58 protein-coding genes and 3 tRNA genes (1 of these 61 cut by a window edge) are annotated in these 53,527 nt (G+C 71.8%); 25 read left to right on the top strand and 36 right to left on the bottom strand.

The window, feature by feature from the left end:
- The 4 genes in view from JJI54_RS18005 to JJI54_RS17990 are tightly spaced (at most 14 nt apart) and all read left to right on the top strand, a layout consistent with a single transcriptional unit that may run on beyond the window.
- Nucleotides 1-720: the 3' portion of an SDR family NAD(P)-dependent oxidoreductase gene (locus tag JJI54_RS18005; RefSeq protein WP_203074414.1), read on the top strand. It extends 63 nt beyond the left edge of the window; the window shows 720 of its 783 coding nt (coding positions 64-783); the start codon falls outside the window, past its left edge; its stop codon occupies nt 718-720.
- A gap of 14 nt (nt 721-734) precedes the next feature.
- Nucleotides 735-1,940: an acyl-CoA dehydrogenase family protein gene (locus JJI54_RS18000; RefSeq protein ID WP_203074412.1), complete on the top strand. Its 1,206-nt coding sequence runs from the start codon at nt 735-737 to the stop codon at nt 1,938-1,940.
- A complete protein-coding gene (locus JJI54_RS17995; protein ID WP_203074410.1) occupies nt 1,933-2,919 on the top strand; it encodes a phosphotransferase family protein in 987 nt (328 codons plus the stop codon). Before JJI54_RS18000 ends, JJI54_RS17995 begins: the two co-directional genes overlap by 8 nt.
- On the top strand, nt 2,919-3,233 hold the full coding sequence (locus JJI54_RS17990; protein ID WP_203074408.1) for a hypothetical protein: 315 nt from the start codon (nt 2,919-2,921) through the stop codon (nt 3,231-3,233). The genes JJI54_RS17995 and JJI54_RS17990 overlap by 1 nt, the downstream gene beginning before the upstream one ends.
- Here JJI54_RS17990 and JJI54_RS17985 read toward each other — a convergent pair.
- Genes JJI54_RS17985 through fahA form a run of 4 tightly spaced genes read right to left on the bottom strand, consistent with a single transcriptional unit; the run spans nt 3,223 to nt 7,638 of the window.
- Nucleotides 3,223-4,350, bottom strand: coding sequence for a CaiB/BaiF CoA transferase family protein (locus JJI54_RS17985; protein ID WP_203074407.1), 1,128 nt, complete (start codon nt 4,348-4,350; stop codon nt 3,223-3,225). The genes JJI54_RS17990 and JJI54_RS17985 overlap by 11 nt on opposite strands.
- The gene (locus JJI54_RS17980) at nt 4,347-5,309 is read right to left on the bottom strand and encodes a Bug family tripartite tricarboxylate transporter substrate binding protein (protein ID WP_203074406.1); all 963 of its coding nucleotides are present in this window, start codon (nt 5,307-5,309) and stop codon (nt 4,347-4,349) included. Before JJI54_RS17980 ends, JJI54_RS17985 begins: the two co-directional genes overlap by 4 nt.
- Nucleotides 5,309-6,280, bottom strand: a complete 972-nt coding sequence (locus JJI54_RS17975; RefSeq protein WP_203074405.1) for a hydroxymethylglutaryl-CoA lyase — start codon at nt 6,278-6,280, stop codon at nt 5,309-5,311. The genes JJI54_RS17980 and JJI54_RS17975 overlap by 1 nt, the downstream gene beginning before the upstream one ends.
- Nucleotides 6,281-6,333: 53 nt before the next feature.
- Nucleotides 6,334-7,638, bottom strand: coding sequence for a fumarylacetoacetase (gene fahA / locus JJI54_RS17970; protein WP_203074404.1), 1,305 nt, complete (start codon nt 7,636-7,638; stop codon nt 6,334-6,336).
- 122 nt (nt 7,639-7,760) lie between these two features.
- Here fahA and JJI54_RS17965 point away from each other — a divergent pair, with 122 nt between their 5' ends.
- Together JJI54_RS17965 and JJI54_RS17960 are read left to right on the top strand one after the other, a co-directional pair.
- A complete protein-coding gene (locus JJI54_RS17965) occupies nt 7,761-8,933 on the top strand; it encodes a thiolase domain-containing protein (protein ID WP_203074403.1) in 1,173 nt (390 codons plus the stop codon).
- Between the two features lie 5 nt (nt 8,934-8,938).
- Entirely contained in the window at nt 8,939-9,325 is a 387-nt protein-coding gene (locus JJI54_RS17960; RefSeq protein ID WP_203074402.1) for a Zn-ribbon domain-containing OB-fold protein, read from the top strand.
- A gap of 6 nt (nt 9,326-9,331) precedes the next feature.
- On the opposite strand, the gene JJI54_RS17955 is transcribed toward JJI54_RS17960, so the two are convergent.
- From JJI54_RS17955 to rfaD, 8 genes are all read right to left on the bottom strand, one after another.
- Nucleotides 9,332-9,598, bottom strand: coding sequence for a hypothetical protein (locus JJI54_RS17955; RefSeq protein ID WP_203074401.1), 267 nt, complete (start codon nt 9,596-9,598; stop codon nt 9,332-9,334).
- A 110-nt stretch (nt 9,599-9,708) separates the two neighbouring features.
- Nucleotides 9,709-9,861 (bottom strand): hypothetical protein, encoded by a 153-nt coding sequence (locus JJI54_RS17950; RefSeq protein WP_203074400.1) that lies wholly within the window; start codon nt 9,859-9,861, stop codon nt 9,709-9,711.
- Entirely contained in the window at nt 9,861-10,793 is a 933-nt protein-coding gene (locus tag JJI54_RS17945; protein ID WP_092961128.1) for a ribose-phosphate pyrophosphokinase, read from the bottom strand. The genes JJI54_RS17950 and JJI54_RS17945 overlap by 1 nt, the downstream gene beginning before the upstream one ends.
- Before the next feature lie 148 nt (nt 10,794-10,941).
- Entirely contained in the window at nt 10,942-11,919 is a 978-nt protein-coding gene (locus JJI54_RS17940) for a hypothetical protein (RefSeq protein WP_203074399.1), read from the bottom strand.
- Nucleotides 11,920-11,978: 59 nt separating this feature from the next.
- Nucleotides 11,979-12,743: a peptidoglycan editing factor PgeF gene (pgeF, locus tag JJI54_RS17935; protein ID WP_203074398.1), complete on the bottom strand. Its 765-nt coding sequence runs from the start codon at nt 12,741-12,743 to the stop codon at nt 11,979-11,981.
- Nucleotides 12,740-13,753, bottom strand: a complete 1,014-nt coding sequence (locus tag JJI54_RS17930; protein WP_203074397.1) for a class I SAM-dependent methyltransferase — start codon at nt 13,751-13,753, stop codon at nt 12,740-12,742. Before JJI54_RS17930 ends, pgeF begins: the two co-directional genes overlap by 4 nt.
- Nucleotides 13,753-14,553, bottom strand: coding sequence for a prolipoprotein diacylglyceryl transferase (gene lgt, locus JJI54_RS17925; RefSeq protein ID WP_203074396.1), 801 nt, complete (start codon nt 14,551-14,553; stop codon nt 13,753-13,755). Before lgt ends, JJI54_RS17930 begins: the two co-directional genes overlap by 1 nt.
- 6 nt (nt 14,554-14,559) lie before the next feature.
- Nucleotides 14,560-15,552, bottom strand: coding sequence for an ADP-glyceromanno-heptose 6-epimerase (rfaD, locus tag JJI54_RS17920; RefSeq protein ID WP_203074395.1), 993 nt, complete (start codon nt 15,550-15,552; stop codon nt 14,560-14,562).
- Between the two features lie 177 nt (nt 15,553-15,729).
- Between rfaD and JJI54_RS17915 the strand changes: the two genes are divergently transcribed.
- From JJI54_RS17915 to JJI54_RS17895, 5 genes are all read left to right on the top strand, one after another.
- Nucleotides 15,730-16,089 (top strand): accessory factor UbiK family protein, encoded by a 360-nt coding sequence (locus JJI54_RS17915; RefSeq protein ID WP_203074394.1) that lies wholly within the window; start codon nt 15,730-15,732, stop codon nt 16,087-16,089.
- Nucleotides 16,090-16,279: 190 nt separating this feature from the next.
- A complete protein-coding gene (locus JJI54_RS17910; RefSeq protein ID WP_203074393.1) occupies nt 16,280-16,786 on the top strand; it encodes a type III secretion system chaperone family protein in 507 nt (168 codons plus the stop codon).
- Between the two features lie 47 nt (nt 16,787-16,833).
- Entirely contained in the window at nt 16,834-17,634 is an 801-nt protein-coding gene (gene proC, locus JJI54_RS17905; protein ID WP_203074392.1) for a pyrroline-5-carboxylate reductase, read from the top strand.
- A 7-nt stretch (nt 17,635-17,641) separates the two neighbouring features.
- A complete protein-coding gene (locus JJI54_RS17900; protein WP_203074391.1) occupies nt 17,642-18,304 on the top strand; it encodes a TetR family transcriptional regulator in 663 nt (220 codons plus the stop codon).
- A gap of 101 nt (nt 18,305-18,405) precedes the next feature.
- Entirely contained in the window at nt 18,406-18,840 is a 435-nt protein-coding gene (locus JJI54_RS17895; RefSeq protein ID WP_226381888.1) for a phasin family protein, read from the top strand.
- 115 nt (nt 18,841-18,955) lie between these two features.
- Here the strand turns inward: JJI54_RS17895 and JJI54_RS17890 are convergent, their stop codons facing one another.
- The 3 genes from JJI54_RS17890 to JJI54_RS17880 are packed head-to-tail and all read right to left on the bottom strand — an operon-like array spanning nt 18,956 to nt 22,073.
- On the bottom strand, nt 18,956-19,366 hold the full coding sequence (locus JJI54_RS17890) for a cyclophilin-like fold protein (RefSeq protein WP_203074390.1): 411 nt from the start codon (nt 19,364-19,366) through the stop codon (nt 18,956-18,958).
- A gap of 11 nt (nt 19,367-19,377) precedes the next feature.
- Entirely contained in the window at nt 19,378-21,612 is a 2,235-nt protein-coding gene (locus JJI54_RS17885; protein ID WP_226381887.1) for a xanthine dehydrogenase family protein molybdopterin-binding subunit, read from the bottom strand.
- 14 nt (nt 21,613-21,626) lie between these two features.
- Nucleotides 21,627-22,073: a (2Fe-2S)-binding protein gene (locus JJI54_RS17880; protein ID WP_203074389.1), complete on the bottom strand. Its 447-nt coding sequence runs from the start codon at nt 22,071-22,073 to the stop codon at nt 21,627-21,629.
- A gap of 94 nt (nt 22,074-22,167) precedes the next feature.
- Here JJI54_RS17880 and JJI54_RS17875 point away from each other — a divergent pair, with 94 nt between their 5' ends.
- On the top strand, nt 22,168-23,064 hold the full coding sequence (locus tag JJI54_RS17875; protein ID WP_203074388.1) for a LysR family transcriptional regulator: 897 nt from the start codon (nt 22,168-22,170) through the stop codon (nt 23,062-23,064).
- A 6-nt stretch (nt 23,065-23,070) separates the two neighbouring features.
- On the opposite strand, the gene JJI54_RS17870 is transcribed toward JJI54_RS17875, so the two are convergent.
- The 4 genes from JJI54_RS17870 to JJI54_RS17855 all read right to left on the bottom strand — a co-directional run bounded on the left by JJI54_RS17870 (nt 23,071) and on the right by JJI54_RS17855 (nt 26,716).
- Complete coding sequence (locus JJI54_RS17870; RefSeq protein ID WP_203074387.1) at nt 23,071-23,970, bottom strand: FG-GAP repeat domain-containing protein; 900 nt, start codon at nt 23,968-23,970, stop codon at nt 23,071-23,073.
- A 111-nt stretch (nt 23,971-24,081) separates the two neighbouring features.
- The gene (locus JJI54_RS17865) at nt 24,082-25,437 is read right to left on the bottom strand and encodes a sensor histidine kinase (protein WP_203074386.1); all 1,356 of its coding nucleotides are present in this window, start codon (nt 25,435-25,437) and stop codon (nt 24,082-24,084) included.
- 14 nt (nt 25,438-25,451) lie between these two features.
- Entirely contained in the window at nt 25,452-26,162 is a 711-nt protein-coding gene (locus JJI54_RS17860) for a response regulator (RefSeq protein WP_203074385.1), read from the bottom strand.
- Nucleotides 26,159-26,716: a MarR family winged helix-turn-helix transcriptional regulator gene (locus JJI54_RS17855; RefSeq protein WP_203074384.1), complete on the bottom strand. Its 558-nt coding sequence runs from the start codon at nt 26,714-26,716 to the stop codon at nt 26,159-26,161. Before JJI54_RS17855 ends, JJI54_RS17860 begins: the two co-directional genes overlap by 4 nt.
- Nucleotides 26,717-27,062: 346 nt before the next feature.
- Here JJI54_RS17855 and JJI54_RS17850 point away from each other — a divergent pair, with 346 nt between their 5' ends.
- Entirely contained in the window at nt 27,063-27,587 is a 525-nt protein-coding gene (locus tag JJI54_RS17850; protein ID WP_203074383.1) for a GNAT family N-acetyltransferase, read from the top strand.
- A 50-nt stretch (nt 27,588-27,637) separates the two neighbouring features.
- Nucleotides 27,638-28,108: a GNAT family N-acetyltransferase gene (locus JJI54_RS17845; protein WP_203074382.1), complete on the top strand. Its 471-nt coding sequence runs from the start codon at nt 27,638-27,640 to the stop codon at nt 28,106-28,108.
- Between the two features lie 8 nt (nt 28,109-28,116).
- Here the strand turns inward: JJI54_RS17845 and JJI54_RS17840 are convergent, their stop codons facing one another.
- The 9 genes from JJI54_RS17840 to JJI54_RS17800 form a co-directional block, all read right to left on the bottom strand.
- Nucleotides 28,117-29,463, bottom strand: coding sequence for a hypothetical protein (locus JJI54_RS17840; protein WP_226381886.1), 1,347 nt, complete (start codon nt 29,461-29,463; stop codon nt 28,117-28,119).
- The gene (locus JJI54_RS17835; protein ID WP_203074381.1) at nt 29,460-30,803 is read right to left on the bottom strand and encodes a hypothetical protein; all 1,344 of its coding nucleotides are present in this window, start codon (nt 30,801-30,803) and stop codon (nt 29,460-29,462) included. Before JJI54_RS17835 ends, JJI54_RS17840 begins: the two co-directional genes overlap by 4 nt.
- An 11-nt stretch (nt 30,804-30,814) precedes the next feature.
- Nucleotides 30,815-31,282 (bottom strand): molybdenum cofactor biosynthesis protein MoaE, encoded by a 468-nt coding sequence (locus tag JJI54_RS17830; RefSeq protein ID WP_203074380.1) that lies wholly within the window; start codon nt 31,280-31,282, stop codon nt 30,815-30,817.
- A gap of 2 nt (nt 31,283-31,284) precedes the next feature.
- The gene (gene moaD, locus JJI54_RS17825) at nt 31,285-31,536 is read right to left on the bottom strand and encodes a molybdopterin converting factor subunit 1 (protein ID WP_203074379.1); all 252 of its coding nucleotides are present in this window, start codon (nt 31,534-31,536) and stop codon (nt 31,285-31,287) included.
- A 16-nt stretch (nt 31,537-31,552) separates the two neighbouring features.
- Nucleotides 31,553-32,305, bottom strand: a complete 753-nt coding sequence (locus JJI54_RS17820) for a hypothetical protein (RefSeq protein WP_203074378.1) — start codon at nt 32,303-32,305, stop codon at nt 31,553-31,555.
- Between the two features lie 22 nt (nt 32,306-32,327).
- The gene (gene pgsA / locus JJI54_RS17815) at nt 32,328-32,957 is read right to left on the bottom strand and encodes a CDP-diacylglycerol--glycerol-3-phosphate 3-phosphatidyltransferase (protein WP_203074377.1); all 630 of its coding nucleotides are present in this window, start codon (nt 32,955-32,957) and stop codon (nt 32,328-32,330) included.
- A 54-nt stretch (nt 32,958-33,011) separates the two neighbouring features.
- Nucleotides 33,012-34,979 carry an excinuclease ABC subunit UvrC gene (uvrC, locus tag JJI54_RS17810; RefSeq protein WP_203074376.1) on the bottom strand — a complete coding sequence of 656 codons (1,968 nt, stop codon included), beginning with the start codon at nt 34,977-34,979 and terminating at the stop codon, nt 33,012-33,014.
- Nucleotides 34,980-35,310: 331 nt separating this feature from the next.
- On the bottom strand, nt 35,311-35,706 hold the full coding sequence (folB, locus tag JJI54_RS17805) for a dihydroneopterin aldolase (protein ID WP_226381885.1): 396 nt from the start codon (nt 35,704-35,706) through the stop codon (nt 35,311-35,313).
- On the bottom strand, nt 35,703-36,491 hold the full coding sequence (locus tag JJI54_RS17800; protein WP_203074374.1) for an SDR family oxidoreductase: 789 nt from the start codon (nt 36,489-36,491) through the stop codon (nt 35,703-35,705). The genes folB and JJI54_RS17800 overlap by 4 nt, the downstream gene beginning before the upstream one ends.
- 96 nt (nt 36,492-36,587) lie before the next feature.
- Here JJI54_RS17800 and JJI54_RS17795 point away from each other — a divergent pair, with 96 nt between their 5' ends.
- The gene (locus tag JJI54_RS17795; RefSeq protein WP_203074373.1) at nt 36,588-37,019 is read left to right on the top strand and encodes a hypothetical protein; all 432 of its coding nucleotides are present in this window, start codon (nt 36,588-36,590) and stop codon (nt 37,017-37,019) included.
- A 3-nt stretch (nt 37,020-37,022) separates the two neighbouring features.
- On the opposite strand, the gene JJI54_RS17790 is transcribed toward JJI54_RS17795, so the two are convergent.
- The 3 genes from JJI54_RS17790 to uvrB all read right to left on the bottom strand — a co-directional run bounded on the left by JJI54_RS17790 (nt 37,023) and on the right by uvrB (nt 40,658).
- Entirely contained in the window at nt 37,023-37,982 is a 960-nt protein-coding gene (locus tag JJI54_RS17790) for an ABC transporter substrate-binding protein (protein WP_203074372.1), read from the bottom strand.
- Nucleotides 37,983-38,087: 105 nt separating this feature from the next.
- Nucleotides 38,088-38,318, bottom strand: coding sequence for a hypothetical protein (locus JJI54_RS17785; protein ID WP_203074371.1), 231 nt, complete (start codon nt 38,316-38,318; stop codon nt 38,088-38,090).
- A gap of 135 nt (nt 38,319-38,453) precedes the next feature.
- Nucleotides 38,454-40,658: an excinuclease ABC subunit UvrB gene (gene uvrB / locus JJI54_RS17780; protein WP_226381905.1), complete on the bottom strand. Its 2,205-nt coding sequence runs from the start codon at nt 40,656-40,658 to the stop codon at nt 38,454-38,456.
- Between the two features lie 73 nt (nt 40,659-40,731).
- Between uvrB and JJI54_RS17775 the strand changes: the two genes are divergently transcribed.
- From JJI54_RS17775 to JJI54_RS17750, 6 genes are all read left to right on the top strand, one after another.
- Entirely contained in the window at nt 40,732-41,205 is a 474-nt protein-coding gene (locus JJI54_RS17775; protein ID WP_203074369.1) for a CYTH domain-containing protein, read from the top strand.
- A gap of 121 nt (nt 41,206-41,326) precedes the next feature.
- Nucleotides 41,327-42,127, top strand: coding sequence for a hypothetical protein (locus JJI54_RS17770; protein WP_203074368.1), 801 nt, complete (start codon nt 41,327-41,329; stop codon nt 42,125-42,127).
- Between the two features lie 41 nt (nt 42,128-42,168).
- Complete coding sequence (locus JJI54_RS17765; protein WP_203074367.1) at nt 42,169-42,852, top strand: hypothetical protein; 684 nt, start codon at nt 42,169-42,171, stop codon at nt 42,850-42,852.
- Between the two features lie 162 nt (nt 42,853-43,014).
- On the top strand, nt 43,015-45,021 hold the full coding sequence (locus JJI54_RS17760; protein ID WP_203074366.1) for a sensor histidine kinase: 2,007 nt from the start codon (nt 43,015-43,017) through the stop codon (nt 45,019-45,021).
- A gap of 413 nt (nt 45,022-45,434) precedes the next feature.
- A complete protein-coding gene (locus JJI54_RS17755; RefSeq protein ID WP_203074365.1) occupies nt 45,435-46,319 on the top strand; it encodes a glycosyltransferase in 885 nt (294 codons plus the stop codon).
- 94 nt (nt 46,320-46,413) lie between these two features.
- Nucleotides 46,414-47,445, top strand: coding sequence for a hypothetical protein (locus tag JJI54_RS17750; RefSeq protein ID WP_203074364.1), 1,032 nt, complete (start codon nt 46,414-46,416; stop codon nt 47,443-47,445).
- A gap of 163 nt (nt 47,446-47,608) precedes the next feature.
- Here the strand turns inward: JJI54_RS17750 and JJI54_RS17745 are convergent, their stop codons facing one another.
- On the bottom strand, nt 47,609-48,430 hold the full coding sequence (locus JJI54_RS17745; RefSeq protein ID WP_203074363.1) for an FkbM family methyltransferase: 822 nt from the start codon (nt 48,428-48,430) through the stop codon (nt 47,609-47,611).
- A 345-nt stretch (nt 48,431-48,775) separates the two neighbouring features.
- A tRNA-Thr gene (locus JJI54_RS17740) sits at nt 48,776-48,850 on the bottom strand.
- Nucleotides 48,851-49,012: 162 nt separating this feature from the next.
- On the opposite strand from JJI54_RS17740, the gene JJI54_RS17735 reads away from it, so the two are divergent.
- On the top strand, nt 49,013-50,647 hold the full coding sequence (locus JJI54_RS17735) for a hypothetical protein (protein WP_203074362.1): 1,635 nt from the start codon (nt 49,013-49,015) through the stop codon (nt 50,645-50,647).
- Here JJI54_RS17735 and JJI54_RS17730 read toward each other — a convergent pair.
- From JJI54_RS17730 to rlmB, 3 genes are all read right to left on the bottom strand, one after another.
- The gene (locus JJI54_RS17730; RefSeq protein ID WP_092961097.1) at nt 50,579-50,806 is read right to left on the bottom strand and encodes a hypothetical protein; all 228 of its coding nucleotides are present in this window, start codon (nt 50,804-50,806) and stop codon (nt 50,579-50,581) included. The genes JJI54_RS17735 and JJI54_RS17730 overlap by 69 nt on opposite strands.
- A 106-nt stretch (nt 50,807-50,912) precedes the next feature.
- The gene (locus tag JJI54_RS17725) at nt 50,913-51,680 is read right to left on the bottom strand and encodes a 2-keto-4-pentenoate hydratase (protein ID WP_203074361.1); all 768 of its coding nucleotides are present in this window, start codon (nt 51,678-51,680) and stop codon (nt 50,913-50,915) included.
- Nucleotides 51,677-52,831, bottom strand: a complete 1,155-nt coding sequence (rlmB, locus tag JJI54_RS17720) for a 23S rRNA (guanosine(2251)-2'-O)-methyltransferase RlmB (protein WP_456305599.1) — start codon at nt 52,829-52,831, stop codon at nt 51,677-51,679. Before rlmB ends, JJI54_RS17725 begins: the two co-directional genes overlap by 4 nt.
- 255 nt (nt 52,832-53,086) lie before the next feature.
- On the opposite strand from rlmB, the gene JJI54_RS17715 reads away from it, so the two are divergent.
- The 3 genes from JJI54_RS17715 to JJI54_RS17705 all read left to right on the top strand — a co-directional run.
- A tRNA-Tyr gene (locus JJI54_RS17715) sits at nt 53,087-53,168 on the top strand.
- A gap of 78 nt (nt 53,169-53,246) precedes the next feature.
- Nucleotides 53,247-53,320 (top strand) — tRNA-Gly (locus JJI54_RS17710).
- An 86-nt stretch (nt 53,321-53,406) separates the two neighbouring features.
- Nucleotides 53,407-53,527 (top strand): GTP-binding protein (locus JJI54_RS17705; protein ID WP_237214376.1); only part of this gene is annotated, 121 nt, incomplete at its 3' end.

The raw sequence follows: 53,527 nt of genomic DNA, 5'->3' as shown, positions 1-53,527 counted from the left end.
GTCACCGGGGCCTCCGGCGTGCTGGGCCGGCATTTCGTTCGTGTGCTGCATGGGGCGGGGGCCTGCGTCGCCATGGGGGCACGCAAGCCCGCCAGCCTGCGCGGCCTGGCGGAGGAACTGGGCGAGGGCGCGCGGGCCGTCGCGCTGGATGTGACGGAGGATGCCTCCATCGCCGACGCGCTGGCGGTGACGGAGCGCGCCTTCGGGCCCGTGGATATCCTGGTGAACAATGCCGGCATCGCGGCCACGCGGCCCTTCCTGGACCACACGGCGGAGGATTGGGACCAGGTGATGGCGGTGGACCTCCGCGGCGCCTTCGCGGTGGGGCAGGCGGTGGCGAAGCGGATGGTGGCGGCCGGCAAGGGCGGCAGCATCGTCAATATCGCCTCCATCCTGGCGGAGCGCGTGATCCCGGGTGTCGCCGGCTATTCCGCCGCCAAGGCCGCGCTGGTGCATCTGACGCGGCAGATGGCGGTGGAGCTGGCGCGCCACCGCATCCGCGTGAACGCGCTGGCGCCCGGCTACATCGCCACCGAGATCAACCGCGACTTCTTCGCGAGCGAGGCCGGCCAGGCGATGGTGAAGCGCATCCCGCAACGGCGGCTCGGCAGCGTCGATGACCTGACAGGGCCGCTGCTGCTGCTGGCCAGCGAGGCCGGCGCCCATATGACGGGCAGCGTCGTCACCATCGATGGCGGCCATTCCGTCAACAGCCTCTGACCGGAGCACCCCGCATGGATTTTCGTCTGCCGCCCGATGTCGTCGAGGTGCAGAGCCGCGTCCGCGCCTTCGTGGATGAGAGGCTGATCCCGCTTGAGGCCGACCGCGCCAATTACGACGAGCATGAGAACATCCATCCCGAGGTGCTGAAGCGCATGCGGGCGGAGGCCAAGGCGCAGGGCCTCTGGGCGCTGCAGATGCCGAAGCATCGCGGCGGCGGCGGGCTCACCAAGGTCGGCATGGCGGCGTGCTATGAGGAGATGAACCGATCCATCTTCGGCCCCGTCGTCTTCAACAGCGCGGCGCCGGATGACGGCAACATGCAGGTGCTGGAGAAGGTGGCGACGGAGGCGCAGAAGACGCGCTGGCTGCAACCCATCGTCGATGGTGCCGTGCAATCCGCCTTCGCGATGACGGAGCCCGATGGCTGCGGCAGCGATCCCGGCCTGACCTACACGAAGGCGGAGCGCGTCGGCAACGACCGCTGGCGCATCACGGGGCGCAAGCACTACATCACCGGTGCCGGCGAGGCGAAGCACTTCCTTCTGATTGCCCGCACGGCGGACGATGAGCGTCGTGGGCTGACGTGTTTCCTGTTCCACGCGGACCAGCCGGGGTGGGAGATCGTGCGCCGCATCCCGATCATGGGGCCCGAGGAACATGGCGGGCATTGCGAACTTCGCTTCGATGGCCTGGAGATTCCGGACGAGAACCTGCTGATGGGCGTGGGCGACGGGCTGAAGGTGACGCAGATCCGGTTGGGCCCGGCGCGCCTGACGCACTGCATGCGCTGGCTCGGCATGGGCCGCCGCGCGCTGGAGATCGCGATGGCGCGGATCGGCGAGCGGCAGAGTTTCGGGCAGAAGCTGATCGACCGGGAAAGCGTGCAGGGCCTGGTCGGCCAGGCGGCGATGGAGCTGGAGATCGGGCGCCTGCTGACCATGAAGGCGGCCTGGGTGCTGGACCAGGGCGGCTTCGCGCGGAAGGAGGTCTCCATGGCGAAGATCGTCGTGGCGGATGCGCTGCACAAGGCGGTGGATACGTCGCTGCAGTTGCTGGGTGCGCGCGGCTATTCGAAGGACACGGTGGTGGAGTGGATGTACCGCTACGCCCGCCAGGCGCGGCTGGTGGATGGCGCGAGCGAGGTGCACCGCATGGTGCTGGCGAATTTCCTGCGCCGCGAAGGCCGCGACTTCTTCGAGTGGGGCGCGCATGGATGAGGCGCGGCTGCGCGACTGGCTGGCGCGCGAGACGGCTGACGAGACGCTTTGCATCACCGCGCTGACGCGGCTGTCGGGCGGCGCGATCCAGCAGAACTGGGCGCTGGATGTGGAGACTCGCGAAGGCGCGAAGCGCTGGGTGCTGCGCACGGATGCGCCGGCGGTGCTGGCCGTGTCGCTGCCGCGCGCGGCGGAGTTTGCACTGCTGTGCGCGGCGCGGGATGCGGGGGTGACGGTGGCGGCGCCGATCTTCCTCTGCGAGGATACCGGCGTCATCGGCCGGCCCTTCTTCGTGATGAGGCGCGTCGAGGGCATCGCCGCGGCGCATCGCGTGGTGAGGCAGGCGGGCGCGCAGGGCGATGCGGTCGTCGCGGCGCTGGGCCGCGAATTGGCGCGCATCCATCGCATCCGGCCGCCGCGCGCGGACCTCGGTTTCCTCGGTGATCCGCCGGCGGATGCGGCGCGGGCGATGATCGCGGCGATGCGGGCGCGGCTGGATGAGGCCGGCACGCCTCGGCCGGTGCTGGAATGGGGGCTGCGCGCGCTGGAGCGGCACCTGCCGGAACCGATGCCGCCGGTGCTCTGCCATCACGATTTTCGCACGGGCAACGTGATGATCGACGGCGCGCGCGTTTCTGCCGTGCTGGACTGGGAATTCGCGGCCTGGGGCGATGGCCACGCCGATCTCGGCTGGTTCTGCGCGAAGTGCTGGCGCTTCGGCGCGCATGCCCGCGAAGCCGGCGGTATCGGGGCGCGGGAGGCCTTCTATGCGGGTTATGAGAGGGAATCCGGCACGCGCATCGACCGCGCGCGCATGCCGTGGTGGGAGTTGATGGCGACGATCCGCTGGGCCGTCATCGCGGCCGACCAGGCGGCGCGGCACCTCTCCGGCCAGGAACGCAGCCTGGAACTGGCGCTGACGGGGCATATCGTGCCTGAACTGGAACTGGACGTGCTGGCGATGACGGAGGCGCTGTGATGCTGGAGAAGCCGGACGGTGCCGACCTTCTCGCCACCGCGCGCGATGTCGTGCTGAACGAGTTGCTGTCGGCCCTGCCGCCGGAAAAGGCGATGGCGGCGCGGATGGTGGCGGCCGCGATCGGCCTGGCGCTGCGGGAGCGCGACGCGGTGGTGCCGGCGATGCCGGGGCTGGCGGCGCTGGCGGCGGAGATCCGCGCGGGCGCGCATGATCCGGGCACGCCCGGCCACGACGCCACGGCCGCGCTGCTGCGGGATTATGCGCGGGCGCGGGCGGCGGTGAGCGCGCCGAAGGCGCTGGGCGCTACGGGCTGAACCGCGCGCCCTTGTGGCCGTCGAGCCTCGGTGCGCCCGCCTTCGGCTGAGGGCGTTCGCCGTCGAAGGACACCGGCAGGGCGGTGACGGAGAAATCCTCGCCGGGTGGCGTGACCAGCATGCCGATGGCCTTGGCCTGCGGTTCCTCCAGCATCTCCGGAATGGTGTTGATCGGCGCGCAGGGCACGCCGGCGGCGACGAGCCGTTCCAGCCATTCCGCGCGCGGCCGCTGGCGCATGGCATCGCGCACCAGCGCCAGGCAGTCGGCCTTGTTCGCCAGGCGCAGGCGGTTGGTGGCGAAGCGCGGGTCCTCGGGCCATTCGGGATGGCCGAGCTCCGCGGCGAACTTGCGGAAGAGGCGGTCATTGCCGCAGCAGACCAGCAGGGGGCCATCGGCGGCGTCGAAGGATTCGTAGGGCACGAAGCCGGGATGGCCGCTGGCATGGCGTTCCGGCAGCTTGCCCTGGTTGAGATAGGCGCCGACCTTCTGCCCGGCCCAGAGGAAGGCCGTCTCGAACAGCGAGGTGTTCACCACGCAGCCGCGCCCGGTTCGCGCCCGCTGCTGCAAGGCGGAGAGCGCGCCGATCACCGTCCACATCCCCGTGCCCTGGTCCACGACGGAGGCGCCCATGCGCACGGGCGGGCCATCGGGCTCCCCGGTGATGCTGTTGAGGCCGGCGAAGGCCTGCAGCAGCGGCTCATAGCCCGGCCGGTCCTTCAGCGGTCCCTTGTGACCGAAGGCGCCCATGTTGCAGTAGATCAGCCGCGGATGCCGCGCGGTGGTGGCGTAGGGGTCGAGGCCCAGCGCCTCCGGCACTCCGGGGCGCATGTTGTGGACGAGGATGTCGGCCTCGGCGAGCAGCGCATGCAGCGCCGCCATCCCCGCTTCCGACTTCAAATCCAGCGCGATGCTCCGCTTGCCGCGGTTGAACTCATGAAAATTGAAGGCATCGCCGTGGCGGAAGGCGACGCCCATCTGCCGCGCATCATCGCCGCCCTCCGGCTTCTCCACTTTGATCACATCGGCGCCGAGATCGGCGAAGATCGCGCCGGCGAAGGGGCCGGAGAGAACCTGGCCGATCTCGATGACCTTGATGCCGTGAAGGGGCGCGCTCACTCCGGCTGGATCCCCGCCTGGCGCGCGACGCGCGTCCATTTCTCGATTTCCGCGAGGGTGAAGTCGCGGAGGTGGTCGGGGCTTCCGGTCAGCGGTTCCGTCGCATCGCCGCGCAGCCTTTCCTGCACGGGTGGCGAGGCCAGGATCTCCCGGAACTTCGCGTTCAGCTGGTCCACGATCTCCCGCGGCGTGCCGGCGGTCGCGTAAACCGCTGTCCAGGTGCCGAGTTCGTAGCCCGGCAGGTTCCCCGCCTCCGCCACCGTCGGCAGGTCCGGCATGGCGGAGATGCGGCTGCCTGCGGTGACGGCCAGCGCGCGGACGCGACCTTCCCGCACCTGCGGGATGGCGGTGGTGGTGTCGCAGAACATCAGCGGCAGGGTGCCGGAGATGACGTCGGTGATGGCCTGCGGGTTGGCGCGGTAGGAGACGTTCTCCATCTCGATCCCCGTCATCGCCTTGAACATCTCCCCCGCCATGCGGCTCGATTGGCTGCCGCTGCCGAAGCTCAGCTTGCCGGGGTTCGCGCGGCCATGGGCGATGAGGTCCGCGATGCTGCGGATGCCGAGGTTGTTATTGACCACGACGAGCATGGTGGAGACGCCGAGCAGCGCCACCGGCTCGAAATCCTTGATCGGATCATAGGGCAGGCGGCGGAACAGCGCGGGGTTGGAGCCATGCGTGGTGTTGGAGGTGAAGAGCAGCGTGTAGCCATCGCCACGCGCGCGCGCGACGGCCTCGGCGGCGATGAAGCCATTGGCGCCGCCGCGATTATCCACCACGACGGGCTGGCCCCAATCCTGCGCCATGCGCTCCGCGAAGATGCGCGCGCGCAGGTCGGTGGCGGCGCCGGCGGCGAAGGGGACGATGAAGCGGATGGGGCGCGACGGGTAGCGTTCCTGGGCGACGGCGGGCGCGGCGGCCAGCAGCGGCAGCGCCAGCAGGGAGCGGCGCGCGATCATCACGCGGCCTCCCGCTTCGGGGCGCGGTATTTCGCCAGCGACCCCGCATGCATGACGCGGCCATTCAGGCGGCGGCCGATGATGCGCTCCGCGAGCCGCGCGCATTCCACCAGCGCCTCCAGGTCGATGCCGGTCTCGATGCCGAGTTCGTGGCAGAGGAAGACCAGGTCCTCCGTGCAGACATTGCCGGCCGCACCGGCATCGCCATGCGCCGCGAAGGGGCAGCCGCCCAGCCCCGCCACGCTGCTGTCGAAGAAATCGACGCCCATGTCGAGCGCCGCCATGACGTTGGCGGTGCCGATGCCGCGCGTGTCGTGCAGATGGAGCCCGATGCGCACATCCGGCAGCGCATCCCGCACCATGCCCACCAGGCGGCGCGTCTGGTCCGGGTTGCCCCAGCCCATCGTGTCCGCCAGGAATACGGCGGGCAGCTTGTGGCCGCGCTCCGCGCAGATGGAATGCGCGAATTTCGCCATGGCGACGACGCGGTCGGGCGGGATCTCCCCTTCGTAGTTGCAGCCGAAAGCGGCCATGATGATGGCGAAGTCGGGCTTGATGCCGGCCTCGTCATACAGCTCCAGCCAGCGCCGCTGCCGCTCCGCCATCTCCTGCGCCGTGCAGCCATTGTTCCGCTGCGCGAAGGCGTTCGACGCGTAGAGCGAGATCTTGCCGGAAAGATCGACCCCAGGCGTTGCCTGGGCGCGCCGGAAACCCTGTTCGTTCAGCCAGAGGCCGGCATAGTGGACGCCTTGCTTCTTGCGGATGGCGGCGAAGAAGGCCTCGCTATCCGCCATCTGCGGCACGGCCTTGGGGCTGACGAAGCTCGCGACCTGGATGTGGTGCAGGCCGGTCTCGGCCAGCGCCTCCACCAGTTGCACGCGCTGTTCCAGGGGGAAGATCGTCTTCTCGATCTGGAAGCCCTCGCGCGGCCCTTCCTCCCGGAACTCCACGCGCTTCGGCCGGTCGCCCATGGCCATTTCCTCCGTGATACTGGCCGGTATCGTCGCGCCGTTCGGCGCGGGGTTCAAGGCGCGGGCAGGATGGTGCCGGTGCAGGGGCCGAAGCCGATGCTGGCGTATCCCGCGCGGCTGGCGCGGGCCAGCAGCGTCACGGTGTCGCCATCCTCCAGGAAGCGGCGCGTCTCGCCCGATGCCAGCGTCAGCGGCTCCCGCCCGCCCTTGGTGATCTCGAGCAGCGAGCCATAGCCCGAGACCTCCGTGGTGGAGATGGTGCCGGTGCCGCAGAGGTCGCCGGGGTTGAGGTTGCAGCCGCCGCTGGCGTGGTGCGCGACCAGCTGCGCGGGGGTCCAGTAGAGGGCGCGGGCATCGGACAGGCCGAGGCGATGCGGGGCCAGCCCCTTCGCCGCCAGGCCCGGCGTCATCAGCAGCACCTCCAGCTCCAGCGCCATGGCGCCGCCTGCCTGGTCGGCCTCGTCCCAGAGATACGGGAGCGGCGCGGGATCGCCCTCCGGCCGCTTGGCCTGCGGCACGCGGAAGGGCGCCATGGCCTCCGGCGTGATGATCCAGGGGCTGATGGTGGAGCAGAAGCTCTTGGCGAGGAACGGCCCGAGTGGCTGGTATTCCCAGCCCTGGATGTCGCGCGCCGACCAGTCGTTCAGCAGGCAGAAGCCGGCGATGTGCTCGCTGGCCTGGCCGATCGGGATCGGCTCCCCCAGCCTGTTGCCGGGGCCGATCCAGATGCCGAGTTCGAGTTCGTAGTCGAGGTTGCGGGAGGGGCCGACGCTCGGCACCGTCTCGCTCGCCGGCTTCCGCTGGCCGTTCGGCCGCCGCACCGGGTGGCCGGAGGGCACGATGGAGGAGGCGCGGCCGTGATAGCCGATGGGGACGTATTTGTAGTTCGGCAGCAGCGGATTGTCGGGCCGGAACATGGCGCCGGCATTCATGGCGTGCTGGATGCCCGCGAAGAAATCGGTGTAGTCGCCGATCCGCGCGGGCAGGTGCAGCGTGCAGTCGGCGGCGGCGTGCAGCATCGGCGTCACCTGGGCCTCGAACCGCGATCCCGCTTCCAGCAGCGTGGAGAGCTGCGCCCGCAGCGCGCGGCGTGGCGCGGTGCCGAGGGCCAGCATCGCATTCAGCGCACCGCCCGTCGCGGCGCGGGCCGCCGCGGCCGCTCCCTCGCAGAACAGCCCCGCTGCCGCCGCCGCTTCCAGGTCCAGGATCATGTCGCCGATCGCGACGCCGGCGCGCGGCGTGCCGCCGAGGGGCGAGAAGACGCCGAAGGGCAGGTTCTGGATCGGGAAATCCGCGTGGCCATTGGCGCTGTCCACGAAGGACCGCCGTGCCGGATCATGCGTGTCGTCGAGTGCCATGGTCGTTCCCCATCCAATCCCGCGAAGGGCAGCACAGCCGGACGGCGCCGTGAAGTCCGCCCGTCTTGCCCCCCGCGCCATCCCTTGCCACGGTGCGTCCCAACAGCGTCCGGATATCAGCCATGAGCCTTCGCGGCAGCGCCTGCATCGTCGGCGCCTATGAGCACCCCACCCGCAAGGCGGAGGACAAATCCGTCGCGCAGCTGCACGCCGAGGTCGCCTGGGGCGCGCTGCAGGATGCGGGGCTCTCGAAGGACGATATCGACGGCTATGTCTGCGCGGGCGATGCGCCGGGGCTCGGGCCGCTGTCGATGATCGACTATATGGGGCTCGACCGGTTGCGCTACGCCGACAGCACCGATCTCGGCGGCTGTTCCTACATCGCCCATGTCGCGCATGCCGCGGCGGCCATCAAGCTCGGCCGTGCCAATGTCGTGCTGGTGACGCTGGCCGGGCGGCCGCGCAGCGAGGGCCAGGCGGTCGGCACCGGCGCGCGGGCGCAGAACCCGAACGTGCCGGACGACCAGTTCGAGGTGCCCTTCACCAAGACCACGGGCACCAGCTACGCGCTCTGCGCCATGCGGCACATGCATGAGTACGGCACCACCAGCGAACAGCTGGCCTGGATCAAGGTCGCCGCCAGCCACCACGCCCAGCACAACCCGCACGCCATGCTGAAGAAGGTGGTGACGGTGGAGGATGTGGTGAATTCGCCGATGGTGTCGGACCCGCTGCATCGCCTCGATTGCTGCGTCATCAGCGATGGCGGCGGCGCGCTGATCGTGGCCAGGCCGGAGATCGCGCGCAGCCTGAAGCGACCAATGGTCACGGTGCGCGGCACCGGGGAGACGGCGCAGGGCGAATTCGGCGGCTACCGGGACCTGACGAGCAGCGGCGCCGCGCTGACCGGCGCGCGCGCCTTCGGGGAGGCGGGCGTGACGCCCGACGACATCCAGTACGCGTCGATCTACGACAGCTTCACCATCACCGTGCTGATGCAGCTGGAGGACCTCGGCTTCTGCGCGAAGGGTGACGGAGGAAAATTCGTCAGCGACGGCAACCTCATCAGCGGCGTCGGCAGGCTGCCCTTCAACACGGATGGCGGCGGGCTCTGCAACAACCACCCCGCCAATCGCGGCGGCATGACCAAGGTGATCGAGGCGGTGCGGCAGCTGCGCGGGGAAGCGCATCCCGCCGTGCAGGTGCCGGGCTGCACGCTGGCGCTGGCGCATGGCACGGGCGGGCTGCTCGGCCACCGCCACGGCAGCGCGACCCTCATCCTGGAACGGGAGTGACACCCATGAGCGAGAAGCTCTTCGCCGCCCCCGTCGCGGACCCCACCAGCCAGGCGGTGTGGGAGGCGGCGCGCGAGGGCCGCCTGCTGATCGGGCTCTGCAAGGACACCGGGAAGCACTTCTGGTACCCGCGCGGCGTCTCGCCCTTCACCCTCTCGCCGAATGTCGACCTGGTGGAGGCGAGCGGGGCGGGGACGATCTACAGCTACACCATCCTGCGCGCCGGCGGGCCGGTCTGCGCGGCCTATGTGGAGCTGGCGGAAGGTCCGCGGCTGTTCACCAACATCGTGGATTGCGAGCTGGAGGCGGTGCGCATCGGCGCCATGGTGCGGCTGGTGTTCAAGGCCAGCGAGAATGACGGCGCGCCCGTGCCCTGCTTCACCCTCGCCTGAGCCGCCTCAGAACAGCGAGAGATCCAGCGCCCAGGCCATGATGCCGGCGCCGGCGGCGATGCCGGCGGCGCTGGTGGCGCGGGGCCATTGCATCGGCATCGCGGCCCAGATCCAGATGCCGGCTGCCAGCATCAGCGCGGCCCAGAGCGGCGCTTCCAGCAGCAGGGCGCCGCCGGTGACGAGCGCCGCCAGGATCGTGCGGTTGCGGATGTGGTGGCCTTCATGACGGAACCAGTCGGCAAAGGTAGCCAGCCCGACCACCACCCAATACATCGCGCGATCCCTGAATCCTGGATCGCCGCGTAGCGCATCGCAGGCGCCGGCGTTGCATCACGTCATCGCGCGCCGCGGCAGGCGGCGCGTCCGCGCGAAGCAGGCTTGCGCTACAGGCCCGGTGTGCGCGTCGCTTCCGGCGCCGTGCGGTCCGTGCAGGATTGCGGGCTGGCGCGGCAGGCGGAAGCGGCGCCGCGCGCGATCTGTTCGGTCGTGCAGGCCGACAGCGCCAGCACCGCCAGCAGCAGGGCGAGCGCGCGCATCAGTTGAACAGCGTGGAGACGGAGCTTTCCTCGCTGATGCGCTTCATCGCCTCGGCCAGCAGGGGGGCGATGGTCAGTTGCTTGATGTTGCGGCTGACGCGCACGGCTTCCGTCGCGAGGATGCTGTCCGTGACGATCATGTGCTCGATCGCCGCGGCGCCGACGCGCGCCACCGCGCCGCCGGAGAAGACGCCATGGGTGACATAGACGCTGGCGGATTTCGCGCCGTTCTTCAGCAGCGCTTCCGCCGCGTTGCAGAGCGTGCCGCCGCTATCCACGATGTCGTCCACCAGGATGCAGTGCCGGCCCTCGACCTCGCCGATCACGTTCATCACCTCGGACACGCCGGCGCGGGGGCGGCGCTTGTCGATGATGGCGAGGTCGGTGTGGATGCGCGCCGCGATGGCGCGGGCCCGGACCACGCCGCCGACGTCGGGGGAGACGACCATCAGGTCGCGGCCCGCGAAACGCTCCTGGATGTCGCGCGCGAAGAGGGGGGCGGCGAAGAGGTTGTCCACCGGGATGTCGAAGAAGCCCTGGATCTGGGCGGCGTGCAGATCCATCGTCAGCACGCGGTTGGCGCCGGCGGCGGTGATCAGGTTCGCCACCAGCTTGGCGGAGATCGGCGTGCGGGGGCCCGATTTCCGGTCCTGCCGCGCATAGCCGAAATAGGGGATGACCGCCGTGATGCGCCGCGCGCTGCCGCGCTTCAGCGCGTCCAGCATGATCAGCAGCTCCATCAGGTTGTCATTGGCGGGGTAGCTCGTGGACTGCACCACGAAGACATCCTCGCCGCGGACATTCTCATGGATCTCGCAGAAGATCTCCATATCCGCGAAGCGGCGGACGGAGGCCTGGGTGAGCGGGATGCCCAGCGCCGATGCCACCGCCTCGGCAAGCGGGCGGTTGCTGTTGCAGGCGATGATCTTCATGCGACACGAACCCCGGGGGGAAGGGAGGGTGCCGCGCCGGAAACCCACCGCCGCGACGGGCGGGTTGGTAGCAACGTGACGGTTGGGTGTCCATCGCGGGCCGATGACGCCCATGCATGGCGGCCCCCTCGCCGGGTGAGGGGCCGTGCTAGCGCCGCCGGCGGGGCGGTGCCGCGGCGGGGGTGGCGGCCGCGGGGGTGGCCGTGGGCGGGGCGGCGGGCGCGGCCGGGGTCGCCGGGCGGGCGCCGATGCCGCCGGCATTGAACACCACGTCGCGCACGCCGCCGGCCGCTTCCTCCGCCACCACGAAGGCGACATCGCCCCAGAGGCCGTTCAGCGTGCCGGCCGGCACCTCGTTCAATTGCGCCACGCGGCCGAGGTCCTGGCCATCGCGGCGGGAGACGGTCCAGACGATCTCCACCCGCTGCAGGCCGCGCCCGACCGGCGTCATGGTCACCTCGCCGGAGACGGCGAAATCCGCGCCCTCCGCCTGGTCCTGCACCTGGAAGCCCAGCGCGGCCAGGCTGTCCTTCATCTTCGCCGTCAGGCTGCGGTTGCCATCCCCCGGCGCGCCGCGCACGGGCAGCAGGCGCATGACCGGCGCGCCGGACCCGGCGGCGCGCTCGTCGCCGGTGCGGGCCTGCGCCTCGATGCGGGAGAGCAGGTCGGCCAGGCGGGGCGCGGCTTCCGCGGCGACGCGGCCGAACAGCTGGGCATTGCCATCCGCCCATTCCCGCGCCGGGACCGGCCGGCCCACCAGCATGCCGAGCGCGACGCCATCCCCGTTGGTCAGGGCGAAGCGGGGCGTCACCAGCGCGCCGTCGCGTTCCACGCCGACGATCAGCTGCCAGTCCAGCGGCAGCGCATCCCCGGCCACCGCGGGCACTTCCTGCGCCACCAGCGCATCCGCCATGGCGCGGGCGAAGGCGGCGGAATCCGCATCCGTCAGCATGGTCTGGGCGGAGGGGGGGATCGCCACGCGATAGCCCGGCGGGCGGCGCAGCTGGCGCGCCACCTGGCCCGGCCGGCCCCGGAAGGGCTGCGGCAGGTCGCCGCAGGCGGCCAGCGCCAGGGGCGCCAGCGCGGCGAGAAGGGCGCGCCGGGGGCGCGCGCTAGGCGATGACACAGGAAACCAGCAGGGTCAGCATCATCAGCACCATGAACATGACGACGTAGGGCATGGGATCACCGCGGCAGGGCAATGGCGGAGAGTTGGTGGCCGATCGGCCCGCCGCCAGCCAGGGTGCGGCGCCGATGGCTGAAGAAGCGATCCTCCTCCGCCAGGGTATCGACCATCAGCGCGCCGGCCCGGCCCGCGCCCGCGGCCGCGAGGCGCGCGACGCAATAGCCCGCCAGGTCGAACTGCCAGCGATCCGCCCGCGCGCCATCGGCGAAGAAGCGGGCATCGGCGGCGTCGCGGGCCAGCACCTCCCCGCGCAGATCGGGGCCGACCTCGTAGCTCGCCTGGCCGATGCAGGGGCCGACGGTCGCGGCGATGCGGGCGCGGCGGGCGCCGAGGGCTTCCATGGCCTCGATCGTCGCCTCCAGCACCCCGGCCACGGCGCCGCGCCAGCCCGCATGGGCGGCGCCGATCACGCCGGCCTCCTCATCCGCGAAGAGGACCGGCGCGCAATCCGCGGTGACGACGGAGATGACCTGGCCCGGCCGGTCCGTGACCACGGCATCGGCGCGGGGGCGGGTGGTGTCGTCCCAGGGCGTGCGGCCATCGGCGACGGCCACGCCATGCACCTGGTAGAGGCCGAGCAGGTCGCCGGGGCCGCCCCCCAGCACCGCCGCCGCCGCGGCGCGGTTGCGGCGCACGGCCTCCGCATCATCGGGGGAGGAGAGGGAGCAGTTGAGGGAGGCGAAGGGGCCGGAGGAGACGCCGCCCTGGCGGGTGAAGAAGGCGTGCGGCAGCGGCAGGGGGCCGGTCAGGAAGCCGGGGGTCATGGCGTCTCGAATCCGGGCAGGGGGAGGAGGGCAGGGTCGCAGAGGGCGAGGGCCTTGAACAGGCGGCCCATCCCCTCCGCCGCCACCAGGCGTTCGGCGCCGCTCAGGATATCGCCGGCGAGCCGCGGGCGGGACTGCGCGAGCATGGCGGCGCGGGTCATGAGGCCGAGGCGCTGGAGGAAGAGCCCCTGCGGCAGCGGGCCCTGCGCGGCCGCGCCCGCTTCCCACGCCACGGCGGCGAGGGCGGCGAAATCGACATGGGCGGTCAGGTCCACCGTGCCGGGATCGGCGAGCGGGTCGAGGCCGCCGCGCTGGGCGGCGACGGCCTGCAGGCTCTCCCCCAGGCAGGATTCCGCCGGGCCGTAGTCGATGAACAGCGCCGCGCCGCCCTGGGTGGCGAGCCGCGCGGCGAGGGCGCGGATGATGGCCTCGGCCGCGTCGGAAACCTCCCGCACCGCGCCTTCCGGCGCCTCGGCGGGCCAGCGCGGCGGGGTGTCGGCGGGGCGTTCGACGAAGGCGCCGGCCTCGACATGGCGCTCGGCCCAGCCATCGCCGCGGCGGACGAATTGCCGGATCGGCAGGGCATCGAGGAATTCATTGGCCAGCAGCAGCATCGGGCCGGGCGGCAGGGTGGAGAGGTCGTCATGCCAGGCGGCGACGGCATCGCCCAGCGCGCGGCGCTGCGCCTGCCGCAGCGCGGGGGAGGTCTCCACCAGGTGCAGGCGCAGCGCGGCGCGGAAGGCGGGGGCGACGTCGCCGGCGGCGCGCAGCGCATCGGCCATCAGCGTGCCGCGGCCGGGGCCGCATTCCACCAGCAGCACGGAATCGGGGCTGCCCATCCTCTCCCACACCACGGCGGCCCAGGCGCCCAGCACCTCCCCGAAGGCCTGGCTGATCTCGGGCGCGGTGGTGAAGTCGCCGCCCCGGCCGAAGGGCGTCGCGGGGCGGGCGTAATAGGCCGCGACCGCGCGCGCCATGAAGCGGTCGAGGCGCTCCATCCCCTCAGCCATCAGACTGCCGCGGCGCGGCGTGACCGGGCGATGAGGAACAGCCCGGCCGCGATCATCGGCAGCGACAGCAGCTGCCCCATGGTGGCGCCGGCGAAGAGGAAGCCGAGATGGGCATCGGGCTGGCGGAAGAACTCGCCCAGGAAGCGCGCCACGCCATAGCCGGCCAGGAAGGTGCCGGTCAGGAAGCCCGGCCGGTCCCGCAGCGCGGTCTGGCGGACCAGCGCCTGCAGCAGGATGAACAGGACGATGCCCTCCATCCCCGCCTGGTAGAGCTGGCTCGGGTGACGCGGGTCCGGCCCGCCGGTCGGGAAGACCATGGCCCAGGGCACGTCGGAGACGCGGCCCCAGAGCTCGCCATTGATGAAGTTGGCCAGCCGCCCGAAGAACAGGCCGATCGGCACCACCGGCGCGATGCGGTCCCCGAAGGCCAGCGGGTTGAGGCCCTGGCGGCGGCAGAACCACAGCGCCGCGACGATGACGCCGAGCATGCCGCCATGGAAGGACATGCCGCCCTGCCAGACATACAGCGCCTCATGCGGCGCGGTCAGGTAGTAGCCGGGGCGGTAGAACAGCACGTAGCCGAGCCGCCCGCCCAGGATGACGCCGAGCGTCGCCCAGGTGACGAAATCATCCACCTGTTCCTGGCTGGCGACGCGCGGCGCCAGCGCGACCATGCGCCGCGCCAGCATCCAGCCCAGCACGATGCCGGCGATATAGGCCAGCGCGTACCAGCGCAGCGCGAAGGGCCCGATCTCGACCAGCACGGGGTCGATCATCGGGAAGGGGATCGCGAAGAACATCCGGCCTCAGCGATGCGGATCGGGTGACAGGAGGAAATCGCGGACGTAGCGGCCGACGCCGTCCTCCAGCGAGGTCGCGGGCCGGTCGAAGCCCGCCGCGCGCAGCTTCGCCATCGGCGCTTCCGTGAAATACTGGTACTTGCCGCGGAGGTCGGCGGGCATGTCGATGAACTCGATCCGCTCCTGCTCCCCCATCCCCGCGAACATGGCGCGCACCAGGTCGAGGAAGCTGCGCGCCTGGCCGGAGCCCACATTGAACAGCCCGCTGGCCTGCGGGTTGTCCAGCAGCCAGAGCATGGCGGCGACGCAGTCATCCACATGGACGAAGTCGCGCTTCTGCTCCCCATCCGCGACGCCGTCGCGGTCCGAGCGGAACAGGCGGGCGGGGGCGCCGCCGCGGGCCTCGTGGAACTTGTGGAAGACGACGCTGGCCATCCGGCCCTTGTGGTATTCGTTGGGGCCATACACGTTGAAAAAGCGCAGCCCCGCCCATTGCGGGGGCGCGGGCACGCCACGCTCCAGCATATCCGCCACGCGGCGGTCGAAGGCGAGCTTCGACCAGCCATAGAGGTTGAGCGGCCGGAGCGCGGCGAGGGCGGCCGGCGCATCGTCATCCGCGAAGCCCTGCGCGCCATCGCCATAGGTGGCGGCGGAGGAGGCGTAGATCAGCGGCACGCCACGTTCCGCGCAGACGGCCCAGAGCCAGAGCGGCAGGGTGAAGTTGGTGGCGGCCACCAGGTCGCCATCGGTGGCGGTGGTGGCGCTGATGGCGCCCATGTGGAAGACCGCTTCCACCTCCGGGTCCTCGGACCAGAAATCCTCCAGCTCCTCCGGCGGCAGGATGCCGGCGATCGGGTGCTTGGCGATGTTGCGCCACTTCTCCCGCCCCGGATCGCCCTGGCGGAGGCGATCCACCACCATGACTTCCTCCCCCCGGTCACAGAGGGCGGCGACAAGGTTGGAGCCGATGAAACCGGCGCCACCCGTGACCAGATACATCGGCGGTTGTCCTCTCGCCTCGCGGCTTGATCGATGGGCCCGGGCACGGCATGGCCCCGTGCCGGGGCGCGGTTGGGGCCGCGCACGCGGGCGGGTATAGGCCGTGGCTTCGGGGTGCGTATAGGCCGCGATGACGCGCGCGGGACAGAAGCGGTTTCACCGGTTGGGAGTGTCGTGATGAGCAGCGGAACAGGGTCGGCGGGTGGTTCGGCCGGGGGGCCTGGCGGCGGCAAGCGGGGGCTGTTCGACGACCTGGCCGGCATGGCGGGCGGCGCCTTCAGCGTGCTGGCCGGCGCCCGGCAGGAAGCCGAGGCGATGGGCCGCGCGCAGCTGGATGCCATGGTGCAGCGCCTGGACCTGGTGAAGCGGGAGGATCTGGACGCGGCGCTGGAAGTGGCGCGGCGGGCGCGGGAGCAGGCCGAGGCGCTGGAGGCCCGGGTGGTGGCGCTGGAAGCGCGGCTGGCGGAGATCGAGGCGCGGACCGCCCGCACCCACCCGCCGGAGAGCGATCCCGTCGGCACGCCGAGCGGCGACTGAGGGCGGGGTTCCCGGCCGCGGCGAAACCGCCATGGCCGGATTCGTCCACAACTCTTTGGCAGGCTTCGCGGAACCCATGCTTGCAGCCGCGTTTTGCGGTTGCGTAATCTACCCCTTGTGGCGATTCGGGGTGTCCTACCCCCTACACCTTGGGGGTCGGGTTTCCCGGTCGGGCGAAGGAGGTGCCGCGATGTCCGCCTATCTCGGTTACGAGGAACGCGACCGGTCCGCGAACCCCCTCGACGTGCTGGAGCAGATCGTCGCGGCCAATGAATGGGCCTTCGAACGCCGCTCCGACGCCGAAATGGCCGCGGAAGCGCCGGGCAAGTGGTGCGACTACGGGCTGTACTTCTCCTGGTCGCATGAGATCAGCGCCATGCATTTCTCCTGCACCTTCGACATGAAGGTGCCGGCGGGCAAGCGGGAGCGGCTGTTCGAGCTGCTGGCCCTGGCGAATGAGAAGCTGTGGATCGGCCATTTCGGCATCGACAGCGACGATGGCGTGCCGGTCTTCCGCCATTCCGTGCTGCTGCGCGGCGCGCCCGGCGCCTCCGCGGAGAGCCTGGAGGACATGGTCGATATCGCCATCACGGAATGCGAGCGCTTCTTCCCGGCCTTCCAGTTCGTCCTCTGGGGCGGCAAGGCGCCGGCGGATGCGCTGCAGGCGGCGATGCTGGACTGCGTGGGAGAGGCCTGAGCGCCGGACCCTTGCCGGCCGGGATGGGGTGGGGGAGTAATTCCCCCATGACCGATACCCTTCCCCCCCTTCTCCTCATCGGCTGCGGCAAGATGGGCGGCGCCATGCTGGCCGGCTGGCGGGAACGCGGCCTCGGGGAGACGATCATCGTCGATCCCTTCGCCACCGGCCCCTTCCCGGGCGCGACGCTGCTGCGGGACGCCGCCGAGATCCCGGCGGGCTTCGCCCCCGCCGCCGTGATCCTGGCCACCAAGCCGCAGGAGGCGCCGGCGACGCTGCCGCTGCATGCGCGCTTCGCGGGGTCGGCCGTCTTCGTCTCCATCATGGCGGGCAAGACCGTCGCCTTCATGCAGGGGCTGCTGGGCGCCGGCGCCGCGGTGGTGCGCGCCATGCCGAACACGCCGGCCGCGGTGCGGCAGGGCTTCACCGTCGCCTATGCCGCGCCCGCCGTCTCCGCCGCCCAGCGCGCGCTGGCCGACACGCTGCTGGGCGCGACCGGGGAGATCGCCTGGGTGGAGGAGGAAGGGCTGCTCGACCCCGTCACGGCGGTCTCCGGCGGCGGCCCGGCCTATGTCTTCCTGCTGGCCGAATTGCTGGAACGCGCGGCGGTGGAGCAGGGCATCCCGGCCGATCTCGCCCGGCGCATGGCCCGCAGCACCGTGGCCGGATCGGGCGCGCTGCTGGCGGCGAGCACGGAGGATGCGGCGCAGCTGCGCAAGAACGTGACCAGCCCCAAGGGCACGACGGAGCGCGCCCTGGCCGTGCTGATGGAGGAAGCGGCCTGGCCCGCCCACATCTCCCGCGCCATCGCGGCCGCCACGGCGCGGTCACGCGAACTCGCGGGCTAGATTCCCATTGGCGAGCGCGCCCGGCGCCCCCACCATCATCAGCATGGACACGCCCGGCACCCCTGACCCCCGTCTTCTCGATGGCCTCTTCGCCGTGATCGCGGATCATGGCTGGCGGGGCGTCACCCTCGGCCGGCTGGCCACCGCCTCCGGCATCCGGGCCGGGGAGCTGGCGCGGCGCTTTCCCTCCCGCCTCGACCTGCTGCGCCTGCATGCGGACCATGTCGCGGATACCGTCGCGACCGGCACGGTGCCGGGGCAGGGCGGCACGCCGCGGGACCGGGTCTTCGACGTGCTGATGCGCGGCGTGGATGCGCTGGTGCCGCACCGCGCGGGCATGCTGCGCCTGGCCAACGACATGTGGACGGACCCGGTGCTGGCCGTCGCCATGGGGCCCGTGCTGCACCGGACCATGAAGCGCTTCCTGGATGCGGCGGAACTCGATTCGACCGGGGTGCAGGGCAACCTGCGCGCTGCCGGGCTGACCGGCGTCTGGTTCGCCACCATCCGCGCCTGGTCGAAGGACGAGACGACGGACATGGCCGCCACCATGGCGGCGCTGGACAAGGCGCTGGACCGGGCGGAGCAGACGGCGCGCAGCCTGAACCTGGAAGCGGGCGACCTGGCGCCGCCGCCGCCGGGCGAAGCCTCCCCGGACGCCTTCACCTGACCTTCACCGGCTTTTTTGTGCACTGCACAAAAAACGCTGTTACACCCACGGCGTGTGGATTATAGAGCCGCCCATCGAACCAATTGTGAGGAGCGCGTCCCATGTCCGATCGCTTTGGCATGAAGCCCGACGAGATGATGAAGATGCTGGCGGAGTTCCGCCTGCCCGCGATGCCGGACCTGGAGGGCCTGGCCCAGGCCCAGCGCCGCAACCTGGAGGCGCTGTCCGCCGCCAACCGCGTGGCGCTGGAGGGTGCGCAGGCCGTCGCCCGCCGCCACATGGAGATCATGCAGGCCTCCATGGCCGAGATGACGGACGCGATGCGCGCCATGGCGGGCAATGAGAGCCCGCAGGCCCGCGCCGCCCGCCAGGCGGAGCTGCTGAAGGCCGCCTATGAGAAGGCGGTGGCGAACATGAAGGAGGTCGCCGACCTCATCCAGAACAGCAATGCCGAGGCGCTGGGCCTGCTGAACAAGCGCTTCGCCGAGGCGATGGACGAGGTGAAGTCCCTCGTCGCCAAGGGCGCGGGGAAGTAACCTTCGCCAAGGGCGCGGGGAAGTAACCTTCGCCAAGGGCGCGGGGAAGCAACCTTCGCCAAGGGCGCGGGGAAGCAATCCTCGCGGGCCTGTCCCCGGACAGGCCCCCGCGCGGTCAGGCCGCGACCTCGATCGTGGCGGCGATGGTCCCGGGCCGGGACAGCGCCGCCAGGTCGCCCTCGATCCGGCCGAGCCGGACCAGCCCGGCCGAATAGCCGAAGTCGCGGTGGAAGATCGCGAGGTTGCCCCAGGGGGCGTAGTAGGCGATGTCGCCGGGCCGCGGGTCATGCCCCGCCGGCGCACCGGTGAGCGTAAGGCGCCGCGGCAGGTCGCTGATCTTCTCGGTCGCCGCATGGTCGCGCAGCGTCAGCGCCAGGGGCAGCAGCGAAGCGAAGTCCCGCGCCGTCGCGTGATCGTCGAGCCGCGCCGGAAGGACCACGCGCCCCAGCCGCAGCCGGATCACCGCGCCGCCCTGTGCCCGGGCGGCGGCTGGCAGGGCCGCCAGCGCCGCCACCACCTTGGCCATGGCCCGCCGCCTCATGCCGCGCCCAGGCGAGTCCTGGCGAAGGGCAGGCTGCGCACCCGCTGGCCCGTCAGCGCCGCCACGGCATTCGCCACCGCCGGCGGCACGCCGGGCAGGCCGGGCTCCCCGATCCCACCCATCGGCGCGCCGCTTTCGATGATCCGCACATGCACCTTCGGCATCCGCCCGGGCGGCAGGATGGGGTAGCCATCGAAGTTGCGGGCCTGCGGCGCCCCGTTCTCATACACCACCTCCTCCAGCAGGGCGGAGGAGAGGCCGAGCGCCACGGCGGAGTTCACCTGCGCCTCGATGATGGCGGGGTTGACGATGCGGCCGGGGTCGATCGCCACCCAGACGTCATGCACCACCACCTCGCCGTCCCGGATCGAGGCCTCGGCGATGGTCGCGACCTCGCTGCCGAAGGGGGAGGCCATGGCGACGCCCCGGGCGCGGCGCGTGCCGTCCGCCGCGGTATAGGGCCCGCGCCGCCAGCCGCCCGACAAGGCGCCCACGGCTTCCAGCAGCGCGCGATGGCGCGGCGCATTCGCCAGCAGGCGGAGCCGCAGGGCGAAGGGGTCCTGGCCCCCGGCCTCCGCGACCTCATCGAGGAAGCTTTCGTAGAAGAAGTCGTTCATGGAATGGCCGACGGAGCGCCAGAAGCCGATCACGGCGGGGTCGGCCAGCGGCACCTGCACCACCTGGCGGTTCGGGATGGCGTAGGGCTTGCCGGCGATACCCTCCACGGCGGAGGGATCCGCGGCACCCGGCGGGGCGCCGAACCAGCGGCCGACCGGGCCTTCCCCCACCGCCTGCGCCGCCAGCGCGACGGGCAGGCCCTGCGCGTCCAGCCCCGCGCGGAAGCGCGCCAGCCCCATCGGGCGCAGCGCGTCGCGCAGGAACTCCTCCTCCCGGCTCCAGATCACCTTCACCGGGCGGCCAGTGGCCCTGGCCAGGGCGATGGCCTGCGGGAAGGGGCTGGCGCCGGTGTAGAGGAAGTGGCGGCCGAAGAAGCCGCCGAGGATCGGGGAGTGGATGCGCACCTGGTCCGGCGCGATTCCCGCCACCGCGGCGGCGGCGGCCTGAAACATCTCCGGCGCCTGGTTGGGCAGCCAGAGGTCGAGCGTGCCATCCCCGTTCACCCGCGCCAGGGCGGAAGGGGGCTCCAGCTGGCCATGGGCCAGGTAGGGGGCGTCATAGGTCGCCTCCACCAGGCGGGCGGCGCCGCGCAGCGCGGCCTCCGCATCGCCTTCGGCTTCCGCCGGCAGAAGGGGCGCGGTCGCGGCGGCCAGGGCGGCGTGGCGGCCGGCGGAGGAGAAATCGGCCGGCAGCGCATGGGCGGTGCCGGGGGCGGCGGGCGTCCAGGTGACCTCCAGCGCCTCCACCGCGCGGCGGGCGCGCCACCAGCGGTCGGCGAGGACGGCGACGGCGCCGGGCAGGCGGTGGATGGAATGCACCCCCGGCATGGCGCGGACCGCGCCCTCATTCGCGATGGCGCCGGGTTCCGCGCCCAGCCGCGGCGCGTGCTGGATGGCGGCCTGGAGCATGCCTTCCACCGCCAGGTCGATGGCGTAGCTGGCCTTGCCCGTGGACTTCTCCCGCACATCCAGCCGGGCGACGGGCTTGCCGATCCAGCGGAACGCATCGGCGGCACGCAGCGGCGCCTCCGCCGGCACGGGCAGGGCCGCGGCGGCCTCGGCCAGCGCGCCGTAATCCAGCACGCGGCCGGTGGCGGCGTGCAGCACCTGGCCCGGCCGGGTGGAGAGGCTGTCCGCCGGCACGCCGAGCCGCGCGGCGGCGGCCTGCAGCAGCATCAGCCGCGCCGCCGCGCCCAGCCGGCGCATGGCGTCGTAGCTGGACCGGACGGAGAAGCTGCCGCCGGTGAAGCGCATGCCGCCGATCAGCGCGTAGTCCGGGCCGGGCGGCGCGCATTCCACCGTGAAGCGGGCGGGGTCGATGTCCAGCTCCTCCCCCACGATCTGCGCCAGCGCGGTGGCGACGCCCTGGCCGCCCTCCACGAAGGGGCTCTTGAGCAGCACGGAGCCGTCGGCGCGGATCGCGAGGAAGGCGGGCACGCGGGTGCCGGGGGTGATGGCGGGCGCGGCCGCCTGGGCGCGGGCGGCGCCGCGCGGCAGCGCCGCCGCCAGCACCAGCGCGCCGGCGGCGCCCAGCAGGCCGCGGCGGGAAAGGTTGGCGGGGCGCCCATCGGCGGGAAGGCGGGGCAGGCGGCCCATCGGGATCATGCCGTCCATGGTCGTGCGTCCCCTCAGCCCTGGGCGGCCTGCCGCACGGCGGCGGCGATCGCGTTGTAGGTGCCGCAGCGGCAGAGATTGGTCATGGCGCCGGCGATGTCCTCCTCGCTCGGGGCTGGCGTCTGCTTCAGCAGCGCCGTCGCGGCCATCACCTGGCCGGACTGGCAGTAGCCGCATTGCGGCACCTGGATGCCGACCCAGGCCTCCACCACCTTGCGGCCGACGGGGTCGGCCTCGATCGCCTCGATGGTCGTGACGGGCAGGCCCGCGACGCTGTCCACCGGCGTCACGCAGGATCGCGTCGCCTGGCCATCCACCAGCACCGTGCAGGCCCCGCATTGCGCGGCGCCGCAGCCATACTTGGTGCCGGTCAGGCCGAGTTCGTCACGCAGGACCCAGAGCAGGGGCGTGTCGGCCTCGGCCTCCACGCGGCGGGTCGTGCCGTTGATGATCAGGTCCATGGTGCCAATCCCCGGAATGCTGCGCTGCGACATGGCGCTGGCCGCGCAACGTGATTAGGGCGTATTGTCCGCATGAACCGTGAAGCGGGGCTTCATGATCCCGGGTGCCACCCTGAACGACCTGCAGGCCTTCGCCGCCGTGGCCCAGGCGCGCAGCTTCACCCGCGCGGCGGCGCGGCTCGGCGTCTCGCCCTCCGCGCTCAGCCAGACGATCCGGGGGCTGGAGGCGCGGCTCGGGCTGCGGCTGCTGGCCCGCACCACGCGCAGCGTCGCGCCGACCGAGGCGGGGGAGCGGCTGCTGCGCACCCTCGGCCCGGCCTTCGAGGAGATCGCGGCCACGCTGGCCGCGCTCGGCGAATTGCGGGACCGGCCATCGGGCACCATCCGCATCACGACGGCGGCGCATGCGGCGGAGACCATCCTGTGGCCGGCGCTGGAGGCGCTGCTGCCCGCCCATCCCGCCGTGACGGTGGAGGTGCATGTCGATGACGCGCTGACCGACCTGGTCGCGGGGCGCTACGATGCCGGCATCCGGCTCGGGGAGCTGGTGGACCGGGACATGGTGTCGGTGCGGATCGGGCCGCCGCTGCGCCTGGCGGTGGTGGGCTCGCCCGCCTATTTCGCGGCGCATCCGCCGCCGCGGCTGCCGCAGGACCTGGCGGCGCATGCCTGCGTGAACATCCGCCTGCCGACGCTCGGCGCCCTCTATGCCTGGGAGTTCGAGAAGGATGGGCGGCCGCTGCGGGTCCAGGTCGCGGGCCCGCTGGTGGTGAACAGCGGCGCGCCGCTGCGGCGCGCGGCGCTGGCGGGCCTCGGCCTGGTCTGCACCTTCGAGGATGTGGTGGCGGCGGATGTGGCGGCGGGGCGGCTGGTGCGGGTGCTGGAGGATTGGTCCCCGCCCTTTCCGGGCTACCACCTCTACTACCCCAGCCGCCGCCAGCTGACCCCCGCCTTCAGCCTGCTGGTGGAGGCGCTGCGCTGGCGGGGGTGAGGCGCTTCAGATGTCGAGGATGTTCCAGCTGCTCCCCGGATTGCCGAGGTAGCCGCCGCCGATGACGGCGGTGCCGTTCATCAGCCAGAGCACGACGCCGCCATCGCTGCCGCGCCACATCAGGTCGTCCCGCCCATCGCCGTTGTAGTCATCGGTGTGATCGACGTTCCAGGCATTGCCGGGATTGCCGACGAGGCCGCCGCCCGCGACGCTGGTGCCGTTCATGTACCAGAGGACGACGCTGCCATCCGTGCCACGCCACAGGATGTCGTCGCGTCCATCGCCGTTGAAGTCGCCGGTCGCCTGGATCCGCCAGTCGGGGCCCGGGTTGGTGACCAGGCCGCCACCCGTGACCGCGCCGCCGTCCATCGTCCAGATCGCGACCGAGCTGTCGGTGTGGCGCCACAGGATGTCGGCGCGCCCGTCCCCGTTGAAGTCGCCGGCGCCCGCGATCTGCCAGGCGGTTCCGGGATTGCCCACGAAGCCACCGCCGACCACGCGCCCGGCCTCGATCGTCCAGACCGCCACGCCGCCATCGGTGTTGCGCCACAGGAGGTCATCCTGGCCGTTGCGGTTGAAGTCCGCGGTCAGGCTGATCGTCCAGTCCAGCGACACCGCGCCCAGCAAGCCGCCGGACCCGAAGCCGGCGAAGGCGCCGCCCAGCAAGCCCCGGATCTCGACCGACCCGTCCACCCGGCGGCCGACGATGTCGTCCTGCCCATCGCCGTTGAAGTCGCCGGTCATCAGCGGCGTGAAGAAGTTGCCGGTCTGGATCAGCCCGGTCACCGGGTTGCCGGTACCGAGCACCGACGCACCATCCATGAACCACTGGATGACGGTACCCCTGGGCCCCCACCAGACCACGTCTTCGATGACGGGAAGGCCGGTCCGGCTGGCGAGCGACATGGTCGATGAAGTCCCTGGATGATCCGGTCGTTACGATTTGGTCACCCATGGCGGCCCGATGCGCATGCGTCAACCGGCCGATGCCGTACGCCGTTCACGCTGGCGTGAGGTTCAGACCGGCAGCCGGACCCGCGCGCGCAACCCGCCGAGGGGGCTGTCCTCCAGCACGATGTCGCCGCCATGGGCGCGCGCGATGTCCCGCGCGATGGCCAGCCCAAGCCCGGTGCCACCCGCCGACAGGGTGGCAAACGGACGAAAGGCTTCCTCCCGCTGCGCCTCCGGGATGCCCGGCCCGTCGTCATCCACCGTCACCTGCGCCCAGCCGCCGGCATCGGCCCGCGGCAGCGCCGCCACCCCCACCGCGATGCGCCGCGCATGCTTGCGGGCATTGTCCAGCAGGTTGGCCAGGCAGCGCCGCAGCGCATCCGGCCGCAGCGAGACGACGAGTTCCGCCGGCGCCTCCACCGCCACCTCCGCCCCGTCCCGCCGCGCCTTCTGCGCGACGTCGCGGACGATGCCGGCAAGGTCCGTGGGCTTGGCCTGCTCCTGCCCCTCGCCGCGGGCGAAGGCGAGGTAGGAGGCGACCATGCGCTCCATCTCCTCCACGTCTTCGGTCAGCGCGGCGATGTCCTCCTCCTCCTCCTCCGTCCGCGGCAGGACGGCGAGGCCGAGGCGCATGCGGGTGAGGGGGGTGCGCAGGTCGTGGCTGATGCCGGCCAGCATGTCCGTGCGCTGGGCGACGAAGCGGCGGATGCGTTCCTGCATGCGGTTGAAGGCGGCCGCGGCTTGGCGGACCTCCGCCGCGCCTTCCGGCTTCATGGGACCGATGTCGCGGCCGAGCCCGAAGGCCTCCGCCGCGCCGGCCAGGCGGCGGATGGCGCGCACCTGGTTCTTCATGAACAGCGCGGCGACGCCGAACAGCAGGAGTGACGAGCCGACCAGCCAGATGAAGAACAGGTAGAGCGTGCCGGTGAAGAGCCGCTTGCGCGGCGCCTCCACATGCAGGACGCCATCGGGCAGCTGGATGCGGATGATCACGCTGCGGCGGTCGGACTGCCAGTCGGCGTCGAAGGGCCGGCGGACGCGCTCCGCCATCGCATGGGCCAGATCCTCCTCCAGCGGCAGCAGGGGGAGGGAGGCGCCGCGATCGGGCGTGCGGCCCAGCGTCGCCCCCGCCTCGAACGCCATGCCGAGGTCGAGCCGCCAGGCGCTTTCGCGGAACAGCCAGGCGCGCTCCTCGGCCTCCGGGTGGCGCTGCATCTGCTCGATCACCATGCCGATCTCGCCGGCCACGCCGCTGGCGAGGCGGCGGGAGATGACGTCGAGATGCCCGCCATAGAAGAGCTGCAGCGCGACGCCCTGCAGGATCAGCAGCGGCAGCAGGATGATCAGCAGCGACCGGCCCAGCAGGCCGCGCGGCACCAGGGCGCGGAAGGCGCGGCCGAGCAGCGCGCCGGGGCGGGCCATCAGGCCGCCACCCGTCAGAGCCCCGGCCGCAGCACGTAGCCGCGGTGGCGCACCGTCTGCACGAAGCGCGGCTCCCGCGGGTCGGGCTCGATCTTGCGGCGCAGCCGCGTCACCTGCACGTCGATGGCGCGTTCGCCGGCTTCCGGCGTGCCGAGCGCGGCGGCGATCTCCTCCCGGCTCAGCACCTCGTTCGGGCGCTGGGCGAGGGCCAGCAGCAGGGATTGCTCGCCCCCGGTCAGCCGCACCACGCCTTCCGGCCCGCGGAGTTCGGCGCGCTGCGGGTCGAACCAGCGGCTGCCGATCTGGATCGGCCCGGCGGTCGATTCGGGCGGCGGCGGGGGCGGGGCGGCGCGGCGCAGGATGGTGCGGATGCGCAGCGCCAGCTCCCGCGGGTCGAAGGGCTTCGCCAGATAGTCATCGACGCCGGTCTCGAACCCCGCCACGCGGTCATCCGGCGCGCCACGGGCGGTCAGCATCAGGATCGGCACTTCCGGCCCGTCCCGGCGGAGGCTTTCCGTCAATTCGAGGCCGCTCTCCCCCGGCATCATCACGTCCAGCACCATCAGGTCGAAGCTGACGGCGGCCAGCGCCCGGCGGGCGGCGGCGGCATCGGCGGCGGCGGTGACGCGGAAGCCCTGTTCCGCCAGGAAGCGCTGCAACAGGGCGCGCAGCCTGGCATCGTCATCCACGACCAGCAGATGGGGGGCGTCGGCGGTGGCGCTCATCGCGGGGGCTCGGACTCCAATCTCTCCAGGCAGGCGCGGGCATCGGGGCCCATCAATCCGCGCATGACGCGCCGGAAGCCTTCCACCGCCTGGGGCCCGGCCTCGCGATAGGCGCGCATCACCGTGTCCCGCTGCCGTTCGAAGAGCTGGCGTTCCAGCGCGGCACCCTTCTCGGTCAGCGACAGCAGGCGCTGCCGGCGGTCGCTGCGGCCGGGGCTCTGCGTGACGAATCCATCCTCCACCAGCGGCGTCAGCACGCGGCCGAGCGACTGCTTGGTGATGCCGAGGATGCCGAGCAGGTCGCCCACCGTGATGCCGGGGCGGCGGCCGACGAAATGCAGCACGCGGTGATGCGCGCGCCCCATGTCGAGCTCCGCCAGGATGGCATCCGCGCCGGCGGTGAAGTCGCGATAGCCGAAGAACAGGAGGTCCTGCGCCAGGCGCAGCTCCTCCTCCCGCAGGAAGAGCAGGTTGCGCCCGGCGGGCGGCGCGGCGCCCCCCCCGGGGTTCCCCTCCGGCGAACCGCGTGCGGCGATCTCAGGATCCAGCGGCATGGGTGTTCTGCGTCCCCCTCGGCCCCGCTATCCGGCCGGGGGCCGCCCGGCCCCCGCCGTGTGCCCCGAGTCCGTCGCGTGGTGTTCGCCGCAGGATATAGGGCATGCCCGGCGTGGGGAGTAGCGATGCAGCGCCGGGCAGGCCGCCGCGATCCTTCCCCCAATGGGAACGCGGATCGGGGTTGCAGCCCGCGCGGGGCAGCGCAAGACGTGATGCATAGGGGCCTTCACATCCGGACCAATTCCAGCGATGGTGTTAACGATTGCGTGAGGCCACACCCATGGCGGGAGCACTCATGCACCACCGGCCCATGAGCCGCCGGCAGTCGCGAGGGAAAAGGGCGGCATGGCGTTGAGACTGCGGAGCGCGCGAGGCAGCGACGCTCCCGTGATCGCGGAGTTGCATATCGCCTCCTGGCGCGATGCGTATCGGGGGATTCTATCGCAGGAATTCCTCGATACTGGGATCGAGGGAGAGTTCAACGCCCATTGGGCCACCACGCTCAGCGGCCGCCGCCGGGCCGGGGCGGTGATCGTCGCCATGGCGGGGCGCCACCTGGCGGGCTTCGTGGCCGCCTGGCGGGAAGGCGTGAACTGCCACGTGGACAATCTTCATGTCCGTCCGGGCATGCGGAATGCGGGCATCGGCCGCGCGCTGCTGGGTTTCGCGGCCCAGCGTTTGCAAGACCAGGGGGCGGTCTCCGCCGATCTCTGGGTCATCGCCGCGAACCAGGGGGCGATGCGCTTCTACCTGTCGCTGGGCGCGGAGGTGGAGGCGCCGACGACGCGGGTGACCTTCGGCCAGACGGTCACGGAACGCCGCCTCTACTGGCCGGGCATCACCAACCTCATCGCCGCCTGCGCGCGGTGAGCGGGCGCCCGGTGGTCCTGCGGCCCGCCGGGCCGGCGGATGCCGGGGCCATGGCCGGGCTGATCGCGCGGTCCTGGCAGGATGCCTATCGCGCGCTGCTGCCGGCGCCGGCCCTGGCCGGGATGCCGGCCCGGGCGCTGGCGGAATGGCAGGCGCTGCTGGCCGCGCCGCCGCCCGGCATCGTGCTGCTGGCGGAGGAGCCGCCCGCGCTGCTCGGCCTTGCCGCCATCCGGCTGCGGGGCGAGGAAGCCTATCTCGACAGCCTGCATGTGGCGCCGGAGGGGCGCGGCGCCGGGATCGGCCGCCGGCTGCTTGCCGAGGCCATGCGCCAGGCGATCGCCGCCGGGGCGCGGCGCGGCGCGCTGCGGGTGATCGAGGGCCATGAGGGCGCGATCCGCTTCTACACGCGCCTCGGCGCCCGGCGCGGCAGCCTGGAGGATGGGGAGGCCGCGGGTCATCCCGTGCGGCTCTGGCGCCTGCATTTCGACGACCTGCCGGCCCTGGTCCGCGCGGCGGGCTGACGGCGCCGCTACGCCCGCGCCGCGGGCGGGATGGCGGCGGGCCGCGCCGCCCGCGGCAGCAGCACGAGCCCGACCGCCAGCGGCAGCAGCCAGGCGATGCGCGCCTGGTAGCGGTGGTGCGGCTTGGACAGCGCGCCGGTCGCGGCCGCATTCGCGAGCAGCGCCACCAGCGCGATGGCCAGCAGGGCGCTGCCCGCCCCGCCGCGGCGCAGGCCGCGCCGCCAGGCCAGCCAGGGCGCCAGCAGGGCTGAGCCCAGCAGCACGGGCAGGTGCGGCAGCAGGAAGGGCTCAGCCAGGGCGGGCAGCGTGCCGCGCATCTGCGCGCCGGCATCGAAGGCCGCCAGCTCCTCCGGCGGGAAATAGCCGGCGATGGCGCGGCGGGCGGAGAGCACGAGGTGGTCATCCACCAGCGTGTCGCCCACCGCCGTCTTCACCAGCTGCGCCAGGGCGTTGCGCAGCGCGGCCAGCGCGACCTCCCCCGGGTGGGTGGCGAGCGTCTCCGCGATGATGGCCTGCGCCTCCGCGGCGCCGCGCATCGCGCCCATCGGGCGGGGGCTGCCATCGGGCTCGGTGTTCAGGGGGCTGGCGGGGTCCCAGAGGAATTCGTCGCTGTCGATCGGCAGCCGGTCCGCGAAGGCGCACAGGTGCCAGCCGGCGGCGGGGCAGCGGTCCCGCACCACGGCGGTGGCCGGCCCATCCGCCTGCAGCCGCGCCAGCAGGAAGGCGGCGCCGTGCGGCGATGGCGTGAAGCGGTCGAAGGCGGCCAGGTTCGCCAGGCACAGCAGAAGCACCGCCGCCAGCGCCGGCGCCGCCGCGCGCAGCACCGGCCCGGCCTTCCAGGCCAGCAGCGGGATCGTGCCCAGCACCGCCAGCACCGTCGGCAGGTGGGACAGGTGGGCGGCGATGAACAGCGTCGCCAGGGCGCCCACCCACCAGGCCTCCCCGCGCCGCAGCCCGCCGAAGGCCAGCAGGAACAGCGCCAGCGGCACCAGCGCGGTGAAGGCATCGGGCATCAGCGTCGCCAGGAACCAGGGTGCCGCGGTCAGCCCCGCCAGCCCCGCGCAGACCAGCAGGTGCCAGGCCAGCCCCGCCCGGCCCCGCACCGCCCGCTGCGCCAGCCAGACCAGGTGGGAAGCGACCAGCCCCTGCGCGACCAGCGGGCCCCAGAGCGAGCGTTCCCAGTGGAACAGGTGCAGGAAGGGGCCATAGGCCTGGGTCTTGTCCCAGGGCACCTCCGGCGCCGTGGTGTGCAGCAGGTAGGAGACGGTGTCGATGAAGACCAGCGGGTAGTGGTTCAGCCCCGCCGGCCAGACCAGCACCGCGCCGCCCAGCAGCACGGCGACCAGCGCGGTCATGCGCGCCTCGGCAGCAGCGCCAGCCCCGCGATGACCGGCATGAGCCAGAGGATCCGCGCCTCATACCGCAGATGCGGCTTGGACAGCCCGCCGGTCGCCACGGCATTGGCGGAGACGCCGACCAGCACGCCCAGCACCAGGCCGAGCCGCCGGACCTCCCCCGCCTTCGCCGCCCGCCACCAGGCCAGCAAGGCGAGCCCCGCGCCCAGCAGCAGCACCAGCGCATGCGGCCAGAGGAAGGGCGCGGCGGCGGCCGGCAGCAGGCCGCGGGATTGCAGCGCGCCGTCATAGGCCGCGAGTTCGCGGGGCGGGAATGCCTCCGCGATGCGCGGCCGGACCGCGGCGGCCAGGTGGCTGTCCACCAGCGTGTCGCCCGCCAGCGCCAGGGTGAATTGCCGGAGCGTGTTGCCGACCAGCGCGGTCGCGACCTCCAGCGGGCGCGCGCGCAGCGTCTCCCCCACGATCACCCCGGCCTCGGCGGAGAGGGCCGCGCCGCCGAGGAAGCGGGGCGTGCCGTCCGGCGCGCGGTTCACCGGGCTGTCGGCGTCCCAGAGGAAGGCGTCGCTGTCCATCGGCAGCCGGTCGGCGAAGGCGCAGAGGTACCAGCCGGCCTCCGGGCAGCGGTCCCGGATGACCGCCGCGGCCGGGCCATCGGCCTGCAGCCGCGCCAGCGCGAAGGTGGCGCCATGCGGGGAGAGCGCGGCGCGGCCATGCAGCGCCGCGTTGCTGGCCACCAGCGCCAGCACCGCCACCGCCAGTGGCGCCGCCACGCGCAGCACCGGCGCGACGCGCCGCGCCACCAGCGCCACCAGCAGGATGATCGCCGCCGCCAGCGGCAGGTGGGAGAGATGGGCGGCGATGCCGAGCGCCGCCACCAGGCCGCACCACCAGGCCTCCGCCCGCGAAAGCCGGTCCGCCGCGAAGCCCAGCAGCAGCAGCGCCAGCAGCACGGCGGGGGCGAAGACATCGGGCATCAGCAGCGCGATGGTGAAGGGCGCGGTGGTCAGCGCCGCCGCGCCCGCGCAGGCCAGCAGGTGCCAGCCCGGCCTTGCCTGGCCGAGCAGCGCGCGCTGCGCCAGCCACAGCAGGTGGGACAGCAGCAGCCCCTGCGCCAGCACCGGGCCCCAGAGGGAGAGGTGCCAGTGGAACAGGTGCAGCAGCGGCCCATAGACATGCGGCTTGTCCCAGATCACCAGCGGGCCGGAAGGCGGCGGCGCGGTCTGGTGCAGGAAGGCGCCGGTATCGCTGAAGACCAGCGGATAGCCGTTGAGGAAGGCGGGCCACACCAGCATCAGGGCGCCCGCCATCAGCCAGGCGAGGCCAGCGAGGCGGCGGGTCAAGGCCCCCTCCTTCAAGCTCCGGTCTGCCAGCGGGCGCTGGCGGCGTCGTCGCTGGCCTTGGCCTCAACCCAGCGGGATTCGCCGCCGGCGAATTCCTCCCGCTTCCAGAAGGGGGCGCCGGTCTTCAGCCAGTCGATCAGGAAGGCGCAGGATTCCAGCGCCGCCGCGCGATGGGCGGAGGCGGTCAGCACCAGCACGATCCCTTCCCCGGGCAGGATGCGGCCGACGCGATGGATCACGGTGCAGCCGGTCAGCGGCCACCGCGCGCAGGCCTCGGCGGCGATCTTCGCCAGCGCCCGCTCCGTCATGCCGGGGTAGTGTTCCAGCACCAGGGCGGAGAGCCCGTCATCGCCGCGGCAGATGCCGATGAAGCTGGCGATGCCGCCGACATCGATGCGGCCCTCCGACAGGCACGCCGTCTCCGCCGCCAGGTCGAAGCCCGCCTCCTGCACCAGGACCCGCGGCGTGATCACCGGCATGCTCAGCCGCCGGTCACGGGGGGGAAGAAGGCGACCTCGTCGCCCGGCGCCACCGGCGCGTCGGGCGGCGCGAATTCCTGGTTGACCGCGGCGCGGACCTGGCGGGGATCGGCGAAGGCCTGGGCATGGCCGGGGCCGCGCGTCGCCAGCCAGGCGACCAGCCCGGCCACGTCGCGGATCTCCGCGGGCGGGGAGACTTCCTCCTCCGCCAGCCCGATCCGCTGCCTGACCCAGGCGAAGTAGAGAAGCTTCAATCCGCCACCCTGTTGCTCAATTGGGCACGACGCGGGTGCTGGTCCGGCCATCCGGGCCGATCCAGGTCTCCACATTGCCGTCCCGCACCACGGCGCCGCCGCCCTGCGGGCCGGTATAGCCCTGCACGCGGCCCGTGCCGCCCGTGCCGGTCACGGCCTGGCCGGAGGGCGTGGTCAGCGCCCGGCCCTCGACCCGCGGCGGGGGGGGAGAGAGGGCGCCGGGCGCCGCGGCCGCCGCCGGGCTGCGGGCGAAATCGCCGGGCGCGCCGGGGCCGGCGGGCGGGGTGGAGGAGCCGCGCCGCGCCGGCCGCGCGGCCGGCTGGTCCCCCGGCGTCGGCACCGGGGAGGAGGCGGCGGGCGCGCCATCGATCAGGGAGGGGCGATAGGCCGGGATGTTGCGCATCGCCTCGTCCGGCCCGCCGAGCAGGGTCGGCCGCGGCGCCTCCTCCGCCGGCCAGACATTGCCGGCTTCCGGCACCAGCGGCTCCACCGCCGGGTTCGAGCCGCGCACCCGCTGCACCGTCAGGCTGTCGGAGGCGACCACATTGGTCGGGCCCATGAAGGGGGACCAGAGGCTGTCGAAGCCGGCCGAGATGCTGGAGCCGACCGAGGAGAGGTCGCCCGAGCAGGCCGTGGCCAGCAGGGCCAGGCCCAGCACGGGGGAGGGCAGGCGCCCGCGACGCGGGGCGGCGGGAGGAATGGTCGAAGGGGCGGCGGCCATGACGGCTCCCGTGATCGCGGTGTTCGGGGCGAAGATGCGCTGCACCATGGCTGGCCTCAAGGGGTAAGGGTCACGGGCGCAGCGGCGTCTGGGCGGGTTGCGCGGCGGGATCGCGGGGCGGCGGCGCCGCGGCGCCGGTGACGTGGCGGAGCCCGGCCTGCAGGTAGTCCCACCCCGTCAGCAAGGTCAGCACCGCGGCGGTCCAGAGCATCAGCTCCCCGATCAGGGAAACCGGCAGCCAGCCGAGCCAGACCAGCGGCGCCGCCGAATCGCCGGCCAGCAGCGTGCCGAGCGCGCCCATCTGGAAGCCGGTCTTCCACTTCGCGAGCTTCGTCACCGGCAGGCCGAGCGACAGCCCGGCCAGGTATTCGCGCAGCCCGCTGACCAGGATCTCCCGCAGCATGATGACGATGGCGGGGAACAGGCCGAAATCGGTCAGCCTTCCCATGCCCGCCAGCAGCATCAGGGCCGCGCCGACCAGCAGCTTGTCCGCGATCGGGTCCAGCATGCGGCCGAAATCGCTGATCTGCTTGCGGGACCGCGCCAGCTTGCCGTCGAAGTAATCGGTGATCGCGGCGGCCGAGAAGATCACGCAGGCCGCGAGATCGGCCCAGGGTTCGCGGATGGCGGCGAAGACCACCAGCAGCGGGATGGCGGCGATGCGCGACAGCGTCAGCAGGTTGGGCAGGTCTGTCGGCACGCGATCATCCGGCCCCGGGGGGCGCGCTGGGTGTGGGGTGGGGGCTGGCGGGGGTCATGCGTCGCCCATCCTACCCGTCCCGGCCCCCGGGTGGAAATGCCCATGGATCCGCCGCGCCACGGCGGGGCCGATTCCGGGGCAATTCTCCAGATCCTCCAGCCCCGCCATGCGCACGCCCCGGGCGGAGCCGAAATGGTTGAGCAGCCTCCGCTTGATGGCGGCGCCCACGCCCGGCACGTCATCCAGCTCCGACCGCACCATGGCCTTGGACCGCCCGGCGCGGTGGGTGGTGATGGCGAAGCGGTGGGCTTCGTCCCGCAGCCGCTGGAGGTAGTAGAGCACGGCGTCGCGCGGCGGCAGCTGGAAGGGGTCCTTCCCCGTCTGGTGGAACCATTCGCGGCCGGCGTCGCGGTCCGGTCCCTTGGCGATGCCGACCATGGGGATGTCGTGCAGCCCCATCTCGTTCAGGATCTCCCGCGCCGCGGAAAGCTGGCCGGCGCCGCCATCGATCAGCACCAGGTCGGGCCAGCCCTCGCCCTCCCGCCCCGGATCCTCCTTCAGGGCGCGGCCGAAGCGGCGCTCGAAGACCTCCCGCATCATGGCGAAGTCGTCGCCGCCGGTGGGGGCGGCGGGGGGCGTGGCGGTGGCGGGGCGGGCGCCGCCCGCGGGGCCCTTGATGGCGTATTTCCGGTAGGCGGATTTCAGGAAGCCGGAGGGCCCGGCCGCGACCATCACGCCATAGGCGTTGGTGCCCATGGTGTGGCTGTTGTCGTAGATCTCGATCCGCTCCGGCGTGTCCGGCAGGTCGAAGACCCGCGCGACGCCGGAAAGCAGGTCCGCCTGCGCGGCGCCTTCCGCCATGCGGCGCTCGATCGCCTCCCGCGCATTGGTGGCGGCGTGGTCCACGGCGGATTTCTTCTCGCCGCGCTGGGGGCGGTGGATCTCCACCTTGCGGCCGGCCTTGAGGCTCAGCGCCTCGACCAGCAGCTCCGCATCGGTGGGGTCGTGGCTGACCAGCACCAGGGGCGGGGGCGGCAGGTCGTCATAGAGCTGGCCGAGGAAGGCGCCCAGCACCTCCTCCGGCGGCTGTTCCGACTTGGCGTGGGACAGGAAGAAGGGGCGGTTGCCGTTGTTGCGGCCGCCGCGGAAGAAGAAGACCTGGACGCAGGACTGCCCCGCCATCTGGTGCAGCGCCACCACATCGGCGTCGTTCACCCCATCCAGGTTGATGCGGTCCTTGCCCTGCACATGGGTCAGGCCCCGGATGCGGTCGCGGATGCTGGCCGCGCGCTCGAACTCCATCCGCTCGGCGGCCTCCTCCATCTCCTTCGCCAGGCGCTTCTGGATGGAGGGGATGCCGCCGGAGAGGAATTCCTTCGCTTCGCGGACGAGCGCCCCGTAATCCTCCCGGCTCACCCGCTCCACGCAGGGGGCGGAGCAGCGCTTGATCTGGTGCAGCAGGCAGGGGCGGGTGCGGCTGTCGAAGACGGTGTCGCGGCAGGAGCGCAGCAGGAAGACGCGCTGCAGCGCGGTCAGCGTCTGGTTCACCGCCCAGACGCTGGCGAAGGGCCCCCAATAGCTCGCGCCCTTCCGGCGCTCCCCGCGATGCTTGGCGATCTGGGGGTAGGGGTGGTCCTCCGTCATCACCAGCCAGGGATAGGATTTGTCGTCCCGCAGCACGATGTTGAATCGCGGGCGGAGCTTCTTGATCAGGTTGGCCTCGAGCAGCAGGGCCTCGGCCTCGCTCGCGGTGGTGATGACCTCCATGCGCCGCGTCTCGAACACCATGCGGCGCAGGCGTTCGGGCAGGCGGGCCACCTGGGTATAGGCGACCACTCGCTTCTTCAGGCTGCGCGCCTTGCCGACATAGAGCGCGTCGCCCTTGGCATCGAGCATCCGGTACACGCCCGGCGCCAGCGGCAGGGTGCGCAGCGTCGCCTCGATCACCTCCACCCCCTGCATGACGGGGGCGGGCGGTGCCTCGGGCGAGGGGTCGGGGGGCGGGGTGTCGGGGTCGGTCATGGCGGGTCAGGTGGGGTCTGTCGGGCGTCGGGGCGACGGGTGAGACGTCCCTTAAGGGGGGATGACGTTGTCCACCGAAGCTGTGGAAAACTCTGTGGGTGACTGGTGCCGGGAGGGGCGGAAATGGCCGTCATCCGCCAGTCACATAGCTTTGCCCAGTTTTTGGGCGGTTTTGTTAAGCCATTGATTTACTGTATTTTAAGGACTGCACAACTCTTGTCGGCGGCGTCAAGCCCATCTTCTCCATTGACATAAAAAACGGGACTCGCGCGGTCGTGAGCGCAGTGGAAAAGTCATGCGCCAAACCCTTGCGCAGGCAGCAAAGATCGGATCAGCCCCCGCGCACACGCTCCACCACCACCCCGACCGAGGCGACATCGGGAAAGGCGTCCGGCTTCTCCACCGTGACGCGTGCCCGCTCCACCCGCGCATCGGCCAGCGCCGCCAGCGCCACGCGCTCCGCGAGCGTCTCCACCAGCAGCACATGGCCCGCGGCCACCACCTCCCGCGCCGTTTCCACCAGGCGGGCGTAGTCCACCACCCGGCGGAAATCATCGGGGCCGACCGCCGCGGGCGCGGCATCGTCCTGCACCACCAGCTCCACCCCCAGCACGATCCGCTGGGGACCCGCCTTCTCATGCGGGTGGATGCCGAGGCGTGCCATCAGCTCCAGCCCGCGCACGAAGACCACCCGGCGGCCTGTTTCCGCCTGGGGCGCATAGATCATTCGGCGATCTCCGCGGCGCCGGCTGCCGGCGCCCATTGCAAATGCTGCCCGCCATCCAGGGCGATCATCTGCCCCGTCATGGCCGGCAGGGCCAGGATGGCGAGCACCGCGCGCGCCACCTCCTCGGCACTCGTCCCGTGCTTCAGGGGCACGGAGGCGCATTGCCGGTCGAACTGTGCCTGGCTCTGGCGCGGCGACGGCATGGCCGGGCCCGGCCCCACCCCGTTCACCCGGATGCGCGGCGCCAGCGCCAGCGCCAGCGTCTGCGTCAGCGTCCAGAGCGCGGCCTTGGAGACGGTGTAGGAGACGAAATGCGGCGTCAGCGACCAGACGCGCTGGTCCAGCAGGTTCACCACAACGCCTTCCGCCCCCGCGGGAAGCCGCTTCGCCACGGCCTGGGCCAGCACGAAGGGGGCGCGGAGATTGGGCTCCAGGTGCCGGTCCCAGCTCTCCCGCGTCGCGTCGTCCCATTCGTCGCGCTCGAAGGTGGAGGCGTTGTTCACCAGCACGCCGACCGGGCCGAGCGCGGCCTGCGCCGCCGGGATCAGCCCGGTGACCTGGGCTTCCACCGCGAGATCCGCCTGCAGCGCGATGGCGCGGCGGCCCGTGGCCTGGATGCGTGCCACCGTCTCCGCCGCCTCGGCCGCGGAGGTCGCGTAGTGGATGGCGATGTCGAAGCCCGCTTCCGCCAGGGCAAGCGCCGTCGCCTGGCCCAGCCGCTTCGCCCCCCCGGTCACGAAGGCGGTGCGCGGGATGGACCGCGGGATGAAGTCGGAGAGGAGCATGGAACCTCGCTGATAGCCCGCGCCGGGGCCGATGGCCAATCTTGACCCGGCGCATCAAGGCGCCGAAGGCTGGGGCTAGCTTGGGGGGAAGGCGGGATGCGCAAGGTTCTGGTGGTGCTGGCCGGCATGGCGATGGCGGGTCCCGCCCTGGCGCAGGGGCTCAGCCTGCCGAATCTTGGTGGCAGCCAGGGGGGCAGCCAGGGGGGCGGCCTGGGGGGCGCGCTCGGCGGCGCGCTGGGCGGGGGCGGGGGTACGCAGGGCGGCAGCGCCGGCGGCCATGCGCCCGCCACCCTTTCCGCCCTGCAGGGCGTCTTCGGCCAGCAGACGCCGGAGCAGAAGCGGGCCTTCTGCACCCGCGTGGCCGGCGCCGCCCGCCAATGCGGCCTGACGCTGGACATGACGGTGCTGGGCACCTGCCTGGTGCGCAGCCTGCCCGCGGAGGATTCCGCCCGCGTCGCCCGCGTGGCCAATACCGCGCGCGGCAACCCCGCCGCGCTGCTGTCGGAATGCGGCGTGGGGCTGCGCTGACGCTCAGCCCAGCCCGCGCAGGAAGCGGTCGTTCAGCAGCGCGTCGAGGTCGATCGCCGCCCGCAGCACCCCGGCATCCCGCAGCACGGCAAGGGAGCGTTCGGCCAGCGGGCGCAGCTCCGTCGCCACGAAGGCGCGGTTGCGCGGCAGGTCCAGCCAGTCGAAGTGCCGGGCGCTGCGGGCGAATTCGGCGGCGGTCTGCCGGGTGCGCTGGCCCATGATCTCATGCGCGCGGTCGGGCTCCCGCTCCATCATGGCGATGGCGGCGAACCAGGCGCGCAGGATGCGCTGCACCGCCTCCGGGTTGCGTTCGATGAAGGCAGGGGGGAAGGCGAGGGTGTCGATGACGCAGGGATGGTCCAGCGTCGTCGCCACGATCCGCGCGCGGGCGGGCCCCAGATCCCGCAGCTGGCTGAGATAGGGCTCCGTCGAGACGGCGGCATCCACCTCCCCCTCCGCCAGCGCCTGCGCGGCCAGGCGGGGGTTGCGCGTGTCGAGCAGCAGCGAATCGAGCGGCAGCCCCTGTTCGCGCGCCATGCTGGCCAGCACGAAGAAGGAGGTGCTGCCAGGCCGGTCCACCGCCACCCGCTTGCCGCGCAGGTCGCCCCAGCCCTGGATGGCGGGCCGCGCCGCGATGCCGTCGCTGCCGCGCGACCGGTCCAGCACCAGCACCTGCTGCAGGGGCATGGTCGCCGCCCAGCCCAGCAGCGTGTCGAGCGTGGTGACCACGCCATGCAGGCTGCCCGCGGCCAGGGCGGCGGCGCGTTCGCGCTGCGGCACGAAGCGCGTCTCCACCTCCAGCCCCTGGGCCAGGAAGAGGCCGGCCTGGTCGGCCAGCGTCAGCGGCGCGAAGCCGGGCCAGCCCGACATGCCGATGGTGATGCGGGGAAAGGCCTGCGCGCGCGCCACGGCAGGCGCGCCAAGCGCCCCGGACAAGGCCGCCAGGACAAGGCGACGACGCATCGCTGTTGTTCCCCCGGGGCCTCCTGCGCCCCGAGGGTAGCCATCCCGCGGGATGGCGCAAGCCGAGGCCGCCCGCGCATCGCCGTGATGCGCGGAGCGGCAGGCTCAGCGCGTCAGCGCGCCCACGGCCGCGCCGCCGGCGCCGCCGATCAGCGCGCCGGTGATGGCGGAGCCGCCGGTCAGCGCGCCCACGGCCGCGCCGCCCGCCGCGCCGATCGCGCCGCCGGAGAGGGCCCGCTGCTGCGTGCGGTTCATGCCGGAGCAGGCGGCCATCGGCAGGATGAGCGCGAGGGCAAGCGCGAGCCGCGCGGCGCGGCGGAGCGTGGTGGACTGCATCGTCACATCTCCCATGTGGTGAGCGGGGTGACGTGCAATACAGCGCCGGGTTGCGGCGCCGGTAGGGCAGCCGCTGCCTTTTCAGCGCCATGACCCATCACGGCTTGGCGACCGGAACGGATCGCGGGGCGTGCTTCAGCGCCGCTTGCGGCCCTTGCCGCCGCGGCCCTTCTCCGGGTCGTAGCCGCCGCCGCCGGGGCCGAGCGGCTTCGGCTTCCAGTCCTGCTTCGCCCGGCCGCGTCCCTTGCCCTCCGCCGCCGCGGGCGCCGCTTCCTGCAGCGACCGTCCCGCGAGGTTCGGCTGCAGGCCGAGCTCCAGCGCCTCCAGTCGCTTGATCTCGTCGCGGATGCGGGCGGCTTCCTCGAATTCCAGGTCGGCGGCGGCGGCGCGCATGCGCTTCTCCAGCTCCTGGATCGCCGCACCCAGGTCCTTGCCGACGAATTCCGCGGTGCTGTCGCCCTCCACCGCCTCCACCGTGACGTAGTCCTGCTCGTACACGGATTGCAGCACGTCGGAGATATCGCGCCGGATGGTCTGCGGCGTGATGCCGTGCGCCTCGTTCCATTCCTGCTGCCGCGCGCGGCGCCGCGCCGTCTCGCCGAGCGCCTTCTTCAGGCTGTCGGTCATGACGTCGGCGTAGAGCACGACGCGCCCTTCCGCGTTGCGCGCGGCGCGGCCGATGGTCTGGATCAGGCTGGTGGTGGACCGCAGGAAGCCTTCCTTGTCGGCATCGAGGATCGCGACCAGCGCGCATTCCGGGATGTCGAGACCCTCCCGCAGCAGGTTGATGCCGATCAGCACGTCGAAGACGCCGCGGCGCAGGTCGCGGATGATCTCGATCCGCTCCAGCGTATCGACATCGCTGTGCAGGTAGCGGCAGCGGATGCCGGTCTCCGTCATGTAGTCGGTCAGGTCCTCCGCCATGCGCTTGGTCAGCGTGGTGACGAGGACGCGGCCGCCCTTCTTCGCCACCTCCTTGCACTCCGCCAGCAGGTCATCGACCTGGCCTTCCACGGGCCGGATCTCCGTGACGGGATCGACCAGGCCCGTGGGACGGATCACCTGCTCCGCGAAGGCGCCGCCGGTGCGCTCCATCTCCCAGGGGCCAGGTGTGGCGCTGACGAAGACGGTGTCGGGGCGATAGGTCTCCCACTCCTCGAACTTCAGCGGGCGGTTGTCCTTGCAGCTCGGCAGGCGGAAGCCGAATTCGTCGAGGATCGATTTCCGCGCGAAGTCGCCGCGATACATGCCGCCGATCTGCGGCACGGTGACGTGGCTCTCGTCCACGATCAGCAGCGCATTCTCCGGCAGGTATTCGAACAGCGTCGGCGGCGGGTCGCCCGGCGCGCGGCCCGTCAGGTAGCGGCTGTAGTTCTCGATTCCCTTGCAGCTGCCGGTCGTCTCCAGCATCTCGATATCGAAGGTGGTGCGCTGGTCCAGGCGCTGCGCCTCCAGCAGCCTTCCCTGCGCCGTCAGCTCCGCCAGCCTTTCCTTCAGCTCCGCCTTGATGCTGACGATGGCCTGCTGCATCGTCGGCCGCGGCGTGACGTAGTGGCTGTTGGCGTAGATGGAGACGCGGTCCATCTCCGCGCCGATCTCCCCGGTCAGCGGGTCGAATTCCTTCAGCCCGTCGATCTCGTCGCCGAAGAGGTTCACGCGCCAGGCGCGATCCTCGAGGTGCGAGGGCCAGATATCCACCGTCTCGCCGCGGATGCGGAAGGTGCCGCGCTGGAAGGCGCTGTCGTTGCGGCGGTACTGCTGCTCGACCAGCCCCTTGATGAGGTGGTCGCGCTCGATCCGCCCGCCGCGCTCCAGCTTCACCACCATGCGCGAATAGGTCTCGACCGACCCGATGCCGTAGATGCAGGAGACGGAGGCGACGATCACCACATCCGACCGTTCGAGCAGCGACTGCGTGGCGGAATGCCGCATGCGGTCGATCTGTTCGTTGATCTGCGCATCCTTCTCGATATAGGTGTCGGTGCGGGGCACATAGGCTTCGGGCTGGTAGTAGTCGTAGTAGCTGACGAAGTATTCCACCGCGTTGTCGGGGAAGAAGCTCTTCATCTCCCCGTAGAGCTGCGCCGCCAGCGTCTTGTTCGGCGCCAGGATCAGCGTCGGGCGCTGCACCTGCTCGATCACCTTGGCCATGGTGAAGGTCTTGCCGGAACCGGTGACGCCGAGCAGCACCTGGTCGCGTTCGCCGCGCCGGATGCCCTCCACCAGCGTCGCGATGGCGGTGGGCTGGTCGCCCGCGGGCTCATAGGGGGAGACGACCTTCAGCGGGATGCCGGATTCCGGCACCGGGCGCTTCTGGGGGATGAACTGGACGGGGGACATGACGTTCATGGCCCCCCTAATGTGGGCGCAGGCACGGGCTTCCGGTAGCCTTTTCCCCGCGCCGGGAGAGCCGATGGGCATCGAGATCGAGCGGAAGTTCCTGGTGGCGGGGGATGGATGGCGCGCGGCGGCCGAGGGCCCGGCCGTGCCGATCCGCCAGGGCTACCTCTCCGCCCCCGGCGCCGGCGGCGCCACCATCCGCATCCGCCGCGCCGGCCCGGCGGCCTTCCTGACCGTGAAGGGCCCGGGCGGGCTGGTCCGCGCCGAATTCGAATACCCGATCCCGCCGGAGGATGCGGAGGCGATGCTGGCGCTCTGCACCACGCCGCCGCTGGCCAAGGCGCGCTGGTCCGTCCCCCATGCCGGCCACCTCTGGACCGTCGATGTGTTCGAGGCGCCGGCTTCCCTGGCCGGGCTGGTGCTGGCGGAGGTGGAGATGGAATCGGCCGATGCCGACCCGCCGCTGCCCGCCTGGCTGGGGCGGGAGGTGACGCAGGATGGCCGCTACGCCAATGCCGCGCTGATCCGGGACGGCATCCCGGACTGACCGGGACTTCCTTCCGCTCGCGGCGCTGTGCGGCCTCGTGCCGCTAGCGCGACGAACATTCCCGGTGCGGCTTCGTTGTTCCCCCACAGGGCGCATTGCGCGCCGGAGGAGGAACCAGATCATGCGCAACAGGCAGACCATCATCGCGGGCGCGGTCGCGGCGTCGCTCGGCTTCGCCGCGGCCGGGGCGCTCGCCCAATCCGTCACGCCGCAGACGCCGGACACGCCGCAGCGCGGCAACCCGTCCTCCATGCCCCAGGGCAGCCGCGCGGGCGAGGCGCCGGGCATGAACCCCGGCAATCCGGGCAGCGCCGGCCAGGGCACGACCGCCCAGCAGGTGAACCCGAGCCCGATGCCCCCCGGCAGCCGCGCCAACCAGGCCCCCGGCATGGGCGCCACGAATACCGAGGTCGATCGCGCCGTGCAGTCCCAGGCGGGCGGCGCGCTGCCGGGCAGCACCTCCCCGGCCGATCCGTCCTCCCCCCGCCCGGGCGTGACGGCGCAGGGCACGGGCGTGCCGGGCGGCACCGCGCCGGGCATGACGCCGGGCGCCGCACCCGCGGTGCGGGCGCAGGCCGATCCGCCCGGCAGCACCCCGGCCCGGCCGGCGGACCCCGCCACCCCCGGCACCACCGGCACCGGCGCGACCACGCCCGGCGCGGCCACGCAGGGCGGCGGCGCCAGCACCAACCCGCCGGCCGCCACCACCCAGCACACGGAACCCCGCACCGCCGCGGCCCCCGTCGCCGGCGCCAATTCCTTCACGGAAGGCCAGGCGCGCGCCCGCATCGGCGATGCCGGCTTCACCGATGTGCAGGAGCTGCGCCTGGACGAGCAGGGCATCTGGCGCGGCCGCGCCATGCGCAACGGCCAGCAGACCGGCGTGGCGCTGGACTACCAGGGCAACGTCGTCGCCCAGTAGGCCGCGCCACTTCGACCAGCCAATTTCAAGGAGATACGACCATGGCTTCGCGTACGATCGCCCGGATGTTCGATACCTCCATGACCGCCCATGCCGCGGTGCGGGACCTGGAGGAAGCCGGCTTCGCCCATGACGACGTCACCTACATGGGCAACCAGGATGCCGATGCCGCCAATGATTCCGTGGCCGGTGGCGATTCCGTCAGGGGCTCCGAAGGCAGCGGCGCCGGCACCGGCGCCACCCTCGGCACGGTGGTCGGCGGCGGCGCCGGCCTGCTGGCCGGGCTCGGCGCCATCGCCATCCCGGGCATCGGCCCGGTGGTGGCGGCGGGCTGGCTGATCGCCGCGCTGACCGGCGCCGGCGTCGGCGCCGCCGCGGGCGGGCTGCTCGGCGCGCTCACCTCCTCCGGCCTGCCGGAAGACACGGCGGCGTCCTACAGCGAGGGCGTGCGCCGCGGCGGCCACCTGGTCGTCGTCCGCACCGACGACACCCGCGCGGCGGAGGCCGAGCGCATCCTGGAAGCGCGCAACCCCGTGGACATGCAACGGCGTGAGGCGGAGTGGCGCGACGGCGGCTGGGCCGGCGGCGTGCCGGCGGACCCGATGCTGGGCGCCGCCACCACCGGCAGCACCGCTGGCGTGGTGCATCCCAGCGGCACGCGCATGGCGGATACGCTGCCGGGCGCGAATGACCCGCTGCGTGACCGCCGCGGCGACGTCGCCTGAGGCTGTCGCGATCCTGGCTTGAAAATACAGCCAGGAGTTGAAAATCCCCCGGGCCCTTCGCGGCCCGGGGCCACGCGCTTGTGACGCAACGGCGCTGGTTCGCCATGGGAGAGTATCGCCAACGGCGCGAGCGACTCGCGCCCTGGGGAGAGCCGGCGCCGCATGCGCTTGTCGTCGCGCATCATTGCGCTCTGCGCCGCCGCCGTCCTGCCCGCTCTGGCGATCCAGGCCTGGCACGAGGTCGCGCTCCGGCAGGCCCGCATCGCGGGGGTGGAGCAGGAGGCCCGGCGCTTCGCCCTGCAATCCGCCTCCGAACTCGGCCGGCTGCTGGAAGGCGCGCGCAGCATGCTGGCCGCGGTGGGGGAGGCGCATCTGCGCAACGGCGGCTTCCCCGGCTGCTCGGAGGGGCTGGCCGCGCTGACGGGCCGGATGGAACGCTACGGCTCCATCGGCATCGCCAATGCGTCGGGCGAGATGCTGTGCAACTCCATCGGCGCCGCCGCGCCCCCCAGCATCGCGCAGCGCCCCTATTTCCGCGCCGCCATCGCCACCGGGCAGTTCCAGGTCGGCGAGCTCATCACCACGGGCGGCCGGCCACCCTTCCTGCCCGTCGCCCTGCCGATCCTGGAAGCCGGCCAGCCCGCCATCGTCGCCATCGCCAGCTTCGATGCCGCCTGGCTGTCGGCCAACCTGGTGGTGGAGGGCGCGCTGCCGCCCGATGGCTCCGTCACCGTCGCGGACCGGGACGGCGTCATCGTGGCCCGCTTCCCCCAGGCGGAGCGCTTCATCGCCACCCGCATCCCCGACGCCTTCCGGCAGCTGGTGAACGCGCCGGAGCCCGGTGTCCTCCAGGTGACGAGCCAGGACGGCACGCATCGCATCCTGGCCTACCTGCCGGCCGCGGTGCCGCCGGTGCAGGGCCTCTATGTCAGCGCCGGCTACGGCACCGCCGCCGCCTTCGCGGAGATCGACCGCGCGACGCGCCGCGCGGTGCTGATGATCCTGGCCGGCCTCGCTTCCGCCCTCGCCGCCGCCTGGGTCTTCGGGCGGCTGGCGCTGCGCGACCCGGTGGACCGGCTGCTGGACACGATGCGCCGCTGGACCGCTGGCGACCGCGGCGCGCGCAGCGAGGCGACGCAGGGGTGGGAGGTCGGGCGCCTCGCCGCCGGCTTCAACGCCATGGCGGATGCCGTCGCGCTGCGGGAGGAGCAGCTGCGGCAGGAGGAAGCACGGCTGCGCGCGGTGCTGGACCAGATGCCGGTCGCGGTGGTGCTGGCGGAGATCCCCTCCGGCCGCGAGACCTATCGCAACGCCCGCGCCCAGGCCCTGCTGCCTCTCCCGAACGAATGTCCCGATTCCGACCCGATGGCGGAGCCGCTGCGGCGCGCGGTGGCGGAGGGCGTGGCGACGGAGGGGCTGGAGCTGCCGCTGCGGCGGGCCGATGGCAGCGAGACCGCGCTCTCCGTCAGTGCCGCCGCCGTCGCCGCCGCGGGCGGGGAGAGGATGGCGGTCGCCGCCTTCCTCGATGTCGGCGCGCGGCGGCATGCCGAACGCCAGCAGGCGCTGCTGACGGCGGAGCTGCGGCACCGCGTGAAGAACGCGCTGGCGGTGGTCCAGGCGGTGGCGTCGCAGACCCTGGCGCAGAGCGAGACGCTGGAGCAGTTCAAGCAGGCTTTTTCAGGCCGGCTGAACCATCTGGCGCGCGCGCAGGACGCGCTGTTCGAATCCGCCGATGGCGCCGTGGAGCTGTCCGCCCTCATCGCCTCCACCCTCGCCCCGTTCGGGGAGATCGTGCGCTGGCAGGGCCCGTCCATCCCGCTGCCCGCCAAGCAGACCCTGGCCATGGCGCTGGTGCTGCATGAGATGGCGACTAATGCCGCCAAGCACGGCGCGCTGCGCCCGGGCGCGAGCGGCCGCGTTTCCATCCAGTGGCGCCTGGCGGAGGAAGACCTGGTGACGCTGGAATGGGAGGAGGCGGCCGCCCTGCCGGTCGCCCAGTCGGCGCGGCGCGGCTTCGGCGGCCGGCTGATCGACCGCTGCGTGGCGCATGATCTGCGCGGCCGGGCGGAGCAGGAGATGCGCGCGGACGGCCTGGTCTGGCGCCTGCGCTTCCCCCGCCCGGGCCGACCGGCCGCCATCGATGCCGCGCCGATTGAGGTGGTGGGGTAGGTGGGGGCCGGCGATCCCGGGCACCGGCCTGCTTGGCGTCTAGGCTGCTAAGAGACCGTTTGAGAACACCGGCGGGTCGGTTTCGCTGGGCTTTTCCGCGCCGGGTGCGTCGCCGGACTTGCCGATGCAACCAGCATCGGCTGCGCCCGGCTCCTGCCCAGCACGAAAAACCCCTCGCGGATCCTCAGCCGCCGGTGTTCTCAAACGGTCTCTAAGTCACTGGCCGGGCGGGCGCTTGGCGGCGGTCTGCGATCCGGTATATCTCCTGTCTTGCTGACGGCCACCGGCAGCGCTGGCGCGGCTCGGCGCTTGGTCGTCTTGCGACAGCTCATGCCATGCCTCAACGGAGGTCAGTGTTGTTCACATTCTTTATGCGCCCCCCCAAAAAGGGATGGCCAGCTGATCTCCGGACTATGTCGCCGGACAAACAGCCGGAATACTTCGTTACTGGCGTGACGGCGTGGGTTCTGCAGACCTACCTGAGGCTGAAGAAGGCGGGCTTCGATGTCCAGTTGTCGGTCGGCGAACCCATCCCGCCAGGGGTCGCAATCACGCATTCCGACTTCTTTGGAAGGATGTGCGCGCACCTCACGGATCGTGCGCGCACGGCGACGGTCAGCATAAGAGCCGATCGTAGCCCCTGTACCCAGGCGGACTTCGAGATCGTCCAGAATGAAACTCAAGTTCTATCGGAACGCGAGCGTTTCGTGCATCACTGGCCGCAGCCGGGCTTGAAGCTGCGGCCGGCGGATCGCGGAAGCAGGGTCGAAGTCGCTTCTGCCAAGGCCTTCGCAGTTCACCCAGCATTCACGGGACCGGCGTTCATGGAAGCGCTGCAGCAGGCCGGTATCACCTGGGATTTCAAGCCACTGTCCGCGGTTAGGGGCACGCGCCCACCTTATACGGTCGCTCGCGACGATGCTTGGGCGGATTACAGCGGCGTCGACCTCATCATCGCCCTCCGTGATGGCGAGCGGAGCTATGACCACAAGCCGCCGACGAAGCTAGTCAATGCATGGCTTGCTGGGACGCCGGCTATTCTCGGCCCTGAATCGGCCTATCAGGCCCTCCGCCAATCCGATCTCGACTATATCGAGGCGGTGACGCCCGAGGCCTGTCTTGAAGCGGCACGAGCTCTGAAGTCCGACCCTGCTCGGTACATGGCGATGATCGCAAACGGTCGCCGGCGAGCCGAGGCCTTCTCGACCGACGCCATCTGCCGAAACTGGATCGGCGTTCTCGGATCGATAGCCGGGTGGGTGTCGGCCCGGCGGTCCGATTCCGTCGGACAACCCTGAGGGCGAGGCGCTTGACAGCGTCGCAAACAGCAAACAACGGTACAGCAGTGCTGGTCAAAGGCGCGCGACAGCGCATGGATCGAAGGATGGTGCCTTGGTTGCCGAAACCGCCGCCTACGATGGTCTGCCCGAAACGCTGGAGTACAGCGGTGAATTCGGCACTGAACTGATCATCTTCCTGCCGTTTGTGACCTGGCTCTCGGAAGCTGGCCTTCTGCGGGACCGCTACGTCAAGTCTTACAAAGGAATGGGCTGTTTTTACGCGCATGTCGCATGCAAGCGTTTTATTGAGAAGGATGACACCCGGGGCTGGGTAAGGCTGGACCAGCGTCCTCGATGGCTGCCCATCAGGCACGAGGACACTTTTGACCGCACCTATGCACCCTGCGCTCATCACAGCTATCCTGATTTAAGAGCATTGTTCTCGCAGGCCGATTTGCGTTCGTCACGACTTAATGGTTGCAGGCCTATTCTTGTTGTCCACAACAAATACAATAGGGAATGGAAGTTTAGGCAGCCGATCAACTACTTGACGCTGAAGTCGCTGCGCTCGATCTTCGAAGCGTACTCTTCTGTCTACCAAATTGTGTATATTAGGCACGGGTTGAAGCCAGTTGGCGAGACATATTCGCATGACCGTAACGCATTTGTCGCGGATTTCCAAGACGCTGCCTTGTTGCTCGAATATCCCAACGTCCTGAGCTTCGACGATATTTTCGACGAGCACATTGCGAAGGGCGGTTGTCCGGACATCAACCTCGTAAAAAACGCAATCTACGCCAGGTCGTATCACTTCATCAGCGCTCAGGGCGGCGGCACCTATCAATGCGCCTACTACTCTGGCTCGCTGTTAATGATCCAGCACCGGACGGGCATTGAGCATAGCTGGCCCTATATCGGCTATTTCCGTTACCTCGCTAAGCCGCCCGTGCATTTGGCCATCGCCACGAGCGAAGCTGCCCTGATTGCCGGGCTTCCCATATTTGATTCACCGGCCGTGCGTGACGGAGCTGCCCAGATGCGAGCCGATCGCCGACAGTTGGCCCAGCATCTTGATGCCGGCCGGCCAGAACTGCTTGCGATGCCTTTGTACCGCGACCTTGGTGGCGTGCCGCCGCCCTTGTAGTCGGCTGCGAGCTACCGGCGTCGCGGATGCGGTCGGACGGCGCCGCCCGCGACCGGAAGTCCGCGGATCACAATGCCTGCTCCCAGCGACAGACACCGGCGCTCACGGCACGGCCGAGAGGATACGGCGTCGAGCCCGCATCTGGTTGCGGCGCCTGCAATCATTACGCGATGTGATAGAACCAGTTTTCGCCTCGACGATATTTATTTTGGATGCGATCCGCCATGGCCGCATCGGCGGCCGCTGTGCAACCCGGGAGGAAACGATCGTGGAACTCAGCAACGACAACGGCTGTCTTGGCAAGCCAGTCGCGATGAATGCTTTCAAACACCGATTTCTCGGCGCCTTCGATGTCGATCTTAAGGCAGTCAATCGTGTCCAGGCTGTATTTTTGCATCAATGTATCGACTGTGTACGCCAGTGTACGCATCTCGGCGACCTTACTTGTATCGGCAGGCAAGGTGCGCGTGCCCCAGGAGCCGAGCGACCCTCGTCCAGTTGCGAACTGTAGGTCCAGGCTTGTATCCTCGCCCCACAGCGCGCCCAGTAGAAGCTCGACGCCCGGAATGCCACCACAGTTACGATTAAGCTGTTCGAAGTTGGACGGATCGGGTTCGATTGCGATGATGCGGGCGTTGGGAAAGCGCGACTTAAACCACACCGTGGCGCATCCTATGTTGGCGCCAGCGTCGATGATGGTCCTGACCTCGTCACCTGCTTTCGCTGTGTACGGCTGCCGCGGCTCGTACTCGTTCTTGATAAATACTTTTTCGAAAACCTTCTGATCGGTTTCCCCAGTACGGAGCCAGAACTGCGTGTTGGTTGCCTGAATATTAACCGCGACTTCGGTGAGATGGAAATTTTCAATGATAGAGGGGTGAAGTCGTGTTTTTCCGATTGTGAGCATCGTGAAGCTACCTGCTGTGCCTGCTGAGGGATGGTAGACATGCAAGCCGTCTTTGGCAAGCTTGATGTAGAAAGCCAAATAAGTGCGTTTCGTGTGTGTCGTTATTTCGGCAGTTGTGCTGGCTAACTGCGTTTCGCAAAGTATTGAGGCGTGCAGCGACGCGGCGCCACAGTAAGCGCCGCTTAGGAGTGGCAGATCTGCTGGGTTAGCTTTCCTGACGTGGGCTAGGCACGCGAGCGCGTCCGGGTCGATGGTAGCGCGGTCGCGTGCCGATTGAAGTACGGAGGTCATTTAAGGACGATTGGACCGCGTTACGGTGCGCGAGGCGCAAGCGGGGGTGGCCGATGCGAATCGATACCGCGATCGGAGCGGTCTAGCTGCCATAGGCAGCGTGGCCCTAGCAAAGGCGGCACCGCTGCAACATGGTGCCGGGTGAGGGGATCGAACCCCCGACCTTCGGTTTACAAAACCGCTGCACTACCGCTGTGCTAACCCGGCCGCCGCCACAGCACTAGCGCGGCGCGGGGTGCTTCTCAACCGTTTCCGCGCGACCGCGCCGCCCGCGAATCGGGTGCGGGGTCACGCCATCTTGTTGCGCCCCCGGGCATCGTCCCGCCCGCCGCCGCGTCTTGCGCAACGGTATCGCGGGGATTTCGCCACATGGTTCCGGCCCTTCTGCGCCAGGGCGGCTCGCGCGCCGCCCTGGCCATCGTGCTGTTCATCGCCACGCTGGCCGTCGGCGGCGGCGCCGTGCTGCGCTCCGCCGAGTATGACGAGGGCTATACGAGCCTCGTCACCTCGCCCGTTCCACGCCCCGCCTGGCCGGAGGCGCCGTTCACGCCGAGGGACGCCGCGCCCGTGCTGGCGGCGGTGGTCCCGCCCGCGGAGGTCGCGCGCCAGCTGCGGGAGACGGATGTGCATCCGCCGCTCTATTTCTGGGCCGCCGGCCTGCTGCGGGAGGGGGGGTTCACCGGGCTCGGCGCGCTGCGCGCCTTCTCCATGCTCTGCGCCGTCGGCGCGGTCGCGGCCTTCATGGCGGCGGCGCGGGTCGTGGGGATTCCGCCCCTGGCCGCGGGGCTGCTGACGGCCCTGTCCTACGGCTTCGCCTATACCGGCGGCGTGGCGCGGGGCTTCGCGCTGGCGCATCTGCTGCTGGGGCTGGCGGCGCTGGCGGTGGTGCTGGCCTGGCGGCGCGGCCGCGCGCCGGCGGGGCTGGTCGCCGCCGGCGCGGCGGGGCTGGCGGCGGGGCTCGCCTCCTTCACCAACTACCTCGCGGCCTTTCCGGCGGCGGCGCTGCTGGGGTGGCTGCTGGTCGCCCCCGGTCTCGGCTGGGCGCGGCTGCGCCTGTTGGTGGCGGCGGCGCTGCCCTTCCTGGCGCTGCAACTCGCCAACCTGTCCTATTTCCTGCCCCAGCGCGGCAGCCGGCCGGAGCAGTTCGAGCCCTTCGCCCTGCTTCCCGCGCTCAAGCTGCTCGGCCAGTTCAATGCGGCGAACCTGTTCGGCGGCCTGCCGCTCTATGCCGAGGGCGTGGCGCGGCTCGGGCTGGGGGCCGCGCTGGCGGGGCTGCTGCTGGCGGGGGCGGTGGTCGTCGCCTGGCGCTGGCGCGGGCTGGGGCCGACGCGCTGGCTCTGGCTCGGCGGCTTCGCGGCACCCTCGGCGGGGCTGCTGCTGCTGGGCGCCATGGCGGGGAACACCCCGGTGGAGCTGCGCTACCTCGCCTTCGCCGCGCCCTTCGCGGCGCTGCTGCTGGCGGGTGCCGCCGGCGCGGTGGCGCAGCGCCATCCCCGCGCGGCGCTAACGGGGCTCGTCCTGCTGCTGGCCGTGCAGGGCGCCGGCATCGCCGGCATGGCGCTGCATCCCGCGACGCGCCAGGCCTATCGCGACGCGATCGCCGCGCTGGCGCCCGCGCTGGGGCCGGAGAGCCTGCTGCTGGTCCCGCGCGGCAATGACGGCGTCGGCATCGTCGTCGCCACGCTGCGGGAGGCACCGGCCGACCAGCCGATGCTGCTGCTGCGCCCGATGGAGCCGGCGCCGCTGCCCGTGGCGACCGGCGGCTATCGCCGGCTCGTCGTGCTCGGCATCACGGATCGCGACGGCGCGCGGCAGGTGGAGGCGGCGCTGGCCGCGCTGCGGGCCGACCCGGCCTGGCGCGAGGCGCCGGCGGCCTGGCGCGATGCCCGGCGCGGCTTCGCCGCCTGGGTGTTCCAGGCGGCGCCCCTCGCCGGGTCAGGCGTGGCCGACCTGACCGAAGGCGTCGTCGTTGGTCGCGCGCACCACGGCGGCGAAGAGCCGTAGGGCATCCGGCCCGCCGCGGTCGGACAGCGTGCCGCTCTCCATCTCCTCGGCCAGCATCTCGGCATGTTCCGCGAGCGTCTCCGCCGCGCGCCGCAGCGCCTCGCGCGACAGCACGAGCTGCAGGTCCTCGGGCAGGTTGTTCCAGTTGGCGATTCGCATGGCTTTCCCGTGAGAGGATGCCTTTCTGGCGAGTCGCCGCCCGGGTGGTCGCGGCAGGAGCAGAATGCCCGCGCCGGGTTGCGCGATGATGAACGCCGCGCCCCCCTCAGGTGAATTCGACCGAGACATCCCCCAACGTGTCGAAGGAGACCGTGACCTTCGTCGGCCCCTCGATCCAGGCCGGCGGCGTGACGGAGCCGAGGAAGACCACCTGCCCCGCCTTCAGCCCGCCGAAGACCTCCGCCGCGCCAGAGCCCGCGAGCCAGGCCAGCGCCTCCATCGGATGGCCGAGCAGGTCGGCGCCCACGCCTTCGCCATAGAGGCCGCCACCCACCGTCATCCGCCCGCGCGTGGCGCCGAGGTCGAGCTCCCGCCACCCCTCCCGCGGCGCGCCCAGCACGCCGCCGGCGTGGAAGACCTGGTCCGCGATCAGCGTCGGCGTGCCGAGCGCGGCGAGGTCGCCATAGCGCTTCTCGACGATCTCGATGGCGGCGAAGACCTCCGCCACCGCCGCCGCCGCCGCCTCCCGCGTGCAGGGGCCGAAGGGGATGTCGGCGCCGAGCCGGAGGCCGACCTCGCATTCCACGCCCGGATTGACGAAATCGGCGAAGCGCAGCCGGGCCGGGGTGGCGTGCAGGCCGGCCGCGGGCACGAAGCCGGCGGCCGGGCCCGTCAGGCCGAGATAGGCCTGCATCTGCTTCGTCGTCGCGCCGATCTTGAAGCCGGCGGGCGGCACCGCGCCCATGGCCGCCGCGACTTCCCGCTGCGCGGCATAGCCGGCCGCCGCATCGGCGGGCGCGGCATCGCCGAGCGGGGCCAGCAGCCGGCGGCCATGCCGGACGTCCAGGATGGCGGTGGCGGCTCTGCTCGTCATTCCTCGCTCTCCTCCTCGTCCCCGGCATCGGCCGGGATGGCCGCCGGTTCCGGCTGGCCGCGCGCGATCTCGTAGAGGGCCACGGCGGCGGCGGCGGCCACGTTCAGGCTTTCGACGCCGGGCGCCATCGGCAGGCGGACCAGCTCGTCGCAGGTCTCCCGCTGCAGGCGGCGCAGGCCCGCATCCTCCGCGCCCAGCACCAGCACCATGCGCCGGTCCCGCGCCACGCCCTCGGCCAGGGTGCGCTTGCCCTCGCCAGCCAGGCCCAGCACCCAGAACCCCGCCTTCTGCAGGCTGACGATGGCGCGGGAGAGGTTCACCTCCCGCGCGATGGGCACGAGTTCCAGCGCGCCGGAGGCCGCGCGCGCCAGGGCGCCCGTCTCCGGCGGCGCGTGGCGGTCCTGCATGACCACGCAGGCGGCGCCGAAGGCGGCGGCGGAGCGCAGGATGGCGCCGACATTCCGCGGATCCGTCACCTGGTCCAGCACCAGCACGGGGCCGGTGCGCGTCGCGATGCAATCCTCCAGCGGCAGGGGCGGCAGCGGTTCCGTCAGCAGGGCGGCGCCCTGGTGGACCGAATCCTCCGGCAGGAAGGTCTGGAAGCGGTTCTTCTCCACGCGCTCGGCCGGGATGCGCCAGGGCCTGGGCAGGGTTTCCGCCAGTGCGGCCTCGGCCTCCACCGTCAGCAGCAGGCGGCGCGGGCGGCGGCGGGGATTGGCCAGCGCGGCGGAGACGGCGTGCAGGCCATGCAGCCAGATGGTGCCGCCCGGCGCCGCATCCCGCGCGATGGCGGCCGGGGAGGGGCGGGGCAGCCTGGCGGGGGCGGGGGCTTCCACGGGGCGGGGCTTGGCATCGCCCATGCCGCGGCGGTCGCGGCCGCGCGGGGCGGGGGCGGCGGCTTCCGGCTCCTCCCGCGGCGGGCGGGGGGCTTCGGGACGCGGGCGGTCGAAGCGCGGCGCCTCGGCCCTGGGGCCGGGGCGGTCGGCACTGGGGCCGGGGCGGTCGGGCCTGGGGCGCGGGCGCTCGGCGGCGGCCTCCGGCCCCGCGGCGCCCTTCTGGCGATGCGGCTTGCCGACCAGCGGGCGCGGCCCGAATCGGGTGGAACGATCGCCGGCGGGCGCGGCATCGGCGCGGGGCGGGCGGCCGCCCATGCCGGGTTTTCCACCGCCGGAAGGGGCCCGCTGGGGGGATCCCGGCGGGGCCGGTCGGCGCGGCGGGCGGGGCGGGGCGGGGGGCTTGCGGGGCATGGCCCCATGTCGCGCGCCGCGGCCCCCCCTGTCCAGCATCGCGGGCGCTCATCCCTGTCGTGGCCGCGCGGCACTTCTTCGCGCTGCGCGCCGTTGACAGCGGGGCCGCGACCGGGCAAAGCCCCGCCCGCTCAAGCTGGCAGGTCCGGGACGGACTGCGGAGGGGTGCCCGAGTGGCTAAAGGGGGCGGACTGTAAATCCGCTGGCTCAGCCTACGTTGGTTCGAATCCAACCCCCTCCATATCTCCCCAGGCCCGCCGCGCATGAGGCGCAACCCGGAACCACCGGGCGGCGCAGCGCCGCATACCGGCGTCGCGGCGCGGGTGTAGCTCAATGGTAGAGCACCAGCCTTCCAAGCTGGCTACGGGGGTTCGATTCCCCTCACCCGCTCCACGCGCGCGGGCGAGCGGGCACGGTCTGCGCGCGGGACAGCAACAGATCTCCGGGGAACGCCCCGGTCGAGAGCGGGAACAGGGCAGATGGCCAAGGCGAAATTCGAGCGGACGAAGCCGCACTGCAACATCGGCACGATCGGGCACGTGGACCATGGGAAGACGTCGCTGACGGCGGCGATCACCAAGGTTCTGGCGAAGACGGGTG

The organism is Falsiroseomonas ponticola, from assembly GCF_016805305.1.
GTDB lineage: Bacteria > Pseudomonadota > Alphaproteobacteria > Acetobacterales > Acetobacteraceae > Falsiroseomonas > Falsiroseomonas ponticola.
Note: the sequence above shows the minus strand (reverse complement) of the source record. Positions and strands in the feature narration are given on the sequence as shown.

Excerpts from the sequence above, each read along its gene's own strand:
- pgeF (WP_203074398.1), bottom strand. The coding sequence starts at position 12,743 with ATGACCCCCGGCTTCCTGACCGGCCCCCTGCCGCTGCCGCACGCCTTC.
- JJI54_RS17930 (WP_203074397.1), bottom strand. The coding sequence starts at position 13,753 with ATGGCTGAGGGGATGGAGCGCCTCGACCGCTTCATGGCGCGCGCGGTC.
- JJI54_RS17870 (WP_203074387.1), bottom strand. The coding sequence starts at position 23,970 with ATGTCGCTCGCCAGCCGGACCGGCCTTCCCGTCATCGAAGACGTGGTC.
- JJI54_RS17860 (WP_203074385.1), bottom strand. The coding sequence starts at position 26,162 with ATGAGCGCCACCGCCGACGCCCCCCATCTGCTGGTCGTGGATGACGAT.
- JJI54_RS17960 (WP_203074402.1), top strand. The coding sequence starts at position 8,939 with ATGAGCGAGAAGCTCTTCGCCGCCCCCGTCGCGGACCCCACCAGCCAG.
- JJI54_RS18000 (WP_203074412.1), top strand. The coding sequence starts at position 735 with ATGGATTTTCGTCTGCCGCCCGATGTCGTCGAGGTGCAGAGCCGCGTC.
- JJI54_RS17775 (WP_203074369.1), top strand. The coding sequence starts at position 40,732 with ATGGGCATCGAGATCGAGCGGAAGTTCCTGGTGGCGGGGGATGGATGG.
- JJI54_RS17910 (WP_203074393.1), top strand. The coding sequence starts at position 16,280 with ATGTCCGCCTATCTCGGTTACGAGGAACGCGACCGGTCCGCGAACCCC.
- JJI54_RS17765 (WP_203074367.1), top strand. The coding sequence starts at position 42,169 with ATGGCTTCGCGTACGATCGCCCGGATGTTCGATACCTCCATGACCGCC.
- JJI54_RS17875 (WP_203074388.1), top strand. The coding sequence starts at position 22,168 with ATGATCCCGGGTGCCACCCTGAACGACCTGCAGGCCTTCGCCGCCGTG.
- JJI54_RS17730 (WP_092961097.1), bottom strand. The coding sequence starts at position 50,806 with ATGCGAATCGCCAACTGGAACAACCTGCCCGAGGACCTGCAGCTCGTG.
- JJI54_RS17895 (WP_226381888.1), top strand. The coding sequence starts at position 18,406 with ATGTCCGATCGCTTTGGCATGAAGCCCGACGAGATGATGAAGATGCTG.
- JJI54_RS17995 (WP_203074410.1), top strand. The coding sequence starts at position 1,933 with ATGGATGAGGCGCGGCTGCGCGACTGGCTGGCGCGCGAGACGGCTGAC.
- JJI54_RS17800 (WP_203074374.1), bottom strand. The coding sequence starts at position 36,491 with ATGCTCCTCTCCGACTTCATCCCGCGGTCCATCCCGCGCACCGCCTTC.
- uvrB (WP_226381905.1), bottom strand. The coding sequence starts at position 40,658 with ATGTCCCCCGTCCAGTTCATCCCCCAGAAGCGCCCGGTGCCGGAATCC.
- JJI54_RS17880 (WP_203074389.1), bottom strand. The coding sequence starts at position 22,073 with ATGGACCTGATCATCAACGGCACGACCCGCCGCGTGGAGGCCGAGGCC.
- rfaD (WP_203074395.1), bottom strand. The coding sequence starts at position 15,552 with ATGTATCTGGTCACGGGTGGCGCCGGTTTCATCGGCTCCAACCTTGTC.
- JJI54_RS17950 (WP_203074400.1), bottom strand. The coding sequence starts at position 9,861 with ATGCGCGCGCTCGCCCTGCTGCTGGCGGTGCTGGCGCTGTCGGCCTGC.
- JJI54_RS17735 (WP_203074362.1), top strand. The coding sequence starts at position 49,013 with ATGGTTCCGGCCCTTCTGCGCCAGGGCGGCTCGCGCGCCGCCCTGGCC.
- uvrC (WP_203074376.1), bottom strand. The coding sequence starts at position 34,979 with ATGACCGACCCCGACACCCCGCCCCCCGACCCCTCGCCCGAGGCACCG.
- JJI54_RS17840 (WP_226381886.1), bottom strand. The coding sequence starts at position 29,463 with ATGACCGCGCTGGTCGCCGTGCTGCTGGGCGGCGCGGTGCTGGTCTGG.
- JJI54_RS17785 (WP_203074371.1), bottom strand. The coding sequence starts at position 38,318 with ATGCAGTCCACCACGCTCCGCCGCGCCGCGCGGCTCGCGCTTGCCCTC.
- JJI54_RS17845 (WP_203074382.1), top strand. The coding sequence starts at position 27,638 with ATGGCCGGGCTGATCGCGCGGTCCTGGCAGGATGCCTATCGCGCGCTG.
- JJI54_RS17820 (WP_203074378.1), bottom strand. The coding sequence starts at position 32,305 with ATGGTGCAGCGCATCTTCGCCCCGAACACCGCGATCACGGGAGCCGTC.
- JJI54_RS17980 (WP_203074406.1), bottom strand. The coding sequence starts at position 5,309 with ATGATCGCGCGCCGCTCCCTGCTGGCGCTGCCGCTGCTGGCCGCCGCG.
- JJI54_RS17855 (WP_203074384.1), bottom strand. The coding sequence starts at position 26,716 with ATGCCGCTGGATCCTGAGATCGCCGCACGCGGTTCGCCGGAGGGGAAC.
- JJI54_RS17975 (WP_203074405.1), bottom strand. The coding sequence starts at position 6,280 with ATGGGCGACCGGCCGAAGCGCGTGGAGTTCCGGGAGGAAGGGCCGCGC.
- JJI54_RS17885 (WP_226381887.1), bottom strand. The coding sequence starts at position 21,612 with ATGGACGGCATGATCCCGATGGGCCGCCTGCCCCGCCTTCCCGCCGAT.
- JJI54_RS17865 (WP_203074386.1), bottom strand. The coding sequence starts at position 25,437 with ATGGCCCGCCCCGGCGCGCTGCTCGGCCGCGCCTTCCGCGCCCTGGTG.
- proC (WP_203074392.1), top strand. The coding sequence starts at position 16,834 with ATGACCGATACCCTTCCCCCCCTTCTCCTCATCGGCTGCGGCAAGATG.
- folB (WP_226381885.1), bottom strand. The coding sequence starts at position 35,706 with ATGATCTATGCGCCCCAGGCGGAAACAGGCCGCCGGGTGGTCTTCGTG.
- JJI54_RS17770 (WP_203074368.1), top strand. The coding sequence starts at position 41,327 with ATGCGCAACAGGCAGACCATCATCGCGGGCGCGGTCGCGGCGTCGCTC.
- JJI54_RS17890 (WP_203074390.1), bottom strand. The coding sequence starts at position 19,366 with ATGGCCAAGGTGGTGGCGGCGCTGGCGGCCCTGCCAGCCGCCGCCCGG.
- JJI54_RS17850 (WP_203074383.1), top strand. The coding sequence starts at position 27,063 with ATGGCGTTGAGACTGCGGAGCGCGCGAGGCAGCGACGCTCCCGTGATC.
- JJI54_RS17945 (WP_092961128.1), bottom strand. The coding sequence starts at position 10,793 with ATGAAGATCATCGCCTGCAACAGCAACCGCCCGCTTGCCGAGGCGGTG.
- fahA (WP_203074404.1), bottom strand. The coding sequence starts at position 7,638 with ATGGCACTCGACGACACGCATGATCCGGCACGGCGGTCCTTCGTGGAC.
- JJI54_RS17755 (WP_203074365.1), top strand. The coding sequence starts at position 45,435 with ATGTCGCCGGACAAACAGCCGGAATACTTCGTTACTGGCGTGACGGCG.
- JJI54_RS17990 (WP_203074408.1), top strand. The coding sequence starts at position 2,919 with ATGCTGGAGAAGCCGGACGGTGCCGACCTTCTCGCCACCGCGCGCGAT.
- JJI54_RS17830 (WP_203074380.1), bottom strand. The coding sequence starts at position 31,282 with ATGCCGGTGATCACGCCGCGGGTCCTGGTGCAGGAGGCGGGCTTCGAC.
- JJI54_RS17915 (WP_203074394.1), top strand. The coding sequence starts at position 15,730 with ATGAGCAGCGGAACAGGGTCGGCGGGTGGTTCGGCCGGGGGGCCTGGC.
- JJI54_RS17955 (WP_203074401.1), bottom strand. The coding sequence starts at position 9,598 with ATGTATTGGGTGGTGGTCGGGCTGGCTACCTTTGCCGACTGGTTCCGT.
- rlmB (WP_456305599.1), bottom strand. The coding sequence starts at position 52,831 with ATGGGCGGCCGCCCGCCCCGCGCCGATGCCGCGCCCGCCGGCGATCGT.
- lgt (WP_203074396.1), bottom strand. The coding sequence starts at position 14,553 with ATGTTCTTCGCGATCCCCTTCCCGATGATCGACCCCGTGCTGGTCGAG.
- JJI54_RS17725 (WP_203074361.1), bottom strand. The coding sequence starts at position 51,680 with ATGACGAGCAGAGCCGCCACCGCCATCCTGGACGTCCGGCATGGCCGC.
- JJI54_RS17790 (WP_203074372.1), bottom strand. The coding sequence starts at position 37,982 with ATGCGTCGTCGCCTTGTCCTGGCGGCCTTGTCCGGGGCGCTTGGCGCG.
- JJI54_RS17965 (WP_203074403.1), top strand. The coding sequence starts at position 7,761 with ATGAGCCTTCGCGGCAGCGCCTGCATCGTCGGCGCCTATGAGCACCCC.
- JJI54_RS17795 (WP_203074373.1), top strand. The coding sequence starts at position 36,588 with ATGCGCAAGGTTCTGGTGGTGCTGGCCGGCATGGCGATGGCGGGTCCC.
- JJI54_RS17760 (WP_203074366.1), top strand. The coding sequence starts at position 43,015 with ATGCGCTTGTCGTCGCGCATCATTGCGCTCTGCGCCGCCGCCGTCCTG.